This is a genomic window from Bradyrhizobium guangdongense (assembly GCF_004114975.1).
GTDB lineage: Bacteria > Pseudomonadota > Alphaproteobacteria > Rhizobiales > Xanthobacteraceae > Bradyrhizobium > Bradyrhizobium guangdongense.
Window position 1 is genome coordinate 4,197,712 of the sequence record NZ_CP030051.1, and the last position, 54,918, is coordinate 4,252,629.

The window sequence follows — 54,918 nt, forward strand, 5'->3', positions numbered from 1 at the left end:
ACGTGGGTTACACATTCGGGCTAACCCACCCTGCTCATCCCTACTTCGTCCTGCGCAAGAACGCGCCGAACGCCCGCGGACCGTCGCCGCTCTCGACCTTGCCGATCACCTTCAGCTCGGCGGCGTCGATGATTTCGAGCGTGTTGCTCTCCCAGCAGGCGACGACGATGCGCCGGCCGTCGGCGGTCGCATTGATGCCTTCCGGATAGTCGCCGACATTGATGCGCTTCATCGGCTTCAGCGTGGCAACGTCGAACACGCTGACGGTGCCGCCATACTGATCGGTGACGAAGCCGCGGCCTTGCGCAAGCGCCACGGCATAGGGGCGCATCCCGACCGGCACGCGGCCGATCTCGCGTGCCTCCGCGATGTCGATCACGGAGACGTCGTTGGAGCCGACATTGGCGGTGTAGGCCCGTTTCCCCTCGTGATCGATGGTGACGCCGAACGGCCGGGTGCCGACCTTGACCACCGCCTTGCGCTCGCGCGTCGCGGTATCGACCACCGAAACGCTGTCGTCGTCGCGGTCCGCCGAGAGCAGCAGCCTGCCGTCAGGCGTCACCGCGAGCCCCGAGGGAGAGGCGCCGACTGTGATGCTGGCGGCGACACTGCGCGAGGCCGCATCGATCACCCGCACCGCGGCCGCATACCAATCGGCGACATAGACGGTTTTGCCGTCAGGCGTCACGGCAATGCCAAGCGGGCCGCCCCCGACCTCGATGCGGCCCGCAACCTGCCGTGTCGCCGCGTTCACCACCGTCACGGCCTTGGCGTCCGGGCTTGTCACGTACGCAAAGCGGCCGTCTGCGGTGACCGCGATTCCGGCCGGCTTGCCGCCGATCGGGATGGTCGCGACGCTGCGCGACGTGGCAAGGTCCACGACCATCAGATTGTCGCTGAGCTGGTTGGTGACGAACGCCTCTTCGGCAGAGGCGTTCGCGATGCTGGCGGCGAGCGCCGCCAGGACCAGAACCAATCCCAGGACCCGCATCCTCAGCTTCCGCTCTCGATCTTCTTCTTCAGAGCTTGCAGGCCGGTCTGATAGAGCCCCTTCACCGCCTTGACCGAGGCCTCGTCATTCAACTCCGGCGGCGGATCGTTGTTCGGAAAGCCGCGGTAGAACGCGCCGGCCCACTCCAGCGTGGCGCCCTTGCCGTCGGCGCTCGGCGTCACCGTCAGTGTCGAGGAGTAGTTGTTGACCGGCAGCACCTTCACATCGACGGCGGTGATCCGGTAGGAATAGGTCATGGCGGCGGCATCGAACTTGTAGAGCTCCTCGTCGACGGTGGCGCCGCCCGTGAGGGTCAGCTTCCGCGTGGCGCCGATCTCATTGCCCTTCTCGCCCTCGGTCTTGGTGACCGGCGGCAGCCAGCTCATGTCCTGGAAATTGCCGATCACCGCCCACACCTTGGCGGGGGCCGCGTTGATCTCGATGGATTCCCGCACCTTCTGCCGGGTTGGCCCATGGGCCCAAACCGGCTCGAACGCCGTCGTCAGAACCATTCCCGCCACCGACAACGCCGCCACCCCGGCGATCGCCTTTCCGATCGTCATCCGCATACCGTTTCCTCACCTTTGACCTTGCGCGACTGATGCGCGCTGCAAGCATCGTAACGCATTTTTCGGCCGTGAGGAGACCGGTTCGTGGCGCTGCCGTGGCGCCGGCAACCTTCACCCCACACCATCCATTGGCTGGGCGGCGGGCAAAACACGCGAGAACTGGGTCAACGCATCACGACAAAAACAATTCGCTTTACGAGAATTCGGAATTGTCGCATGTTTCTGCAATCCCAACCCGGCCGAGGGGCGCTATCGCGATCGTCACGACACGCGGGATGGGACGTGGTGGACGCGGGCCGCATCGGCGCGAAGGGTCTTGCAGGGCGGGTAACCGTGAGCGGGGCCGTCGCGCAAACGACCGGTGTGATCTGCGTACGGCAAAATCGCGTGGTCCTGGCGCCCGAAGTCTGGCGTCCAAGTCTTGCGGTGATGAGCGTTGCCCAACCGGGCGCGCCCATCAGCCATCCGCATGGCGACGGGGGCAATAGTGCATCGCTCCCCGGGGAGAGCGCGACATAAGCCGTCAACCCACTGCGCAGGGAAGGCCGGATGTTTGGCTTCACCTGTATGCCGCTGTGCAGCCTCTTGTAGCGCAACCTTCGCACAGTGGACCGCGGGTGCCAGTCGGCACCCGGCCTTCCCTGCGCCCTCGGCACTCTCGAGGGCGAACACTGCGGCAAAGCTCGGGCACGACGTGCCGCGAGGACGCGAAGCATGTCCGCGATATCAATGCCAAAGCGAGGATGCAGCTTGCCACGCCTTGCTTGCGGGAGGCTTGCCGGAGAGATGCGTCCAATGCGGCACTTGGACGCAAAAAGCACCTGAGGTTGCCGCTCGGAATCGCAGTAATGATCAGAAACAATGTTTCTGCCTGCTGGCATGAGGCCAGTCTTCTGCCTTGCGATCCGGCAATGATTGACGGACGTCCAAGCCTCTCGACAAGCCCCGCCGAGGCGTCAGGAATTCCCATGGTGTCCACCTATTTCAGCTACAGCTACATCGCGCGCAATCTCACGCAGTCCCTGACGCGGGTGGCGCAGCAATCGGACGTCTCGCGCGAAGCCGCCTATTACAAAGCCAACATCGGCAAGGTGCACTCCGTCGACGACCTGATGAACGACTATCGCCTGTATCACTACGTCACGAAGGCCTATGGCCTGGAAGACATGGCCTACGCCAAGGCTTTCATGAAGAAGGTGCTGCAGAGCGACCTCACCGACCCCAAGAGCTTTGCCAACACACTGATCGACAAGCGCTACCGCGATTTTGCCGCGGCGTTTTCCTTCGGCGGCGGCACGAAGGTTGCGCAGTCGAACAACCAGACGGACGACATGATCGGGCTCTACACGGCTGCCATGAAGAGCAACGTCGATGCGGTGGCCGCCGACACGAAATACTACAATGCTGCGATCGGCAACGTGACCAGCGTCGACCAACTCCTCAACGACGATCGTCTCCGCAACTATATCGCCTCGGCGTTCGGGATCGATCAAAGCAAATGGTCGCGCGACACGATCAAGCAGGTCTTGTCCAGCGACCCGTCCGATCCGAACAGCTATGTGAATGTCACCTTCGCGTCAAAGCTGGATGGCCTGAATGCCCAGCTTGCCCAGGCCAAATCGGACGCGACCGACGCCAGTTCGAAGATTGCCGACTACACGGCTCAACTGTCGCAACCCGGCGCCAACGTCGACCAATTGAATGTCCAGATACTGGTCGAACGATATCGCCTGCAATCCGCCGTAAGCAGCATGTCGACCACCAACGACACCATCGTGGCGACCAACCGGTTCATGAATCTCGCCACCGCGTACGAATTTTCGGCTGACGGATCGCTGCCGCCAGGGACACCTCCGCAGACCGCCACGAACCTCGCGATCACGAACCAGGGTTTCGACGACAGCAAGTCGGCTGTCTATGCGGCGGCAAGCCCGTTGCAGGAAGCCCTGGTCATCGGGCAGTTCAGAAAAGCCATCCCGCAGGTCACTTCGCTCCAGGCGCTCATGTCCAACGCATCAGCGTATAACTTCGCGCTGGCGGCAGTCGGTCTCGACCCTGCACAAGTCTCGCAGTCCACGGTAAAGGCTGTTCTCGAGAGCGATCTCAGCGATCCCAAGAGCTACGTCTATACGCTGAAGGACGACCGATACGTCAAGCTCGCGCAGGCCTTCAACTTCGACGTCAAAGGCAATCTGACGACGCCGCTGGCAGCCCAGGATCCGGCTGAAATCCTCGATACCGCGAAGAACTACATCATCGCGAAATTGAAAGCTGCAAGCAAGCAGGACCAGGCGAAAGTCAAGGCTCAAGCCCAGAAGGACGCGACCGACTATCAACAGGCGGTCGGCGATATCAAGAGCGTTTCCGACCTGCTCGCGAACAGGAAGATGGTCGACTTCATTCTGGTTGCCAAGGGATTGGACCCCGCAAAAGTGAGCACCACGTATCTGAAGAAGATCTTCGCCTCGGATCTGAATGACCCCAAGAGCTTCGCAAACACCGAGAGTGACCCTCGCTTTGCCGAGATCGCGGCGTCGTTCAATTTCGACAGCAAGGGCAACGTCGCGCGTCTTCCGATGATGGGCCCGCAAAAGCGCGATCAATTCCTCGCAACCCGAAACGACTATCTCCAGCAAAGCCTGGAGCAGCAGCAAGGCGACACCAATCCCGGCGTACGTCTGGCGCTGTATTTCCAGCGCATGGCGGGACACATCACGTCCGCCTTCGACATCCTCGCGGACAAGGCTCTGTCGGAGGTATTTCGCACCACCTTCGATCTGCCCGATCAAATGGCCTCGATGCAGATCGATCAGCAGGCCAAGATCGTGGAGAAATATCTCAACATCAAGGACCTCTCCGATCCGGCGAAGGTGGCAAAGCTGCTGAGCCGTTTCTCCGCCATGTACGACGCGAAGAATGCCAGCCAGACCTACTCGCCGGTGCTCGATCTGTTTCAGGGATCGAGTTCGGGGACATCAGGCTTCAGTGAATCGACATACCTCGCCATGGCAAAAATGAAGGCCAACCCATGGTGACCGCTCGCATTCGCTGTTTCAAACGCCAATCGAAGGAGAAGGCAGATACTCCAAGCCGTCATTGCGAGCGCAGCGAAGCAATCCAGACTGTCTCCGTGGAAAAGATTCTGGATTGCTTCGCTGCGCTCGCAATGACGAATGGAGCGATTACGCCCCTTGCTCACTCTGCAAGGGTCGCTTCCACGAAACCGCGCGGATCTGCGCAGAATTCCCGCATCACCCGGTAATGATCCGTCTGCTCGACCGTCGTCGGCTCGAGCCCGTATTTGCCGAGCCGCAGCAGTTGCGCATTGGGATAGGCCATCAGCATCGGCGAATGGGTCGCCATGATCACCTGGCAGATGCGGGAGTCTTCCATGCGGCGCAGCAGCTTCAGGAACTCGATCTGGCGCGCCGGCGACAGCGCCGATTCCGGCTCGTCGAAGATGAAGATGCCCTGACGCTGGCAACGCTCCTCGAAAAAGCGCAGGAAGCCTTCTCCGTGGGAGTGCGACAGGAAATCGGGTCCGGCCTGGCCCGCGTCGCGCGCGGCCTTGTCGAGATATCGCGCGACCGAGAAGAAGCTCTCGGCACGAAAGAACCAACCATTGGTAATCTTCGGCAGCCAGCTTGCGCGCAGCGCCTTCGAGAGCTGCCCACCCATCTTCTCACGTGCCTCGGAGTGATCGACCGGCATGTAGCCCTTGCCTCCGCCGGCATCGTCATAACCGGCGAGCGCCGCGATGCCCTCGAGGATCGTCGATTTCCCCGTGCCGTTCTCTCCAACGATGACGGTGATGGCGGCCTCGAAATTCAGCTCGAAATCATCCGGGAAGATCGGCAGGCAAAACGGATAGGCCTCACGATCATGGATATGCGACGGGTCGAGCCAGACCCGCCTCAGATACGGCGCAGGCAGGTTGATCGTCCGATAGCCCCTTCGCGCCATTGCCGGCCTCCGTGCGCCTCACTCGAAAAGAACATAACAGGAACAAAAGAATTGCAAAGAGGTATCTTGCGACGCCCGAGGACGGCGAGGCTACTCCAAGGCCTCCAGCACCAGCTCCATGGTCATGAGCACGGGATTGTCGCCGCGGATGAGGCGGCCCTCGGCGATGCCGCCGGTGTAATCGATCAGGGCGACGTCGAGCGCACCTTCCAGCGCACCGGACGGGGCAGGCGCGATCATCCCGGCGGTGATCGCAAGCTCGGTGGCGAACGGCTCGGTCACGCCGCCATGCGTGAAGCGCGCGCCGATCGTCGAGCCAACGCCGCCGTGGATTCTTGCGCGCGCAATGCCCTGCGCGCGGCAGAAGGCTTCGAGGCAACCAGCAAAGTCCTGATTGGGCCGCAGCCGCAGCGCAAGGGCGCGGCTGGTCGTGCGCGCGCCGCTGCTCGCGGCCGCCACCGGCCCGAACAGCTTGAAATTGGTCTCGGGATCTGGCTCCGCCGTGAACATCGCGCCATCGATGCCGAAGGCATGAACCTCGAAAGGCTCGGCGACGTCTGTCTCATCAGGCAGCATGTGGCCGCCGCTCGCCTTGCCGTCCGCCTCGGTCCACAGCCCGTGGCAATGAAAGAACGGCGCACCATCGCGCGTGCCCAGCGTCATGCTGCCGAGCCTGGTGCGTGTCACGCCCGCGGGCCGATAGGTTTCGCTGTAGAACGCGGCGTTCTCGCCGGTCTTCGACAGCGCCGGCATGACATAGCCGAACGGCCCGAGCGCGCCGCGGCCGAAGTTCAGCACGCCACCCGCAAACCCTTCCGCCGCGAAACCGCGACGCGCGGCTTCGAGCAGCGGCAGGCCGGCTTCAAGCGTGAACGAAAACGCGCGCCCCCTCGCCTCCACCCATTGAATCCGTTCCGTGACAGGAGCCCCCGGCTGCTTGATCGTTCGCATGCCCCGCGCTCAGCCCGCCTGCTTCTTGTCGAGTTCGAGCAGTCCGCGCGCCTCGAGCTCGTCACGTACCATGCGCTTGGGGACCTTGCCGTAACCGGATTTCGGCAGCGCCTCCCAGAAGAAGAACCGCTTCGGCATCTTGTAGCGCGGCACCTTCGGCGACAGGAATGCCGCCATCTCCGCTTCGCTGACCGGCTTGGCGCCCTCGCGGGCGACGCAGACCGCAATGCCGACCTCGCCCCAGGTCGCGTCGGGCACGCCCAGCACGGCGACCTCGCCGACCGACGGATGCGTCAGGATCTTCTCCTCGATCTCGCGCGGATAGATGTTGGAGCCGCCGGAGATGTACATGTCGGAGGCGCGTCCGGTGATGTAGACGAACCCCTCCTCGTCCATGTGGCCGAGATCGCCGGTGCGAAACCAGCCGTTGCGAAACGCCTTCGCATTGGCTTCCGGATTGTCGTAGTAGCCGGCAAGCACCGCAGGCCCGATCACGCAGATCTCGCCGCTCTGATTGGCGCCGAGCTCGCGGCCCTCGTCGTCCTGGATCGAGACCTGCATGCCGGTGCGCTCGAACCCGCAGGTGCCGATTTTGGCATGAGGCCCGTCCTCGGGATCATGCAGCGCCGCCGGCAGCACCGTGATGTTGCCGGTGACCTCGCCGAGGCCAAAATACTGCACGATGACCTTGCCGAGCTTCCTCAGCGCGGCCTTCTGATCTTCGCGATACATCGGCGCGCCGGCATAGATGACGTGACGCAGCGAGGAATGGTCGTATTTGTCGGCCGCGGGATGTTCGACCATCATCTTCAAAATCGTCGGCACCGTGAAGAGATTGCCGACGCGATGCTTTTCGATCAGCCGGAACGCCTCGTCGATATCGAATCTCTCGGTCGGCAGCAGCACGGTGCAGACGCCCCGCGCGGTCTGCACCAGCTGATGCACGCCGGCGCCGTGCGACAGCGGCGCCACCACCAGCGACGCATCGGCTTCCGTCACGCCCGGCGTGAGATCGGCGAGATGGTTGGTAACCACAAAGCCCATCTGGCCATGCGTCAGCACTGCGGCTTTGGAACGGCCCGTGGTGCCGGAGGTGAAGAAGAACCAGCAGGGATCATCGTGCTCGACCGCGGCATTCTGGACCACCTGCCCTGCCTGCGAGGCGATCGCATCGGCCACCGGGCGCTCGCCAAACGTGCCCTTGCCGTCGATGCTCCAGGTGAACTCAAGGGGGCCGCCGTTCACGGCCGCAGCGTGCTCGGGAAAATCCACGTGACAGAGAAATGCCTTCGCGCCCGAAGCCTGCGCCAGATAAGCCACCTCGTCCGGCATGAGGCGGAAATTGGTGGGGACCCAGACCGCGCCGAGCCGGAACGCGGCGAACATCGAGATGAACATCTCGTCGCCGTTCTTGGAATGGACGAGGATGCGGTCGCCCTTGACGATGCCGCGCGCGGCGAGCGCTGCGGCGAGCGCCGAAACCTGCGCATCGATCTCGCGCCAGGTCCAGGATTTGTCACCCCAGACGAAACCTGGGCGCGCTCCATGCCTGCGCGCATTCTGGGTCAGCATGTAAGCGAGATTCATGACGCGGCGGGACATGCGGAGCGGCTGCATCGGGCTTCCTCTTCGGCGGCGGACGGCACGCAAGCCACCCGCTCATTGCAGCCCATTTATCGCCATCGAACAGGCCCCTGCAAGGCCACGATCCGCACCCCTGCCCTACGGTTTCCTGAATTCGAAGGGCGTCGCCGTGATCGCCTTCTCCTTGACGCAGGCCTGCGCGCCAAAGCCGCCGCAGAAGCTGCCGTGCAGATCGAAGCGGATAATGCGGGCTGCGCCGCCTTTCGTGGGCGGAGGCAGGACGGTGTAGTTGCGGACATAGCCGTCAAACACCTGGCGCGCCCGGCCATAGGGCAGCATCACCAGAATTTTCATGACGCAACCGCCGGTTCCACAATAGGTGCCCTCGCGCCCGCCGCATTTGGTGTCGCGGAAACCGACGATGTAATCATCACGCCCGTCGCCTGTGAGGTCGATGCTACGCACCGTATCGGGTGCGAACGCGACCTCACCGCCGCCTTGGCTCTCGCACTCCTCGTGGGCGTAATGGAGCGTCTTCTGCACACCTGGCGGATAGTCGGCGGGATTGAACGGTTTCGCATCGTCGGCGCGCGCGGCAGCGATGGCGAGCAAGGCGAGCAGGAAGATCGGATAACGCATGCGCGTTTGTCGCCGACGCCGCCCCAACCGTTCAGGGAAATTTAAACATGATCGGCGCAACCTGAATCAGTTCTCGCGTACAGAGTGCCGCATCATGGTCAAAGCGCCCGCCGTCTTCCTGTTATCGATGGCGCTCGCCGGATGTGCCATGGCGCCGCAAGCTCATCTGGCCTCGGATCCCGCCTTCAGGCCCGCGCGTTACGCCTGGGATGGGGCAGGAGGCGAGGACCCCAACCATCCGCGCGCCGCCCAGCCATCGCAAGCAACACGCACCGCCGCCATCTCGGAGCGCGCCGAGCGCCAGGCCCGATTCCAACCCTATTCGAAGGAATGGTGGCAGGCCCAGGACGGTATCGAGGCCGAGCAGGACGCCAAGGTCAATCGCTCGCTGGTCATCTGCAAGGGTTGCCTCCGGCCGAAACAACAGACGGAAGATTCGCGGCTCGCCAAGGCGGCCGATTGAACCGAATGGCCGTTAGGCCGGTCTACTGAGATGCAGCGCTGACATTGACCATTCCGGCCATCGTCGCGCGCCTCATCTCAGGGATAATCCATGCTCTCCCGTCGCAGCCTCGTGGCCGCCTCTCTGTTCGCGGCCGCTACACCCGCCTTCGCCCAAGCGCCCGCCGGCAACGATCCCGTCGCAATCCTCACCGCAATCTACACCCGCGCAGCCAAGGGCAAAGGCGATGGCGGCGCTGCCTTCGTCACCCAGAACAAGGCGGCGAAAGCAAAGTATTTCTCCAAGGCGCTAATTGCGCTGTGGGCCAGGGCGGATGCGCATACGCCGAAGGGCGATGTCGGACCGGTCGATTTCGATCCCGTCACCAATTCGCAGGAACCCGACGTGAAGTCGTTCAAGGTTGACGCGGAGAAAACGGAGACCGACCAGGCCACGCTCGCCGTGACCATCACGGGCCATCGCAACGACCGTAAACCCGCCGACCAGATCGTGCGTTACGACTTCCTACGCGAGGCCGGCAACTGGAAGATCGACGACATCAAGGGCTCCTCCGACGGTAAAGCCTGGTCGATCCGCAAGATGCTGACGGACGCGCTGAAAAGTTGACCGGAGACTTCATGAGCGGAGTCATTAACAGGCTGAACCCGCAATGCCCGTGGTGAAGGCGCGGATCGAGAAGCATCCGGACGATCGGGAGCTGGTGAAGACATAACCGGCGCAGGCCGTCACAGCGCACCGAGCTTCCACAGTGCCTCCTGTGCCGTCTGCAAACCGGGGTTCAGTTCCAGCGCCTTCCTGAAATCGGCGATCGCGCCCTTGAAGTCGCCAAGCCGCATCTTGGCTTGCCCGCGGTTGTTCCAGGAGAATACGTCGGCGGGATCGTATTGCAGCGCCTTGTCGTAATCGGCAAGGCCGCCCTTGTTGTCGCCGAGGTAAAGCCGAATCATGCCGCGATTGCGCCAGCCGCGCGCGTCAGTTGGCGCGATGCGGATCGCCTCGCCGTAGTCGGCGGCAGCGCGGTCGAGCTGCTCGCTGTCGCGATACACATTGCCGCGGTCGATATAGGCGAGCAGATCGGGGGCGAGCTTGATCCGCATCGTGTAATCGGCAAGCGCATGCGCCGTGTCGTGCTTGCGGGCGTAGACGTAGCCGCGATTGGCATAGGCCATGGCATAGGTGGGATCGCGCTTGATCGCCGCATTGAAATCGGCAATGGCACCGTCGAGATCGCCCTTGCTGTAACGGGACTCCCCGCGGTTGCTATAGGCCATCGTCAGCGACGGATCGAGCTTGATGGCCTGGTCGTACTCGGCGATGGCGCGATCATAGTCGCGCTTGAAGCTGTAGACGCGGCCGCGATTGTTGAACGGGCAGGCATAGGTCGGGTCGAGCTTGATCGCCTCGTCGAGATCGGACAACGCCGCATCGAGCTCGCGCTTCTCGGTGAAGCCATGACCGCGGGCGCAATAGGCGCCAGCGAGCCTCCCGCCGGTCTCGCTTTTCGTGTCGATCACGGTCGAGCAGGCCTTCACCCGCTCATCCGGCGTGCTGGTTGGCGCCACGCAAACGTCCCAAGCCGGACCGCCCTCGGCCGCGACCGCGGCCGACGCTATCGCAGCGAGCACGGCGAGCAAGGCCATGAGATTGAGCGGGACACGCATTTTGCAGATATCTCCCCTGCGGCAACCTTCCTTGGTCGTGCCTTGGCAAGCCCCGGTTCAGGCACCTAGATCAGACGATAGACATAGCTGCGGAAGGACCAGGCATGGCGGCATCGGTACGCGACAACAAGGACAGGAGCCGCTTTGAGCTCGATGTCGGCAGCGAGATGGCCTTCGCCAATTACCGGCTGGCGCCGTCGGCCGTCATCATCACTCACACCGAGACGCCGCGTGCGCTGCGCGGCCGCGGCATTGCGTCCGAGTTGATCAAGGGCGCGCTTGAGATCATCCGCCGCGACGGCAGGAAGGTGATCGCGGGCTGCGGCTTCGTCGTCGATTATCTCGACAGGCATCCGGAGGATGCGGATCTCCGCGCCTGAATGCAAAAGGGCCCGCGACGTCGCGGGCCCCTCGCATCGACCGATGCGAGTCGCTCAGTGCTTGATTTCCGGCGGCAGCTTGCCGCCATTGGCAGCGAGCTTGGACATCACCTGCTTGTGCAGCCAGACATTCATGCTGGCAGAATCGTTCATGTCGCCGGTGTAGCCGAGCTCCTTGGCCAGGTCTTTGCGCGCCGCGAGGCTCGAATCGACGTCGAGCGCCTTCATGAGGTCGACGATCGAGGTGCGCCATTCCAGCTTCTCGCCCTTATGCGCGGCGGCCGCCTTGTCGACGATCGCGGCGACGTCCACCGTTGCCGCAGGTGCGGCCGCCGGCGCGGATGCAGGCGCCGATCCGCTCGGTGCGGTCCCTGCAGGTGCGCTGCCCGCGGGCGTGCCGCCGGCGGGCGCAGCGGAAGCCGGATGGCTGCCGAAGATCGCGCCCATGATTTTCCCGAAAATGCTCATGTCTGCTCCCCGAAAAGGATCCCGTTGGAAGGCCCTGACCGGGCCCTTATAGATCAAGCTTCTGCATTGCGCCCGCGCTGATCGCGCGACCCACAACCAGCATGAGCTTATCTGCGGCGAAATGACGACCGGATGACGTCATTGAGGTTGCACTGCGGCATTGAATCTCACCCAAGCGTGAGGGACAGGACTCGGAAATAGGCGTAGGCTTAGCGTTCAGCTCGCGATGCCATCCAGAATTCGCGTCTGGTTGGTCTCGCGAAACTCAGAAAAAGGCGGCCGCTTGCGCCGTTGTCGGCGCCCAATCCGGCTGCATGGCAAGGGAGCAAGCCAACCATGGCCACACTCTATCAGGGCAATGTCCCCACGATGGGCCAGACCGCAGATGCGGCTGGACCGATGATCCGAACGATTCAACTCTCCGACCTGCACGACGCGCTCAGGCGCGGCTGGGAGGATTTCAAGGCGGTTCCGAGCCACGCCATCATTCTCTGCGTGATCTATCCAGTGCTGGGCCTCGTGCTCGCCCGCGTGGTGATGGGCTATTCGGTCCTCCCGCTGCTGTTTCCGCTCGCCGCGGGCTTCGCCCTGATCGGCCCGTTCGCAGCGCTCGGCCTCTATGAGCTCTCGAGCCGCCGGGAGCGCCATGAAGAGGCCACTGCCTGGGATGCCATGGACGTGCTGCGCTCGCCCTCCTTCGGAGCCATGCTCGGCCTCGGCGTGTTGTTGCTCGCGTTGTTCGTAACCTGGGTCGCGACCGCGCAGGCGATCTACGTGGCGGCATTCGGGTACGAAGGCGTGACCGGAATCTCGGATTTCGCGACGCGCGTGCTGACGACTTCGCAGGGCTGGTGGCTGATCGTGGTCGGCTGCGGCACCGGCTTTCTGTTCGCGCTCGCCGCGCTTTGCATCAGCGCCGTATCGTTCCCGCTGATGCTCGACCGCCATGCCGGCGCGCTGGAGGCGATGGTGACCTCGCTTCGCGTCGTCGCCAAGAACCCGGTGCCGATGGCAGCCTGGGGCTTGACCGTCGCGGTGCTGCTGGCGCTCGGCACCATCCCCGCGTTCCTCGGGCTCGCGGTCGTCATCCCCCTGCTCGGCCACGCCACTTGGCACCTGTATCGCAAGGCCATCGTCTCGGAGCCCGGCGCGCGGCCGGTACCGCCGCCGCCCCAGCGTCCACGTAAGCCGGCGGCGGATTTCCCCGCCAATCTGTTCCCGTGGCGGAATAGGCAATAGAGCGCTGGCTTGACGAAGCCTTAGGCCGATCCCCTCCAGTCCCGGGCGGGATCGGTCGTCGTCATACGCCTTGCTTTGGCCGCTGTTACATCAGACATTCCGCCGCCGGTCATATCATTCACGGAATCAATTAGCTCTGATGACCCTGACGATTTCTCGTCTCGCTCTCGCAGCCCTCACCCTTTCAGCCTCTATCGTGTCCGTCGAGCCCGCACTGGCTGCGGCCGCCTGCGGCTCGGGCAATTTCGACGCCTGGCTCGCCGATTTCAAAACCGAGGCTGCGGCCAAGGGGATCTCGCAACAGGCCATTGCCGCCGGGCTTGCGGGCGTCACCTTGGACCAGAGCGTGCTCAACCGTGACAAATCGCAAAAGGTCTTCAACCAGACCTTTGAAGAATTTTCCGGCCGCATGGTGCCGCCGCGGATGACGCGCGGCTCCAACATGATGAAACAATACGGATCGGTGCTGTCGCGCATCGAGCAGACTTATGGAGTTCCGGGCGAGATCCTGGTTGCGATCTGGGGCCTCGAAACCGATTTCGGCGTCAACACCGGCAAGTTCGCGACGATCCGCTCGCTCGCGACACTGGCCTATGATTGTCGGCGCGCCGAGCAGTTTCGTGGTGAGCTGATGGATGCGTTGCGCATCGTCCAGCGCGGCGATCTAACGCCGGCCGAGATGAAAGGCGCCTGGGCGGGCGAACTCGGCCAAACCCAGTTCATGCCGTCGTCCTGGGTGAAATATGCGGTCGATTTCGACGGCAACGGCAAGCGCGACTTGATGCACAACGCCCCCGACGTGCTCGCCTCCACCGCCAACTATCTCGCCGGTTACGGCTGGCAGAAGGGCAAGGACTGGCAGCCTGGTAGCCCGAACTTCGCGGTGCTGCAGCAGTGGAACAAGAGCGAGGTTTATTCGAAGACGGTGGCCTATTTCGCCACCCAGCTCGCGCACGCCCCTTAAGACGCGCGCTGAGATCAAACGCCTAGGGCCGATCGCCTGGCGACCGGCCCTCTCTTGGATTGCGTTTGCCTCTCCGTTTACTTGCCCATGGTGGCGTGCATCGCCTTGTTGAGGTGCATGCCGCACGCACCCATTTTGCCGTTGAGCAGCGAGTCCTGGGCGGAGGCGATTTCCTTCTGGGCGGCTACCTTGCCGTCGCCGTCTGGCATCGCCTCGATCGCGGTCTCGGTCTTCTCCAGATTGCCCGCGCTGCAGCCGCCCATGGCGTGTTTGGCGGCCTGAGCCGGCGTGACGGCGAACGCGATGGCAGCAATTGCGATAACCCCGAGTAACTTCGTCATGATGTTACTTTCCTTCTTTTGTTCTTGGGCCAGATCCGGCGACATTGCCGGAATCCGCAACATGACTTTGCCGCCGACGCGGCAACTTGCCGCAATAAATTCCCCGCGAGAATTGCGTGATGTTGCGTGTCGCGCAGAGCCGCATGCGAAATTTCTGTTTTTCATTACAACTTGGTAATTACACGATGCACGCTCAACGTGCGCAACACACCAAGGGGGCAGCAGCACTCCAGCCACTTTCAGAGGAGACCGTCCTGACGCTCGACTTCCCCTTGAGCTGCCGAGTTCCCCCTAACTCTCCGCCTCTGGCGACCGGCGCATCGCGACGATCATATAATGAACATTCATTCACTTTATGATGTGCCGATGCATGCGAATCGCGCATGCCGGTCCTAGACCCACAAGTTGGCCCGACACTCTTTTACTCACTTAAATGTAATCTATTTCCAAGGCATTCGGGCCCCCACCCCAGGCTCTTAAGCCCGTGATTTCACGGAGGTTTATTGCACCTTGCACCTCTCATTGCCTGATGATGGGCGAGGATCGCGAGCCAGTTAAGGCTCCCTTACCGCCGCCATGCGCTCTCCGCCTAGCTGCATCGCAACATCGGAACTATCGCAGTGCACCACTCTCACCTATATTCATTTCAACGATGAGGCCCCGGCAAGGGCTGAATCAAACTACAGGAGACTACCAATGCTGCTCTCGCTCATCCGCATGATCCAGGCCTTCCGGGACTATCAGCGCAATGTTGCCGAGCTGTCCCAGCTCAGCGATCGCGAACTGGCCGATATCGGCCTCGATCGCTCGGACATCCCGCGCGTTGCTGCCGGTCAGTATCAGGGCTGATATCGTTCAGCCATTCAACGGACCAACCGATAGCGCCCGCCTCGTGCGGGCGTTGTCGTTTCTGATGGCAGAAAACTCGATCTCGACGATTCCACTGACCGCCGAAAAGCGCTACCTGTCCGCCCCATGACAGGACTCCAATCCAATATCGTACACGTCATCGGCGCAGGCCTCGCCGGTTCCGAAGCCGCCTGGCAGGTCGCCAAATCAGGCGTGCCCGTGGTGCTGCACGAGATGCGGCCGGACCGCATGACCGAGGCGCACCGCACCGATGGGCTGGCCGAGCTCGTCTGCTCCAATTCATTCCGGTCGGACGACGCTGCCAACAATGCCGTCGGCCTCTTGCACGCCGAGATGCGCCGCCTCGGCTCCCTGATTATGCGCGCCGCTGATGCCAACCAGGTGCCCGCAGGCGGCGCTCTCGCGGTCGACCGCAACGGCTTCTCGGCCACCGTTACCAAGGCGCTGAACGACCATCCCCTGATCGAGATCGCCCGCGGCGAGATCAAAGGCCTGCCACCGGCCGACTGGAGCAACGTGATCGTTGCGACCGGCCCCCTCACCTCGGCGCCGTTGGCCGATGCCATCCGCGAGCTCACCGATGAGAACGCGCTTGCCTTCTTCGACGCGATCGCGCCGATCGTGCACCGCGAGTCCATCGACATGTCGGTGGCCTGGTTCCAGTCGCGCTACGACAAGGTCGGTCCCGGCGGCAACGGCGCCGACTACATCAACTGCCCCATGACCAAGGAGCAGTATGACGGCTTCGTCGCCGCGCTGATGTCAGGCGAGAAGACCGAGTTCAAGGAGTGGGAAACCAACACACCCTATTTCGACGGCTGCCTGCCGATCGAGGTGATGGCCGAGCGCGGTCCCGAGACGCTGCGGCACGGCCCGATGAAACCGGTTGGCCTCACCAATCCGCACGATCCCACCACGAAAGCCTACGCGATCGTGCAGCTCCGACAGGACAACAAGCTCGGCACGCTCTACAACATCGTCGGTTTCCAGACGAAACTGAAATACGGCGAGCAGCAGCGCATCTTCCGTACCATTCCCGGGCTGGAGAAAGCCGAATTCGCTCGTCTCGGCGGACTGCATCGCAACACCTTCCTCAATTCGCCAAAACTGCTCGACAGCCAGCTGCGCCTGCGCGCGCAGCCACGGCTGCGCTTTGCCGGTCAGATGACGGGCTGCGAAGGTTATGTGGAATCGGCCAGCGTCGGCCTGATCGCCGGCCTCTACGCCGCGGCCGATGCGCGCGGCGAACGGCTTGCGAGCCCGCCGGCCACGACGGCGCTCGGATCCTTGCTCGGCCACATCACCGGCGGCCATATCGAGACCATCGAGCCGGGCACGCGCTCGTTCCAGCCGATGAACATCAATTTCGGCCTATTCCCGCCGCTTGCAAGCCCACCGACGAAGAAGCCCGACGGCACGCGCCTGCGTGGTAACGAGAAGACAGTGGCCAAGAAGCAGGCGATGAGCGCGTTGGCGCTGGCCGATCTCGATCGCTGGATCGCCGATCATTTGCGCATAGCCGCAGCCGCGTGAGATACCGATGAATCTCCCGAAAGACGACGCTGCTGAGCTCTCGGCGCGCTGGACCGAGGGCGTGCTGCTCAAGCGCGACGTGTTCTCGACCGTCGAGCGCGGCCGCTTCCGCACGGATGGCGGCGAAGTCGATGCGGTACTGCGCCGACTCGACGAGGTGCCATGGTGGTCGTTCCTGTTGGCGCGCCATCTGTTCGCACGCGAGAAGCACGCGCTCGCCCTTGCAAAGGGTCTCAATGTCGGCCCTGAGCTGCTGTGGGCCGGACATCGCGCGCTGGTGCGTGGCTTCGTCGACGGCGTTGCCCTGCACCTGGCAAAGCCCCATGGCGACCTCGCCTACTTCCGCTCGGCCAAGGCGGCGCTCCGCCGGTTGCGTCGCGCCGGCATCTGCCACAACGACCTCGCCAAGGAACAGAACTGGTTGGTCGGCCGCGATGGCCGGGCTTATGTGACCGATTTCCAGCTCGCAGCCTGCTTCGTCCGGCGTGGCCGGCTTTATCGCATCTTCGCTTACGAAGACCTCCGGCATCTTCTCAAGCACAAGCGCTCCTACGCACCTGAGGCGCTGACTCCGCGCGAGCGAAAAATCCTGGCGCGGAAATCATTCGCCGCAAGCCTGTGGCTTGTCACCGGCAAGAAGGTCTACCGGGCAATCACCCGCGGCCTGTTCAATTTCACCGACCGCGAGGGTGGAGGCCGTCGCCTCGTCAACGACGCGCCGGTGCTGGCCGCGCTGATCCGCAACAATCCCGCCGTGCGCGATACCGCCATCGTTGCCTTTGCCGATCGCCGCTCGGGCGTCGGACTTTATGCCTTCGTGGAAGCGGATCAGGCCGCCCTCGAAGGCCGGCTTCGCAATGAGCTCACCGCAGCCAAGGGCCCAAAGCCACCGGAACACATCCAGGTCGTCCACGCCTTGCCGCGCGATCCCAGCGGCAAGCCGCGTACCGAGATCCTGCAACTGGTCGCCATGAACCAGCTCGACCTGATCGAGCCGATGATGAAGAACGACCAGGACCGCGCCTTCCTCAAGGACATCCTTGAGCAACGCAAGAACCTGCGCGATCGCTTCAACTTCGAGGCGGACCTGCCCACCGGTTAGACCGCGGGTACGCTGCGCCTTGAAGCGTCCACAATGCCGGTGGAGAAGCCGGAATCACATGATTTGGGGATCAATGACTCGCTGGGGGACCATGGGGCGCCGGGTGGCCTTGCTGATTGCGCCTGTCCTGCTGCTGGGAGCCACGCCTGTGATGGCCGCGGACTTCCCAGCCGAACAGATCTCGAGCTTCCGCCTCAAGCATGGTGAGGGTCGCGTCGTGCGCGACGCAACCCTCGATCGCATCGCGATGGACCAAGCCCGCGCGATGGCGGCAAAGGACGATCTCAGCCACGACGCGCTCGGCCCGTTCAACAAGCGCGTCGCACCGTCAGGCGCAGGCCGCGCCGCCGAGAACATTGCCTACGGCTACGACAATTTCGAGAAGACGCTGGGACAGTGGATCGACTCCTCCGGGCACCGCAAGAACCTGCTGCTGCACAATGCCTCGCGCGTCGGCATCGCGAGCGCGAAGAACGCCAGCGGCAAGCGCACCTATTGGGCCATGGTGATCGCCGGCGATTACGAGCCGAAGCCGGGCAAGGGCAAAGGCAAGAAGGACAGCGAGCCGGTGGTCGCCGTGAAACGCGAGGTCACGCCTGCCAGCAGGCCCAAAGCCGCCAATTGCCACGTCAAGCTGCTCGGCCTCTGTATCTAGAGTGGGACTGTTCGGCGCTTGCTCGCCTTGTTCGGCGCGTCTAATCCATACCAGGATCGCGAGAGGGAGAAGCGCACTTGATCGATATCGACCAAATCCGCGCCGACACGCCTGCCGTCTCCCGGCTCGCCTATCTCCACAACGCCGGCGCGGCCCTCATGCCGACGGCCGTTGTCGGCGCAGTGAAGCAGCATATCGATCTGGAGGCCGAAATCGGAGGCTATGCCGCTGCCGATCGTGTGTCCGATCGGCTTGACGCGATCTACGGCTCGGTGGCGCGGCTGCTGAACGCCGCGGCGGAAGAAATCGCGCTTACCGAGAACGCCACAGTTGCATGGCAAATGGCCTTCTACGCTCTGCCGTTTCTCCCCGGCGACCGGATCCTGACGGCCGAGGCGGAATACGCCGCCAATTATGTCGCGTTTCTTCAGGTCGCCAGGCGCACAGGCGCGGTCATCGAGATCGTGCCGAGCGACGCCAGCGGCGAGCTCGACGTCGCCGCGCTCGAGCGGATGATCGACGACCACGTGAAGCTGATCGCGATCACCTGGGTGCCGACCAATGGCGGGCTGGTCAATCCCGCAGCTGCTGTCGGCAAAATCGCCCGCGCATACGGCATTCCCTATTTGCTCGATGCATGCCAGGCGGTCGGCCACATGCAGGTCGACGTCGAAGCGATTGGCTGCGACATGCTGTCGGCCACAGGCCGCAAATTCCTCAGAGGTCCGCGCGGCACCGGCTTCCTCTACGTCCGCAAGGCGCTGCTGCAGCAGCTCGAGCCGCCGATGATCGACCATTTTGCGGCGCCCTGGGTCTCGCGGGACCGCTATCAGCTCCGCGATGACGCCCGCCGCTTCGAGACCTGGGAGAACAATTACGCGGCCCGGCTCGGCTTGGGCGCCGCTGTCGACTATGCCCTCGCGATCGGCCTCGGCCCGATCGAGCAGCGCTGCCGCCTGCTGGCGGGTCGCCTTCGCACTGGCCTTGCGGCTATCGGTGGGGTCACCATTCGCGATCTCGGCCGCACGCCAGGCGCGATCGTCAGCTTCACGGTGGCTGGCTACGAGGCCGACACGGTCGTCAGCGGCGCCGCTACGGCCGGCATCACCATTGGCGCATCACATCCGTCGAGCACGCGGATCGACGCCGAAGTCCGTGCGCTGCCGGTAATCGTGCGGGCGTCGCCGCACTACTACAACACGGAAGCCGAGATCGATCGGCTGATCGCCCATATCGCGGGTCTGGCGCGGCGTTAGCGCGGCTTCAGGTGCAGCGCGCGCTCAATCCCGACGCGCCGAGCTTGGCCATGACCTCGTCGAGATGGGCGCTGTCGCGGGTCTCGATGACGAGCTGCAACAACGTCGCCTTCGCCGGCAAGTCCGAGAAGGTCCGCTGATGCGAGACCTCGATGATGTTGGCGCCGGCTTCCGCCAGCAGCGCCGCGACCGCGGCCAACTGGCCGGGTCTGTCAGGAATGTCGAGCGAGAGCTGCGTCAGCCGCCCCTTGCGCGCGAGCTCGCGTGTCAGCACCGAAGCGATCAGCCTGGTGTCGATGTTGCCGCCGCTCAGGACCAGACCGACCTTCTCGCCGGCAAAGCGCGAAGGATCGGACATGATCGCCGCAAGACCTGCCGCGCCCGCCCCCTCTACCACCGTCTTCTCGATCGAGATCAAGGTTGAAACCGCGCGCTCAAGCTCGGCTTCGTTGACGAGCGCAATGTCGTCGACGAGGCGGCGGACGATTTCCGTGGTGATCTTGCCCGGGGATTTGACAGCGATGCCTTCGGCGAGCGTGTCGCCACGCGCCGGCAGATTGCCGTCATGGATGGCATTGTACATCGAGGGGTAGAGCCAGGCCTCCACGCCGAGGATCCGCAGCGACGGCTTGATCGATTTCGCGGCAATGGCAATGCCGCTGATCAGGCCGCCGCCGCCGATCGGAACCACCAGCGTATCGAGCTCCGGCACCGCCTTGAGGATCTCCAGCCCGACCGTCCCCTGTCCCGCAATGACCAGCGGATCGTCATAGGGATGGACGAAGATCATGCCGCGAGATTCGCCATGACTCCGCGCAAACGCGGCCGCCTCCTCCAGCGTTGCGCCAGTCACGATCACCTCGGCTCCATGATGCCTGGTGTTCTCGACTTTCACCATTGGCGTGCCCACGGGCATCACGATGGTGGCGGGAATGCCGAGGCGCTTGGCATGATAGGCGACGCCCTGCGCGTGATTGCCCGCGGACATGGCGATCACGCCGCGCGTGCGCTCCTCCGGAGTCAGCGCGGTGAGCCGGTTCAGCGCCCCGCGCTCCTTGAATGAGGATGTAAACTGGAGGTTTTCGAATTTGAGCCAGAGGTCACAGCCGCAAATATTGCTTAGGGTCCGGCTGTAGCTACAGGGCGTCTCGACAACAGCACCGCGGATGATCTCGGCGGCTGCATCAATGTCACCGGATGCGACCGGAAGGCCGCTCAGATCGGGGATTGCGGTTGGGGATATCTCAGCCATGGGACAGCATAGAGCATTTGCGCGGCCCGGGCGATAAGCCAGCCGCTATTTGGTAAATTCCCGCGATCGTGAAGCCCGCCACAGCGTCCACAGCGTGCGCAGCCGCGACGGCGGCTGCAATGCAAAGGGATTGCGCCCCCGATGCGACAGCCGATCGAGATCAGCCCGCGTCTGGCTCAACGGCAGGAACGCCGGCCGCACGGACGGCGGCACCTGCGACAGCAGCGACAAGGCTGTCGCCAGATGCTGCCGGGCTTCGGCGATAAGCTGGTTCAGCACGGCGTGGAGATTGGGCGTCTCCTTGCCCGCGAACACATCCTCCATGGTGCAGCCATGGCTGGCCAAGACCTGCTGCGGCAGGAACAACTGCCGGTGGGACGAGTCCCGCGGCAGGTTGGCAATCACCTGGGCGATGCCTTGCGCCAGCCCGGTGTGCCGCGCCAAGTGTTCGGCCGCATCCGAAGCATCACCCATGATCCGCGCCGCGAGCGCGAACAGCGCCGAAGAGGTGGCGGCCAGATAGCCTTCCAGCGCGGCCATGGTCGGCATCGGGTCGTTGTAGAGATCGAACTGATGCTCGTCGACCAGCAGAGACAACGGCTCGACCGGCAGGTCAAAATCGCGGATCGCGCGCAGGAGCTCTGCCGCCACCGGATTGCCCTCAGCGCTGCCGTGGACGACGCCCGAGAACAGATCGGTCCACCACTGAAAACGAATCTCGCCCGGCAAGGGCTGGCTCACCTGATCGCGGACGCGGACGATCTCGACATTGAAGGCGTAGAGCGCCAGCAGCGCGCGGCGCTCGGCAGCGGGGACGAACAGGGTCGCGACATAGCGCGGAAAGTCGTGGCTGCGCACGAGGTCAGCGCAGAATGTCGTGGCGTCGGGCGGCGTCGCAGCGCCGCTCATGGCACGGCAATCAGCGCAGCCGCAACGCGCCGTCGTTCGCCGATCATGATGTTGTAGGTGCGCACGGCGGGGCCGGTCTGCATGGTGTCCAGCACCACCCTCACCGCCTTGAGCGCCTGACGCAGCTCGGGCGGCGGCAGCCAGACGTCAGTTCCGGTCCCGACCAGCAGCGTGTCGATGCTGTTGGCGGCCGCAAAAACCCGCTCCAGGGAATAGCGATCGATCTTTGCCGGATCCGTCACATCCCAAGCCCAGATCGCATCGGGCAGACACAGCAGCGAGCCCCGGTGCGACATGCCGGCAAACGCGAAGCCGCCTTTGCCATAGGCCTCGATCGGCGCCGAGCGCGGGAAATGGGGAGCGTTGGGATTGCCGGCCATGAGCTCCATCCGAATGAGCCTGCTACCCTCGCAAACTCCTGCGAGGGCATGCGGTTCGGATCATGCCTTGCTTTTCTTCGCCGGCGTAGCCTCTTCCTTCGCATCTTCGCGATGCTCGCCGACACCGAGATAGATCAGGATCGGCGCCGCGATGAAGATCGAAGTGTAGGTGCCGACCAGCACCACGCCGAACATCATGACGGCCGTGAAGCTGTGGATGGCATGACCGCCGAACAGCAATAGCGCCAGCAACGCAAGCGTCACCGTCAAGTGGGTGATGATCGAGCGCGACAGCGTCGAGTTGATGGACTCGTTGAGCAGCTGCGGCATCGGCATCTTCTTGTAGCGCCGCAGCATTTCACGGATGCGGTCATAGATGACAACGGTGTCGTTGAGCGAATAGCCCAGAATGGTCAGAAGCGCCGCGATGCTGGTCAGGTCGAAATCGACCTGGCTGATCGACATGAAGCCGATGGTCAGCACGATGTCGTGCACGTTGGCGATCATGGCGCCGAGCGCGAACTGCCATTCGAACCGGAACCAGAGGTAGACCAGGATCGCAACGATCGCCAGCATCAGGCCGGCCATGCCCCAGCCCAGCAGTTCGCCGGAGACGCGTGGGCCCACCACCTCGACGCGGCGATACTCCACGGACTCGCCGAGGGCACCGCGAACCTTGTCCACGGCTTCCTGCTGCGCCTTGTCGCCGCCCGGCTGCTCGGCAACACGTAGCAGCACGTCGGCGGCACTGCCGAATTGCTGCAGCTGGACTTCGCCCAAGCCGAGGCTGCCAAGGGTCGTGCGCATCTGCGCAAGATCGGCGGTGCCCGACTTGGCCCGCACCTCCATCAAGGTGCCACCCTTGAAGTCGATGCCGAAGTTCAGGCCGTGGGTGAAGAACAGCGTGATGGCGACGATCGACAGCGCGGCCGAGATCGGAAAGCTGATGCGGCGGAAGCGCGTGAAGTCGAAATGCGTATTGTCCGGGACGATGCGCAGCGACGGCAGGACGCCAAGCACGCTGACCACGGTCAGCACTGCAATCAGGACGCCGAGAGAAATGAGAACGATTTGAGTAGTGGTCACAGTCGGCCTCGAATGATCAAATCGGCACAGTCTTCGGCCGCTTCCACTGTACCCACCAGGCCACGATCAGTCGGGTCATGGTGAAGGCGGTGAACACAGTGGTGATGATGCCGATGCCGAGCGTGACTGCGAAACCGCGCACCGGTCCGGTACCGATCATGAACAGGACGGCGGCGGCAATGAAGGTCGTGATGTTGGAATCGAGAATGGTCGCAAGCGCCCGCTTGAAGCCTGCATCGATCGCCGAGATCGGGCTTCTCCCGCCGCGCAGCTCCTCGCGGATGCGCTCATAGATCAGCACGTTGGAGTCGACCGCGATGCCGACGGTGAGCACGATGCCGGCGATGCCGGGGAGCGTCAGCGTGGCACTGAGCAGCGATAACAGGCCGAAAATCATCGCGACGTTGATGGTCACCGCGATATTGGCGAACACGCCGAACAGCCGGTACGTCACCAGCATGAACACGACGACCATGATCGAGCCGACATAGGCGGCGAGCTCGCCCTTCTCGATCGAGTCCTGGCCGAGCCCCGGACCGACGGTGCGTTCCTCGACCACCGTGAGCGGCGCAGGCAGCGCGCCGGCGCGCAAGAGGATCGCGAGGTCGTTGGCCGACTGCACGGTGAAGCTGCCGGAGATCTGGCCCTGACCGCCGGTGATCGGCTCGCGAATGACCGGCGCGGAGATCACCTTGTTGTCGAGGATGATCGCGAAGGGCACCCCGACATTCTCCTGCGTGGCCTGCGCGAACTTGCGGGAGCCCGAGCTATTGAACTTGAAGCTGACGACAGGCTCATTGGTGCGCTGGTCGAAGGTCGCCTGGGCGTCAGTCAGATCGCTGCCCGCAACCAGCACCTGCTTTTTGACCACATAGCCGGGCGGCGGCGGCGTAGCGGCCGGCAGGAATTCGGTGTCCGGGGGCAATCCGCCCTGCTGCGCCTGGTCCAGCGGCACCGAGGGATCGACCATGCGGAATTCCATCTTCGCGGTCTTGCCCAACAGCTCCTTCAAATGGGTGGGGTCCTGCAAACCCGGCACCTGCACCAGGATACGGTCGTTACCCTGGCGCTGGATGATGGGCTCGACGGTACCGAGTTCATTGACACGCTTCTCGACGATCTGGATCGACTGCTCGATGGTCTTGCGCAAACGCTCGATCATCGCCGCCTCGGGAATGCTGAGACGGATCAATCCGCCACCGGCATCGGCGACTTCAAGGTCGCGCTGGCCGCCGGACCCCATCAGGCCGCCAATCGGCTGCGCCAGCTCACGCAACTTGGCGAGCGCCGGCTGGGCATCCGCGTCCCTGATGCGCACCTCGACAGCATCGCCCTTGGTTACGATACCAGTGTAACCGATCCTGGCCTCGCGCAGCACGCGCCGGACGTCGTCGCGGATCTGGTCGAGTCTTTCCTTCTTCACATAGTTGGAGTCGACCTCAAGCTGCAGAGACGAGCCGCCCTGCAAGTCGAGGCCGAGCACGAGCCGGCGCTGCGCCCAAGCGGGCCAGGTCTTGACCTGCGCCTCGGGGAAGAAGTTCGGGACCGCACAGAGGCACACGATCAGCGCCGTCAGGATGATCCCGAGCGCCTTCCACCGCGTGAAATACAACATCGACTGGACCTGTCAGATCAGGAGATTCGAGAGACTCGCGGAGAAGCGCTCACTTCGCCGCGGCGTCGTCCTTGGCGCTTTCCTTCGCGCTGTCCTTGGCCGGCTCGCCCTTGGCGCGCACGCCCGAGATCATCGACCGCATCTGGCGCACGCGCACACCGTCGGAGATCTCGAACTCGATCTGGTCGTCGTCGACCACCTTGGTGACCTTGCCGACCAGGCCGCCCGAGGTCACGACCGTGTCGCCGCGGCGGATGTTCTTCACGAGCTCGGCGTGGTCCTTCACCTTCTTCTGCTGCGGGCGCAGAATCAGGAAGTACATGATCACGAAGATCAGGGCGAACGGCAGCAGCGACATCAACATGCTGTTGGTGTCGCCGGCGCCCGCGGCCTGGGCATACGCAGGGGTAATCAGCATTCGGACGATCCTCGTGGAAACGGGGGAAGCCGGTCAGGCCTTGACGGCGACCGGTTCGGTCAAATTCGCGCGGACTATAGCGACCACCGCCCCAATTGCAACGCTGCCAGACCGCCCTTTTGGCCACCTTGCGGCGCGCCATCAGGCCCGATAAGGCTGCATTCTCAGGAACTTCGGACATGCCCAAAAACCTTAGCAAAAGCCCGGCCGGCAAAGGCCCCCGTACCCCTGCCAGGAAGTCCGCCCAGGTCGCGGCAAAACGCCCCAAGCCCGCCCAAAAGGCGGTCTCGAAGGCTCCCCTCAAGGCGGCTCCCGACCTGTCCCAGGAGCGCCTCGTCCGCGCACTGGAGACCATCGCGGCGCATCTCGCAGCCCAGGGCAAACCGGCCGTCGAACGCGAGTCGTTCGAGCGGGCGGATGCCTATGTCTGGCATCCGGACGGCCGCCTCGCAGCGGTGCCACGGGTCAGCCGCGTCGAGCTGTTCCTGCTGAAGGGCGTCGACCGGATGCGCGACATCCTGATGGAGAACACCGAGCGCTTCGCAAGCGGCCTGCCGGCCAACAACGCCCTGCTCTGGGGCGCGCGCGGCATGGGCAAATCATCCCTGGTGAAGGCAGCCCATGCCAGCATCAACGCCGACCGCAAACCCGCCGACAGACTGAAGCTGATCGAGATACATCGCGAGGACATCGAAACGCTGCCGATGCTGATGGAGAAGCTTCGCGATTCGAGCTTCCGCTTCATCGTATTCATCGACGACCTCTCCTTCGACGGCAACGACGCGTCCTACAAGTCGCTCAAGGCCGTGCTCGAGGGCGGCATCGAGGGCCGGCCCGAGAACGTCATCCTGTATGCCACCTCCAACCGCCGCCATCTGCTGGCGCGCGACATGATCGAGAACGAACGCTCGACCGCGATCAATCCCGGCGAAGCCGTCGAGGAAAAGGTCTCGCTGTCGGATCGCTTCGGCCTCTGGCTCGGCTTCCACCGTTGCAGCCAGGACGAATATCTCGCCATGGTGCGCGGCTATTGCGGCCATTTCGGCATCAAGATCGACGACGAGGCGCTGGAGCGCGAGGCCTTGGAATGGTCGACCACGCGCGGCTCGCGCTCGGGCCGTGTGGCCTGGCAATTCGTGCAGGAGCTGGCGGGCCGGCTAGGTGTGAAGCTGACGGCGAAATAGCCGAAGCTGCAACTCAGCGAACAACGAATATCGCCCGCTTTCGCGGGCGATAACTGCGTTGTTACGAAGAGAGAACGGGGGCCCGACGTCAACCTCAAGCCCCATTCAGGAATTGAAGCGGGTCAACCGGGCTCGATCCCTTACGGATCTCGAAGTGGAGCTGCGGCGACGCCACCTCCCCGGATTGACCCGACTTGGCAATGACCTGACCGCGCTTAATCGAATCGCCGCGCTTCACCAGCAGCTCACTCGCATGGGCATATGCGGTGACGTAGCCGTTGGAGTGCCGAACCAGGACCAGATTGCCGTACCCCTTCAGCTCGTTGCCGGAATAGGCAACGACACCGTCTTCCGCCGCCTTGATCGGCGTCCCCTCGGGCACCGCGACGTTGATGCCGTCATTGGACTTGCCGTTGGTCTTGGCGCCGTAGCTCGTGATCACCTTGCCGCGCACCGGCCAGCGGAAGGTCGGCAGCGAGCTTGTGGTCTCTGCCGCCTTCGCCGGCGCCTCGGCTGGCTTCTCTTCGATATTGGTGGTTGCCTGGGCCAGGCGCGCGCTCTGCGCAGGCCCGGCGACGGCAGCCACCTTGGTGGCAGGGACTGGAGTTGCCGCAACCGGCTGTAGCGCGGCCGCCACGGGGGCCGCCGTGACGGGCGCCGGAGCAAGCGGAGCCGCAACTGCCGCGGTCTTGGCGCCCGGCACGGTCAGCTTGGTACCGAGCCTGAGCTTCGCCGACGGCTCGAGACCATTGGCGCGGGCGAGCTCGGCCGCGGAGATATGGTTCTTCCGCGCGATGCTGGCGAGCGTGTCGCCGTGATTGACGAAGTGGAAGCTCGACGGTGCGGCTGCCGCAGCAACCGCCTTCGGCGCCACTGCGGGGGCAGCGGCGACTGCAGCAGGTGCACCCGGATGCGGGATGATCAGTTGTTGGCCAGGCGACAGCGCACGCGGGCCTTTGTAACCGTTGGCGGCCATGATCGCCTGCGGCGTGACGTGATAGCGCTTGGCGAGCACGTCGAGCGTGTCGCTGGTGCCGACGATGATCTTGGTCCCCCCGGCCGGTTGGGCTGCCGCAACCGAACGCGGCGGCACGGTGCCGGTGGCCTCAAGATGCGGCTGGGCCGGCGGCGTGTAGGAGCCGAGGCCACGCCCGCCTCCCGAGACGCCCCCACCCGCGGCGACGGGATAGGATTGCGGTGCGGCAACCGCTGGCGGCAAGGGCTGGGATTGGTAATAGCCGGGCTGAGTCTGCGGCCGCGCATACTGCGGCAGCTCACGCTGCGGCGGCGGAGCCTGCTGCACCGAACCGGTCGATTCAGAGAAGGGATTGGAGAAGTTCGACTGGGACAGCCGCGACGACATGTCGGCACTGCACCCTGCGAAGCTGAAGGAAATCAGCGCCAGCACCGCGACCTGCGGTACGCGGCGCGAGTAAAGCAACTCGGCGACAACAGACATGGTTACTCACTCGTACGCAACAGAACTGGTGTTTTAAGTAAACACGCGTCGAGTAAATAACGGCTTAACCCTCCCAATAAGATGTTGGATGTGCAACCAATCCGGAATTCTACAGCTCACGCGCCACTCCGGGCAGCGCCGGCACGAAGCGGACCTCGACGAGTTCCTTGCGTTCGATGCCGGATTCGGTCCGGCTGAGGCGCGTCAGCGTCTGCACGCCCTGATGAGGGCCGACCGGCGCGATCAGGATGCCGCCGATGTCGAGCCGCTCGATCAGGTTCTCCGGAATCTGCTCAACCGCGGCGGTAACGATGATGCGGTCGAACGGACCGATATTCGACGGCAAATTGAGACCGTCGCCGAGCATCACCTCGACATTGTGACAATTCAGCTTTTCAAGCCTGGCGCGTGCGTCGTCAGCTAGCTTGCGATAGCGCTCGACCGTCAACACCTGCCCCGCGAGGCGCGACAGCACGGCGGCCTGATAGCCGGAGCCGGTGCCGATCTCGAGCACGCGGTGTTGCTTCTGGAGCTGGAGCTGCTCGGTCATATAGGCGACGACGAAGGGCTGACTGATCGTCTGCCCGCAGGCGATCGGCAGTGCGCTGTCACGATAGGCGCCATCCCGATCAGAGGCCTCGACGAACAGCTCACGCGGCACCTCCTCCATGGTCCGCAACACGGTCTGGTCACTGATGCCGCGACGCCTCAGCGTGAGCTGAAACATCATCTTTTCCGGCGGAGGCTGGTTGGAGGTCATCGCTGCTTATGTTGTCTCGTCCGGAACCGGAATCTTGTTCCCGTTCAGGAACCCATGATAGCCTTACGACTTGGCATTTGACCACAAATTGACTTGCAGCGGAGGGGCCACCGCGGCGTTTTCAAGTGTCGGTTGGCCGAAACGCGCATTGCTTCGATTCGTGTTATCTGCGAACGTTTTCGCGAATGGGCAAGGACTCAACGACAATGACCGCGACAGGGCTTTCCGGCCGCTCTGTATTCCTCGTCGAGGACGAGGTGATGATCCGCATGATGGTTGCGGATATGCTGGAGGAGCTTGGCTACAAGGTCGCGGCCGAAGCGGGAGACATTTCCGAGGCAATGCGGCTCGCCCAGGCCACGGAGTTCGACATCGCCATTCTCGACGTCAACGTCAACGGGAAGGTCATTTCCCCGGTCGCCGACGTCATCAAGGCCAAGGGCTGTCCCTTTATCTTCGCAACCGGCTACGGCTCGTCGGGCCTGCCCGAGCAATATCGTGATCGGCCCGCCCTTCAGAAGCCATTTCAGCTCGACGCGCTCGGCAAGACCATCGAAGCCGCGCTTCGCAACGATTAGCCTCTACTTGAGCGTCGCGCTCAGCTCTTCGGAAAACGCTTCATTGGTGCGGTCGAGGCGGAGCGGCGTGACCGAGACGTAGCGCTCGCGCAACGCTGCGAGATCGGTGCCGTCCGCCGGCGTGTCCATCATCGCCGCGCGCTCGAAGCCGATCCAGAAATAGGGATTGTTGCGGCCGTCCCTGCGTTCGTCGATCCGCAAGAAACCGAGATTGCGCTTGCCCTGTCGGGTCACGCGAATGCCGAGCACGTCCTCCGGCGCGCAGGACGGGAAGTTGACGTTGATGACGGTATCCTTCGGGATCCCGGCCTTGATCACCTTGCGCAGGATGTCGGGGCCGAACTTGCGCGCGGTGTCCCACGGTGGCCGCTCGCGGGTTTCGACGCTGAATTCCTGAGACAGCGCGAATGAAGGTATGCCCAGAATGGTGCCTTCGAGCGCGCCGGCGATGGTGCCGGAATAGACCACGTCCTCGGCGACGTTGCGACCTTTGTTCACGCCGGAGAGCACGACGTCGGGCAGCTCGGCACCGAGGATGTGGCGCGCGCCCATGATCACGCAGTCGGTCGGCGTGCCGCGCACCGCAAAGTGCCGTGGGCCAACTTCGCGCAGTCGCAGCGGATCGTTCAGCGACAGCGAATGAGACACGCCGGACTGATCGAGCTCGGGCGCCACCACCCACACATCGTCGGACAGCGCGCGTGCGATCTCCTCAACGACCTTGAGGCCGGGAGCGTGGATGCCGTCGTCATTGGTGCAGAGAATGCGCATGCCGGTGGTCGATTCCTGAAACGAGGTCAGGCCGTCTTATCCGGCTGGGACCGATCAGGCAAACCGGCTTCGACGCAGATCTCACCCGCGATCCCCGCCCATTGCCGCAACGCAACAATCGAGCCCATTCCGCCCTAGCGGCGGATACGCCATTGCGGCAGGAATCGCGCGAGCCGCCCCTCCGCATACAGCTTCATCTCCGGCACGACGGAGCTGACGGCGGGTGTGTCGACCACTCCGAGCGCCTCCAGATGAGCAACCATCGGGTCCAGCGCGGATGCTTGCGGAAAGCGTTCGCGCGCTACCGCAAGCGCCTTGTCGAAATCCGCGGCATTCACACCCGGCTTTGCCCGCCGACTCCCCACGAGATCATCGTCCCAGAGTCGGGCGACCTCGATGTCCAGCACGCCACGCAGGCGCTGATCCACGGCCTGGATCCCGGCACCCGTCACCGCCCATTGTCTGCCGATCCAGAAGATGTCGCGGTGCAAGGCCATGAACAGAGGTCAGCGTTGTCGGAGATCGGCAGGATAGCCGGCCGTCCGATCTTCGCAACCAAACGTTTTGACGTTCAGGCCGGCAACCGCCCTACTCGCGTGCGATCACCTTCAGCCCACCCATATAGGGCTGCAGCACGCTGGGGACAGCGATCGAGCCGTCCTCCTGTTGATAGGTCTCCATCACGGCGATCAGCGCGCGGCCGACGGCCGTGCCCGAGCCATTCAACGTGTGCACGAAGCGCGGCTTGCCATCCGGGCCGCGCGAGCGCGCATCCATGCGCCGCGCCTGGAAGTCGCCGCAGACCGAGCAGCTCGATATCTCGCGGAACATGCCGCCCTCGCCTTGCCCAGGCATCCACACCTCGATGTCATAGGTTTTTTGCGACGAGAAACCCATATCCCCTGCGCAGAGCGTCATCACGCGATAATGCAGGTCGAGCTTCTGCAGCACCTGCTCGGCGCAGGACAGCATCCGCTCGAGTTCATCCCTGCTGGTTTCGGGCGTGGTGATCGAGACCAGTTCGACCTTGGTGAACTGGTGCTGGCGGATCATGCCGCGGGTATCGCGTCCCGCCGCGCCCGCCTCGGCGCGGAAGCACGGCGTCAGCGCGGTGAGACGCATGGGGAGTTGCTTCTCGTCGAGAATGGATTCACGCGCGAGATTGGTGAGCGACACTTCCGCGGTCGGGATCAGGCCGAGGCGTTCGGTCTTCAGCCGCTCATGATCGGGCGCGGCCAGCAGCTCGCCCTTGATGGCCCAGAACTGATCGTCCTCGAATTTCGGCAACTGCCCGGTCCCGAACATCACCTCGTTGCGCACGAGCAGCGGCGGGTTGATCTCGGTATAGCCGTGTTCGGTGGTATGCAGGTCCAGCATGAATTGACCGATCGCGCGTTCGAGACGCGCGAGCCCCTTCTTCAGGACGACAAAGCGCGCACCGGAAAGCTTCGCCGCGGCCTCGAAATCCATGTAGCCGAGCGCGGTGCCGAGATCGTCGTGCAGCTTCGGCGCGAAGCCGTAATTGCGCCTGGCACCGAACACGTGGTGCTGGACGTTACCGTGCTCGTCGACACCATCGGGCACTTCATCGAACGGGATGTTCGGGATCGCGGAGAGCTCCCTCGTCAGCTCCTCGTCGGCCGCCTTCGCAGCGGCCTCGAGCTCCGGCATCGTGGTCTTGAGCTCGGCGACCTCGGCCATCAGCTTGGCCGCGCGCGCCTCGTCTTTTGCCTTCTTGGCGTCACCAATTTCCTTGGACGCAGCATTGCGCCGCGCCTGCGCCTGCTCCGAGGCCAGGATCGCCGCCCGCCGCCTCTCGTCGATCGCGAGCAGCGATGCCGACAGCGGCGCCAAGCCGCGTCGGGCAAGGCCGGCGTCGAAGACTTGCGGATTGTCGCGGATCGATTTGATGTCGTGCATGGCGGCGGTCCTGAATCACCGCGTCAACATACAACGGAGAACGTTGTCAATTTACATTGGCGCGCGCGCTTCCCCCTAGCACAGCTGTCATCGCCAGCGAAAGCGGGCGATCCAGTATTCCAGAAGCGGCAGTGATTCTCCGAGGAGCTGCGGCGTACTTGAGTCGCCGCTTTCGCGGGGAATGACATCGGGGGTAAGCCGCCCTTACTCGGCCGGATTGGCCGGTGTCGAGACGTCGGTGCTGGTCGTAGACTGCGAAGCCGCCGCCTTCTTCTCCACCATCGCCACCGAGATGATCGAACCCTCGTAAAGTGCAAGCAGGGGAATCGCGAGCGAGCACTGACTCAGGATATCCGGCGGCGTCAGGACTGCCGCGATGATGAAAGCCAGGACGATGAAATAGCGGCGCTTCTCGCGCAGCATTTTCGAGGTGATGATGCCGACCCGCCCGAGCAGCGTCAGGATCACCGGAAGCTGGAAGGCAATGCCGAAGGCGAAGATCAGCGACATCATCAGCGACAGATATTCGCCGACCTTGGGCAGGAGCTGGATCTGGGCGGTCTCCGCGCCGCCCATCTGCTGCATGCCGAGCGAGAAGCGCACCAGCATCGGGAGCACGACGAAATAAACCAGCGTCGCACCGAGCACGAAGAAGAACGGCGTCGCGACCAGATACGGCAGGAAGGCCTGCTTCTCATGCTTGTAGAGGCCGGGCGCGACGAACTTGTAGATTTGCGTCGCGACGATCGGGAACGAGATGAAGCCGGCCCCGAACAGCGCGAGCTTGAGCTGGGTGATGAAGTATTCCAGCAGCGCCGTGTAGATGAATTTCGAGTTCTCAGCGCCTGCCACCCACACGAACGGCCAGACCAGCACGTTGTAGATCTGCTTGGCGAAGAAGAAGCAGAAGATGAAGGCCACGCCGAAGCCGAGCAGCGCCTTGATCAGCCGCGAGCGCAGCTCGATCAGATGGTCCATCAGCGGGGCTTTGCTGGCCTCGATATCGGCGTCGCTCATGACGCTTTGGCGTCCTTGATCGCTTCGGAGGGCGCGGTGTCCTGCGCCACCGATGACTGCTCGACCTCACTGACAATGGCGAGCGGCTCATTCACCGCCGCATGCGCCTCGGCCTCCACGAAAGTCTCCGGTGTCGGCGCTTCAGGCGTGGTCGGGGTTACCGGCGCTTCACTTGAAGTCGCTGGCGGTTCGACAGCAGTCGTCGTGGGCGCCTCAGCCGGCTTGTCGAGCGCATCGACGCGGAGCGCGTCGCTGACGTCCTTCTGGAGCGAGGTCATCAGACCGCCGCTCGTGAAGCCGCTGGCGGCTTCCTTCACCTCGTCAAAGCTCTTCTTGAGGTCGGCCATCTCGGCCTCGCGCATCGCTTCCTGGAACTGCCCCTGAAATTCGGCAGCCATCTTGCGGGCCTTGCCCATCCACTGCCCGACCATGCGCAGCACGCCCGGCAGCTCTTTCGGGCCAATGGCGACCAAGGCCACGACCCCGATCAGAACCAGCTCACTCCAGCCGATGTCGAACATGACGTCTTCCGTTCACGCGAAGTCACCTATCGGCCCAATCCCTCACCCGCAGGATCGGTCCGCTTCCGGCGTCTCGCGTGCTCCTGGCTCAGACGGCCTTGCTGCCGACGTCGGACCGCGCCGCAGTCGGCGCCGCATTGTGCTCGATGGACTTCGAGGGCTCCTGCTTCTCGGCAGGTTTATCGTCGTCCTGCATGCCCTTCTTGAAGGCCTTGATGCCCTGCGCCACGTCGCCCATCAGATCCGAAATCTTGCCGCGGCCGAACAGCAGCAGGACCACTGCGATCACCAAGATCCAGTGCCAAATGCTAAGTGAACCCATCCTGCAACCCTCCAAACGCGCATGGCCGGGACCCGGCCGATCTTGACCGGAACGTAGGCTTCGCAGGCCTCAAAAACAAGGACCAAGACAGCGCCAATTCGCTGTTGGCGCTACGCAATCTTGCTAGTGTTAACCGGTCGGAGGGGACCCGTAGAAGGCCGGAGGATCACTCCTCGCTTCCGCCCTCGCCGCCCTCCGGTGGTGTCTCGGGCTCGACCGCAGGCGCCAGTGCCAGATCGAGCTCCTCGCCGGGTTCCAAGGGATCCTCGTCCTCACGCAGCGCCGGATCATCCGAGGGAGTCGGTACGCTGAAACCAGTCGGCAGGCGCGAATCGAGAAGGCCAGTGCCCTTCAGCTCCTCGAGCCCCGGGAGATCGCCAAGCTGCTCCAGGGTGAATTGCGACAGGAACTCCTCGGTGGTTCCGAAAGTCAGGGGACGGCCGGGTGTCTTGCGGCGGCCCCGCGGCTTGATCCAACCGGTTTCCAGGAGCACGTCGAGCGTGCCCTTCGAGGTCACCACGCCGCGGATTTCTTCGATCTCGGCACGTGTCACAGGCTGGTGATAGGCGATGATGGCCAGCACCTCGATCGCCGCGCGCGACAGGCGCCGGGTCTCGTGGCTCTCGCGCGTCATCAGCCAGGAGAGATCGCCGGCGGTGCGGAACGTCCATTTGTTGGCAACCCGCACGAGGTTCACGCCGCGCGACGCATAGTCGGCCTGGAGCTGCTCAAGCGCAGCCTTCACATCCACCCCTTCGGGCATGCGCTTGGCCAGCGTCGCGGTATCCAGCGGTTCACTCGAGGCGAACAGCAGCGCTTCCAGCAGCCGCAACTCCTCGGGACGTGCCTGGGATTCGTTCTCCATCGGCTCGGCCTCTTCTACCCGCACTTCAGCCAGGCTTGCCATGGCAGCTTCTCCTTCTTGCACTTAACCGACCGGCGCGTCGGGCGCAGGAGCTGCGCCCACGACCGGTTTCCCGCGCCCCTTGCGGAAATAAATGGGCGCAAACGCCTCTTTCTGGTTCAGCTCGAGCTGACCTTCGCGCACGAGCTCGAGCGCAGCGGCGAAGCTCGAGGCGAACACCGTCGCGCGCTGCGTCGGATCGGCGACGTGACGGATCAGGAAATCGTCGAGCACGCCCCAATCGTCCTGTTCGGTGATGCTGCCGACCAGCCGCTCCAGAGTGGCGCGCGCCTCGGCGAGCGACCACACCGTGCGCTTTGCCAGATGCACGCTCGCCAGCACGCGCGACTGGCGCTGCGAGGCATAGGCCGTCAGCAAATCGTACAGCGTCGCGGTGTATTTCGGATGCTTGATCTCGGCGATCTGCTCGGGCTCGCCACGCGGGAAAATGTCGCGCAGCAATTGCTGCCGGTTCATCAGCCGGTTGGCGGCTTCGCGAATGGCTTCGAGACGGCGCAGACGGTTCGCGAGCGCGGTCGCCATTTCCTCGGCGCTCGGCCCCTCCGCACTGGGCGGCTCAGGCAGCAGCAGGCGCGACTTCAGAAAGGCGAGCCAGGCCGCCATTACAAGATAATCGGCAGCAAGCTCGAGGCGGATCTTTCGCGCAGCTTCGATAAAGTGAAGATACTGATCGGCAAGCGCCAGGATCGAGATCTTGGCAAGATCGACCTTTTGCTGCCGCGCCAGCGCCAGCAACAGATCGAGCGGACCCTCATAGCCCTCGACGTCGACCACCAACGCCGGCTCGCCCTCGGCCAGCTCTGCGGGCCGCCCGGTTTCAAACGATAGAATTTCTGCGGTCATGCGGATGCCGTGGTTGCGGTCAATGCGTCCCGTTGCGCATTGTCGTTGCTGTGGAGCGGTGCGCCGGCCGCGAACGTGACGCGTTTTCGTCCGCCAATGCTTCCCGCCAGCGCCTTCATCGGCACGTCACTACTCATCAACAAATCTTGGAACCCGATTGCGCTGCGAATCACCTGAGTAATCATTGTCGCAGAAGTCGTCACTGGATGGACTGGGTCCGAGGCGCCATCCACGGGAATGGTGAGAGCGGCGAGATTGACCGCAAGGGCCTGTCGCGCGGCCAATTCCTCAGCAACAGCCGTAGCTTGGATCGAGATCTCGAAGCTAAACCTGAAGGAAATGACGTCCCACCGGCATTCGGCACGGACAAGCGCCCGCCCAGCGGCGGTCAGTTCCGTTCCGGATACGCCGGTATTGAAAGCCCGCGTGCTCATAGGGCCGATTAACCCTGCCCCAAGAGGGGGTCAAGGAAACTGCCGCTAATTCCTCTGGACGAAGCAGGCAGACAAGCCGGCGGACTTGAGGTTGTTGCAAGCTTGCGTCGCTTCTTCGGCCGAACCGTAGGGACCGGCAAAGGCGCGGTAGACGATCCCCTTGCCCTTCTCCGTCAAATCGACCCGCTTGATCACCGGCGAGCGGGATCCGAGCACGCTGCCATATTTGCTCTGCAGCACACGGTATGACGCGGCGGCGCTCTCCTCGCTCTGCTGCGAGGACACCTGCACCACATAGCCGCCACCGCCGCTGCTCGCTGGCGCGATCTGCGTCGGATTGGTCGCGGCCATGCGCTGCGGCGGCTCAGCCGGCGCGGCTTGCGGCGCCAGCGAAAGCGGCTGGTTGACACTGGCATTCGCGGAGGTCGGCGGCGTACGCGGCGCGGCAATGGGCTTGGCTGGCGCGACGGGCTTGACGGGCGACGGCGCAGCGGCCTGAGGCGCGGTACTGTCGGTTTGATCACCCTTCACAACCACGACCTTGACTGAGCGAGGCGAAGCGTTCGGCATCGTCCCGTTGCTCGGCACCGGACCGGCGCTCTGCGGCGGAACGGTGGACGGCGAAACGCTCGCAACCGGCGGCGGGTTGGCATTCTGGTTCAGCGGCGGGAATATCACGCGGGGACCGGCCGCCTTGGCGTTTACGTCGACGGGAGCCTCCTCGCGCGGCACGATCTTCTCGCTACCGTCACCGCTCACCATGCGGTCCGGCACCTTGGCCGAGGAGTCCGACGGCGCCGGCACGATCTTGGTCGGCGTGTTATCGGCCTTGATAATTGGCGGCTCACCGCTGCGGGGCGAACCGATATAGGTCTTGTAAGCAAAGGCCGCACCGGTGCCGACCACGGCGAGCGCGAGGATTGCCGCGACCGTCATCATGCCGCCGCGCGACTTCCGGGGCTCGTCGAGATCGGCCTCGGGATAGTCGCTCTGGAACGCATAGGGATCATCCGGATAGGCCGGCTCACGTTGAAAATCCTGCTCGCCCGCCTCAAGCCGCCCGTAGAGCGCATCATCGTAGCGCGCCGGATCGGGCTGCTCGTACGGCGCCGCGTCGGCCTGCTCCTGATGATAGGCTTGATCCCGATAGGCCTGATCCTGATATGCCTGCGGCTGATGATACTGCGGCTCGGGCGCAGCCGACTGGGCGGAGTAGCGATGCAACGGATGAACCGGATTTACGGCGACGGGATAGTCAGGCTCGGGCGCCGGCTGCGGCTGCACGTTGGCACGCCGCATCCATGAGGGCGGCCCCGGCTGCGGCGGCGGTGCAGGCTCGGGGTCATCCTGCTGATACTCGTCCTGCGGATAATCGTCGTCCTGATAAGTTTGAGCCGGTGCGACTGCTGCCGGCCGCGCACCCGGGCGCCCCTGCGGCGCGAATGGATCGGTCTGGCCGATCAGGCGGGCGAGCTCGGCCAAGGGATCGTTTTCCGCCTTCCCATGCTGGTCGGCGCCGCGACCATAGTCATCGGAGGGAAACGGTCTGTCGTAATATCGATCGGCCATCGTGATGATGCGTCCCTTCGGGAAAGCCGCGCGCCCCTCGACCAAGGCGCGGCTTTCGACCCACAAGGCTTTCAACCAAGTCTAAGCGATCCGGCTTCTGCCGGTACCCCCAATATTCCCGTCAAGTAGTTCGCCCCAAACTACCGCATCTCGTCCGGAGCATGGACGCCGAGGATGGCGAGGCCCGATGCCAGGACAGAGACGACGCCCTGGACCATGGCCAGCCGCGCCTTTGTAAGATCTGCATCATTATTGATAATGAAGCGTAAATAGGGCAAATCGCGCCCTTTCGTCCAAAGCGCGTGAAATTCGCTCGCTAAGTCATAGAGATAAAAGGCAATACGGTGCGGCTCGTGGGCCGCGGCGGCGGCTTCGAGCATCCGCGGATAAATTGCGAGGCGCTTAAGAAGATCGAGCTCGACGGGGTCCGACAGCCGTTCCACCGCCGACTCACCGAGCCAGGCGATGCGCTTGTCGGCATCCTCGGGCAGGTCCGGGAACACCTCGGCCCGCGCGTTGCGGAAAATCGAGTGACCGCGGGCGTGGCCGTACTGGACATAGAATACCGGGTTATCGCGCGACTGTTCCATGACCTTGGCGAGGTCGAAGTCGAGCACCGCGTCGTTCTTACGGTAGAGCATCATGAAGCGGACGGCATCCTGGCCGACTTCATCCACCACCTCACGCAAGGTGACGAAGTCCCCGCTTCGCTTGGACATTTTCACGGGCTCGCCGTTGCGCAAGAGCTTCACGAGCTGGACGATCTTGACATCGAGCGAGCCCTTGCCCGAGGTCGTCGCCTTCACCGCCGCCTGCATCCGCTTGATGTAGCCGCCGTGATCGGCGCCCCAGACGTCGATCATCTCCGCAAAGCCGCGGTCGAACTTGTTCTTGTGGTAGGCGATGTCGGAGGCGAAGTAGGTGTAGGAATCGTCCGACTTGATCAGCGGGCGGTCGACGTCGTCGCCGTAGGCGGTCGCCTTGAACAGCAGCTGCTCGCGGTCTTCCCAATCCTCGACCGGCGCGCCCTTCGGCGGCGGCAGGCGGCCTTCGTAGATGTCGCCCTTGGCTTTCAGGAAATCGATGGTCTCGGCAACCTTGTTGTTGCCGGTCGCGATCAGCGAACGCTCCGAGAAGAAGACGTCGTGACGGATGTTGAGGGCGGCGAGATCGTCCTTGATCTCGTCCATCATCATCGCGATCGCCTTGGCGCGCACCGTCGGCAGCCACTGCGCCTCGCTCATCGCAAGCAGCTTGTCACCGTGCTCCTTGGCCAGCGCCTGCCCGACCGGCTTCAGATAGTCGCCGGGATAGAGCCCTTCCGGGATCGCGCCGATGTCCTCGCCGAGCGCCTCGCGGTACCGGAGGAACGCGGAGCGCGCGAGCACGTCGACCTGGGCGCCGGCGTCGTTGATGTAATATTCGCGGGTGACCTCATGGCCGCCGAACTGGAGCAGGCTTGCCAGCGCGTCGCCGAACACGGCGCCGCGGCAATGGCCGACATGCATCGGCCCGGTCGGATTGGCCGAGACGTATTCGACGTTGACCTTGGAGCCGCCGCGGACGCGGCCGTAATCGGCCCCCTCGCGCAGCACGGTCCGCAGCGCCTCGGCCCAGGCAGCGGGCTTGAGCGTCAGATTGATGAAGCCGGGACCGGCGACATCGACCTTGGTGATCAGCGGGTCGTTGCGGAGCCTTTCAGCGATCTGCTCGGCGAGATCGCGGGGCTTTGCCTTCGCCTCTTTCGCCAGCACCATGGCGGCGTTGGTCGCCATGTCACCATGGGAGGCATCGCGCGGCGGCTCGACCACGACGCGCGAGACATCGATGCCCTCGGGCCAGTTGGCTTCCGCCGCGAGCGTGCGGCAGGCGGCGTGCACGCGTGCGAGCACGTCGGCGAACAAATGCGGGGCTGAGGATGTCTTGGACATGGCCGCCGCCTAACGCAAATCCGGGGTCAAGTCAAAGAGCCGCTGGTGCTCGGTCAGGGCGAAACGGTCGGTCATTCCGGCAATGAAATTGCCGATCCGGCGAGCCCGGTCGCCCTCGTTGTCCGCCTCCGCCCCCACCAGCCATTCCGGCGGCAGGTCGGCCGGCGATTTCAGGTATTTCGCGAACAGATCGAACACGATCTGTTCCGCCTCGGCCATCACCCGCATCACCCTGGTGTGGCGGTACATGTGCCCGTAGAGGAAGGTCTTGATCGCGGCCTCCTCCTCGGCGACTTCAGGCGGAAAGGCGACCAGCGCCCGGCTCTGCTGGCGCACGTCCTGGGCCGATTGCGGCCGGACGGCGGCAATGTTCTTCTGCGCCTCCGCAAACACCGCGCCGATCAGATGCGAGATCAACTCGCGCACCAGCTCAGCCCCTCGCCTGACATCCTCGAGATCGGGATAGTGCGCCGAGGTCTCCGCGATGATCTCCGCCGTGAGCGGCATGACCTTAAGATCGTCGAGGTGGAAGAGGCCTGCGCGCAGGCCGTCGTCGATGTCATGGGCGTCATAGGCGATGTCGTCGGCAATCGCGGCGACCTGCGCCTCCAGCGAGGCGAAGCTCCAGAGCTCCAGATCGTATGTCTTGATGTAGTCGGCGATGCCGACGGGAACGCCGTGCTCGCGATAGCGGCCGACCGGCGCGCCGCTGCGATCGGTCAGCGGGCCGTTGTGCTTGACGATCCCCTCTAGCGACTCCCAAGTCAGGTTCAGCCCATCGAACTCGGGGTAGCGGTGCTCCAGCGAGCCGACGACGCGGAGCGCCTGGGCATTGTGGTCGAAGCCGCCGAAATCCTTCAGGCAAGCATCCAGCGCCCGCTCGCCGGCATGGCCGAACGGCGGGTGGCCGAGATCATGGGCGAGCGCCAAGGTTTCGGTGAGGTCCTCGTCCAGCCCGAGCTGGCGCGCCAGCGCGCGGGCGATCTGCGCGACCTCCAGCGAATGGGTCAGCCGTGTCCGATAATGATCGCCCTCATGGAACACGAACACCTGGGTCTTGTACTTCAGGCGGCGGAACGCGGTCGAATGGATCACCCGGTCGCAGTCCCGCCGGAACGGGCTCCGGGTCCGGCTCGGCGGCTCGGCAACCAGCCGGCCGCGGCTGCGCTCGGGGTCGCAGGCATAGGGCGCGCGGGGAGCTGCCATTCCGACGGACACGACGAATTTAGTCCCTATCCATTTGATTCTGCGTATCCTTGCACTTAACTATGCCGGACGCGGGATACCAAATGAATTGGCTATGACGCGGACGACGACCGGAGACGAGCTATGACCACCCCTGTGACCATCAGTGACCGCGCCGCACGCCGGATCGGGGAGATCCTCAAGGGCGAAGGCACCGGCGCGATGCTGCGCATCTCGGTCGAAGGCGGCGGCTGTTCCGGCTTCCAGTACAAGTTCGACATCGACCGCGACCGCACCGACGATGATCTCGTCATCGAGCAGGACAATGCCGTGGTGCTGGTCGATTCCGCCTCCCAGCCCTTCCTGGCGGGCTCGCAGGTCGATTTCGTCGATGACCTGATCGGCGCCTCGTTCCGCGTCAACAACCCCAACGCGACCGCGTCCTGCGGCTGCGGCACCAGCTTCTCGATCTAGCCCGACCCAAAATCTGCAAAACAACCCCATGCACAGTAGCCGGAGATGCCGGCTCGCTGAATTTCGGCTTTTGCGAATATTGTTTGACGCGTCGGGCAAAACAGGTGATCCTGGCAAATCGGGCCCGATGCGTGGAATCTCGATCTGGATGAAGCGACGGAGAATTTCCTTGCAGGTACGATCTCCCGCTCTATAGCGAAATCGAACCGAACCGTCACGGGAAGATCCTGTCGAGATGCGCAGCGCAAGCCCTTCGTTTCTCGAGAGGGCGCGTCAATGAGCCGGAAGAACAAGGTTCCGCTGGCCGATCGCGTGGCCAAGGCGGCTGAAGCCGCGCTTGACGCCAGGCAGTTTGCGAGCGCCATCGACATCCTTGTCGGGATCGGGTGGCTTGACCTCGAAGCGGTCGAGCGTTGGCGCCGCGGGCAAGTCGAATGCCTGGAGGAAGTCGTCCGGATCGACTTGCCGCGAATTTCCGAGGCGCTGCGGCTTTTCCGGTCCTGGTCGGTCGCGCAGGGATTGCTTGCAACCCGGACGGAGTATGTCGCACGCACGCCGCATCGCCAGATGCTGCGTTTCAGCCGTAGCGGAAATCCGGCGGTCGAAGAGGCTTATCGCACACATTGGGTCTCACCTGCGCTTTCCGAAAAAAAGCGTGAGCGTCTGTCGACGAAGACAAGTCGAGCCCCCGAACTGGTGACTGTCCAGCCATTGAACGCCGAGTGGAAATGCCATCGGTGTGGCGGCACCGGCGACCTCCTGATGATGGAGGGTCCCGGCCCGGCATGCCTGCGCTGCGTCGGCCTCGATGATCTCGAATTTCTGCCGGCAGGCGACGCCTTGAAGACGCGACGCGTGAAGGCAAGGAGTCCCCGATATGCCGTTGTCGTTCGCTTCAGCAAGACCCGCGGCCGCTACGAACGGCAAGGTCTGCTGGTCGAGCCGGAGGCGCTCACGGATGCGCAATGATGCGGCAGAGTCTTCGTGCACCTCATAGGACAATCCGTTCGATCACTCCCCGAAGGAATTCGAGAGTCCGTGGTCGAGAGCAGAGCGCGACATTGAACCAAATCGCGGATCCGCGCACATAAGTTGTGCCGTTGGCTGTGCCATAGCGTAACCGCAAGGCATCAGAGCCCATCCTTATCGGCGTGGCACGCCAATCGCTGTAGTCGTTGATCCAATGCGCATGATCGATCGCCTGCTCTGTTGCCTGTTCCTCTTCCTTGCCATCGCAACCGTCCCGGTGCGCCACGTGCACGCCGCCGAAAGCTGTCCGTTCATCGGCGCCAAGGAGCTCGCCGGCGCGATGCCGACGCTCAAATGGTCGCTGATCTCAAATCAGGACGGCCGCGGCTGCATCTACCAGGCTGGGCGCGGCGAGACGATGATGCTGACCGTATTCAGCAATCCCGACAAGGACCGCGCCAGGGAGATGTACGCGACCTTCGTCAAGACTCTCAGTGAGCGCATGCCGCTCAGCGCGGTGTCCGGGATCGGCGATGACGCTCAGCGCGGGACGACCGCCGCCGACGCGAAGCGCCAGGAGGACTCGATCATCGCCTTGTCAGGCGACTACATCCTGCAGATCGCCGTCTATCCGATCGCCCGGCGCTCCGACGAGGCGCTGCTCGGCCCCCTCACCCAGGTCGCCCGCGTTGCCGTCGGAAATATGAGCAAGACGAGCGAGCGGTTCGGCGACTGCGAATGGCTTACGCCAGCGGATGCCGACGGATTCCTCGACAAGAGCACGCTTCAGGTCCAGCGGACCGGTGCGGGCAGCTGCATGATGTTCGATCGCGAGGCCAACACCATGGTCGTCGCCGTCATCGCGACCTTGCGCGACACCGCCGTCAGCATGATGAAGCGCCCAAGCCCCTGCCAACATGTGGCGATCCCCGAGCTCGGCAGTGAAGCGTTCGGTGAGCATTCCTGCACCAAGGGTAACGGCAACGCCGTCAACATCTTTGTCTGGAAGAACGGCAAGCAGGCTTCGATCCTGTTCGCGCCGGTGAAGCCGCATCCGGAGTCCGGCTCAGTCGAACGCCTGAAGGCGGTCGCGACAAGGGTCTATGGAAAGCTGTAACGACTGGGCCAGCCTCTCGATCTGGCGAGCGCTCAAGCCCCGGTCATCTGCCTTTCCTCGTCCGTCCACTCTACCTCATCGGGCATCAGATCCGGCTGCAGCGGTGCTTCCTCCGTCATCACGTGGCCGTCCAGCGCGCGCAGCAAGGCTGCGGCCAGCGCGGGCTTGCGCAGCGGCTTGGCGAGGAAGTCCGACATGCCGGCTTCGCGGCAAATTCTGACGTCATCGGGGAAGGCATTGGCGGTCAGCGCGATGATCGGCAAGATGGCGAAACGGCCGCCTTCGGCGCGGATCGCACGGGTTGCGGCGAGGCCGTCCATCTCGGGCATGCGGACGTCCATCAGCACGATGTCGTAATCGCCTTCGGACGCGGCAGCGATAGCCTCGACGCCGTCGGCGACGACCCGCAGCTCGACGTCGAAGGTGCCCAGCATCTTGCTCACGACCATCCGGTTGACGGCGTCGTCCTCCGCGACCAGCACCTTCAGCGGCCGGTCGAGACCCGCAATGCGGGCCTTTAGCTCGTCGATTTCGTCGCGGTCCGCCTGGTCCGACGCCTGCGCCTGGCTCCACGGCAACACCAGCGTGAAGCGGAAGGTCGAGCCCTCGCCCGGCGTCGAGGTGACGCCGATGGTGCCGCCCATCTGCTCGATGATGCGCCTCGAGATCGCAAGGCCGAGGCCGGTGCCGCCGAAGCGGCGGCTGATCGAGGCATCGGCCTGGGCGAAGTCGGAGAACAGCTGGCCGAGCTTCTCCGGCGCGATGCCGATGCCGCTGTCGGTCACGGTCCATTCGACGGTCGCGAGCAGGTCGCGGCGCGCCTGGCAGATGGCCTTGATCGTCACCTCGCCATGGTCGGTGAACTTCACCGCATTGGAGGCGAGATTGAGCAGCACCTGCCGGATGCGCGCGACGTCGCCGCGCAGCGTCGGCGGCAGGTTCGGATCCAGCTCGACCCTGACGTCGAGCCCCCTGCCTTTGGCGCTCGCGCGCACGACGGTCGCAACCGTCTCGACCAGCGTCTGCGGCGCAAAGTCGATCGCCTCGAACTGGAAGCGTCCGGCCTCGAGCTTGGAGAGGTCGAGGATGTCGTTGAGGATGCGCTGCAGGTTGTCGCCGGATTCGCGGATCGTGATGACCGCCTCGCGCTGGTCCGGATCGAGGTTGGTTTCAAGCAGCATGCTGGCAAGCCCAAGCACGCCGTTCATGGGCGTGCGGATCTCGTGGCTCATGACAGCGAGGAAATCCGACTTGGCGCGGCTCTCGGCTTCGGCCTTCTCGGCGCGCCAGCGCTCGGTGACGTCCCGGCCGAAGCCGCGATAGCCGAGAAACTGGCCGTCACGATCATGGGCCGGTTTCGCCGTCAGCGACCACAGCCGCGCCGCGCCGCCAGTGACGACCTTGAGGTTCATCTCGTGCAGCGGCTCGCCATGCTCCATCAGGCCGACGACGTTATAGGCGGCCGCCTTGTCCTCGGGGCAGAGCATATCGAGCACGTCGGCGAAAGCCGCCCCCTTCAGCAGCGGAAGCGGCAGTTGCGCGACATCGGCGAAGCGCTGCGGCACGTCCGTCAGACGTCCCTCGGCGTCGGTCTGCCACAGCCAGTCGCTGGCGTTCTCCTGAAAATCCTTCAGCAGCAGCGAGATGATCTCGGTCTGGCGTTCGAGCTCCAGCCGGGCCTTGAGATTGCCGAGGAACAGATTGCCTTGCGAGACGATGTTGCGCGCCATGAAGAACGCGAACAGCAGCAGGAACACCGCCGTCACCAGATATGGCCCGGTGCCGCACAGCAAGAGCGCCCCGGCGCAGGCGATCGTCATGGTGGCGAGATAGAGGAGGCCCGCCCGCGGAAAGGTCGACAGCGTGAAAGCGCCGCCCGACATCATGCCGACCATCAAGCAGGCGAGGATGAGCTGGCTGGTCGGCTCTACCAGGCTGAACAAGACGAGCGGCAGCGTGCCCCAGGTCGCGGCGAGGAAGAACGCCTGCCGTAGCATCTGGCGCGCCGCGCGGGGCGAAGCCTCCTGCGGCGGATTGCGGTGCGACCGACGCCAAGCGCGTACGGCGAGCGACCCGGTGAGAGCAAGGGTCATGGCCCAGATCGCGAGGAATTGGTTCAGGCCCCTGCCCCAGAACAGGATCAGCACGATGCCGACGTTGAGCATGGTGACCGCCATGGTCACCGGAATCAGCCGCATCACTGCATCGATCTGCTTGGCGCGGATCCGGCGCAGCTCGCGCTCGCTGAGATCGGCGGTGAGGCCGTCCTCGATCTCGAAGCCGCCGAGCCAGTACAGGAACGCCCCGATCAGCCCGTCGCGCGGCTCAGCCCGTTGTGAAGATTTGACCAGCCATCCCATCCTAAGGAACCTTTTCCGTATCAATGACCTACGGCCGGCTTAAGCCGGGTTAATTTTGTGGGAGATTTTGCGGCATCCTTGACGGGCGCGTTGGCAGTTTGTTCTAACCATGGCCCTTGGTCCGGAGCCTGCCGACATGCCCATCAGAGTTGCGACGTGGAACGTGAATTCGGTCCGGCAGCGGATCGATCTCCTCCTGGCCTGGCTGAAGGAGTGTCAGCCCGACATCGTCTGCCTCCAGGAGATCAAATGCGTCGACGAGGCCTTTCCGCGGTTGGAGATCGAGGCGCTCGGCTACAACGTGGTGACCCATGGGCAGAAGACGTTCAACGGCGTCGCCCTGCTCTCCAAGCTCAAATTCGACGAGACCAAGTCGGGGCTATCAGGTGACGACGAGGACACGCACGCCCGCTTCCTCGAGGGCGTGGTGACGCTCAAGCGCGGGGTGCTGCGCATCGCATGCCTCTATCTGCCCAACGGCAACCCTGTCGGCACCGAGAAATATCCCTACAAGCTCAAATGGATGTCGCGACTTCTTGAGTATTCGAAGGAGCGCCTCAAGACCGAGGAGCCGCTGATCCTTGCCGGCGACTTCAATGTCATTCCGCACGCCCGCGACGTCCACAACCCCGCCGCCTGGACCGAGGACGCGTTGTTCAAGGCCGAGACCCGGGAGAGCTTCCAGTCCCTGCTCGGCCTCGGCCTGACCGATGCCTTGCGCGCCGTCACGGACGAGCCGGGGCTCTACACCTTCTGGGACTACCAAGCCGGGGCCTGGCAGAAGAACCAGGGCCTGCGCATAGACCATCTCCTGCTGTCGCCCCAGGCCAGCGACCGGCTCGCCAATGTCGGCATCGACAGCTACGTGCGCGCCTGGGAGAAGCCGTCGGACCACGTGCCTGTTTGGGCGGATCTGGATCTGGAGGCGGCGTAGGGCTCGCTATCAGACGGTGGGCACGGTCAGGAAGCGGATTGCAGGAGCCAGCCGCAATCGCAGCTGCCGTAGCGGGCAAAGGCGCAAAGCGCCGTGCCCACGCTCTCTTGGTGACAGGAACAGGCGGTGGGCACGCTTCGCTTTGCCCACCCTTGTATTAGCGCGCCGGGTTAGGATGGCCACGTTCCGTGAGGAATGGCCCAGCCCGGGTGGCCGCCCGAGCTGGGCCGCCGATCGATCGGATCGATGCCCACCGAAGCCCTGAAGGGCTGCGTTTCGTAGCAAGATCGCGGTCGGCACTTCAGCGGGACCCGCATGGTTGAACGAACTTCAGGTTCGCATTCACAAGGGAGGGTCGAGGAAGATGGCCAAGCATATCATGATCTGTGCCGGGATCGATACCGGCAAAGACAAGCTCGACGTGGCGGTCGACGGCAGCTCGGAGCGATTGCAGGTCGACAATACGGTAGAAGGCCGCCAGGAGCTGGTGGAGTGGCTGAAGGGCCACAAGGTCAAGCGGATAGGGATCGAGGCAAGCGGAGGCTATGAGCGGGCTGTCGTCGCTGAGCTGCGACGCAAGCGGTTCGTCGTCGTCCTGTTTCAGCCCAAGCAGGTCCGTGCCTATGCCACGTTCCATCAGCTGCTGGCCAAGAACGATACGATCGACGCGGCGCTGATCGCGATGTGCACTGCTGCGGTCAAAACGATCCATCCCGCTCCGGATCCGCGTCTGCAGCCCTTTGCCGAGCATCTGACGATGATCGACCAGATCACGGAGGACATCGCAAGACTGAAGAACCGGCTTGAGAGTTGCCGCGACACGCGGATTCAAGGGGTTTGGAAGGCGCAGATCGCGCTCCTGACCAAGTCCAAACGAGCTGAACTCAAAGCGCTGCTGGCGACGATCCGCAAGCACCCTGATCTGGCCGCACGGCTCGATCTGATCTATAGCGTCGCCGGCTGCGGCCTGCCGACCGCGGTTGCCGTCCTGGTCAGGATGCCCGAGGTCGGCAACATCACGCGTGGGCCCGCTGCAGCTCTCGGCGGGCTGGCGCCTTACGACGACGACAGCGGCAATCGCGCCGGCGCCCGTCACATCGAGGGTGGCCGCGAACGCCTGCGCCGGGCGCTCTACACCGCGGCCCTTGCGGCATCCTTCCGCTGGAATCCGCAGCTCAAGGCTCTGTACGCCCGCCTGATCGCCGCCGGCAAAGGCCACAAATGCGCGCTCATCGCCTGCGCCAGAAAGCTGCTCGTCACGATCAACGCCGTCGTCGCCCGCGGAACTCCCTGGGTGGCAGAGCTGCCTCAACTCGCCAAGCGGCCCGCCGCCTGACCCGTTTCTTTGTTCGACTAGGCGACCGTTTCTTCGTCCCGACCTGCCGCAACAAAGACGCCGCGCGCGGCGGCCGTCAAGGCTGGCCGTCGCTCTGCTCCCGCCTTACATCAGCTGCTGCCAGGCCACGCCTTGATGGGCGCAAGCGCGGCGTCACCATCAAGGCCATCGGGGGCGACTTAATGGTTGCTACGGCGCCGAGATTGCCGCAGCTACTCGCGGCGGCCCTGCACCCACTGTTCGAGCATTTGCAGGCACATCGCGCGGTCGTCGTCCGATGCCTTGGCGAAGGCGCGGTTGTAGTTTTCCTTGATCCAGATCTCGTCGGCGCCGGCGCTGTCACGCGCCAGGGTCAGCCACATCAGGCCACGCGCCGCCTGCCGCGGCAGTCGATCGCCGTTGAACAGCATCTGCCCGAGCAGCGCCTGCGCCTCATGCTGGCCCTTCTGGGCGGCAAGGCCGAGCCAGCGTGCGCCGTAGCGGAAATCCTCGCGCGAGGCGTCCGGGGTCTTCAGATAGAGCCGGGCGAGATCGTACTGCGCATCGGCGTTGCCGAAATAGGAGGCCGCATAGGAGAACATCTCCCGGGCCCGGTCGGGGTCGGCCTTAATCTTCGAGTTCGGGATGCCGCTGAGATAATAGCGGCCGAGCGCGACGAAAGCGTTGGCCACGACCTGTGCCTGCGGCGTCGAGGGGAGGTCCTCGGCATGCGCATTGGCGATCCGGTTGAAATAGTCGAAGGCGCGCACGTCATCCCGGGCCACGCCGTCGCCACTGGCGTACATGCGGCCGAGCATCCACTGCGCGACGGGATGACCGCCCTGAGCGGCATATTCCAGCGCGCTGACCGAGGTTTCCTGCGTCGCAGCCGGCGGCGCAACCTTGCGCACCGCACCCGCAGCACCGGGCAAGGTGGTCACAACGGGGATGGTCGCATCTTTCGGGTTGACCGGCGCGCCGTCAAAGGCGAGCGCCGGCGCGGCCAGCGCGCCAGCCCCCAACACAAACGCAACGATGGCACGCCTAGATGTCCGCATAACACTGTTTCTCGTGCGCACCGCCAGGATGGGTCACTGCCCCCCCGACCGCTGGTCCAACCTGCTGAGCATATTTCCAAAGCGCACCCGACGTGTGATTAGTCGCGCGGGCGCTCCATTTGGTCTTGCGCTGAGCGAGCTCAGCGTCACTCAATTTTACGTTAAGGGTACCGGCCACGGCGTCGATCTCGATGATGTCGCCGTCCTCAAGCAGGCCGATCGGGCCGCCGACCGCAGCCTCGGGCCCGACATGGCCGATACAGAAGCCGCGGGTGGCGCCGGAGAACCGGCCATCGGTGATGAGCGCGATCTTGCCGCCCATGCCCTGCCCGGTCAGCGCGGCGGTGGTCTGGAGCATCTCCCGCATGCCGGGGCCGCCCTTGGGGCCCTCGTAGCGGATCACGATGACTTCGCCTTCCCGATAGGTGCGCTTCTGGACCGCCTCGAAAGCATCCTCCTCCCGGTCGAAGCACCTGGCCGGACCGGTAAACTGGAGGTTGGACATTCCCGCGACTTTCACGATCGCACCTTCTGGCGCCAGATTGCCCTTCAGACCGACCACACCGCCTGTGACGGTGATGGGCTTGTCTGCCGGGTGCACCACGTCCTGGTGCGGATTCCACTTCACGCTCTTGAGGTTTTCGGCGATCGTGCGGCCCGTGACGGTAAGGCAATCACCGTGCAGGAAGCCGTTGTCGAGCAGCGTCTTCATCAGAAGCGGTATGCCACCTACTTCAAACATGTCTTTGGCGACATAACGGCCGCCCGGCTTCAAATCCGCGACATAAGGTGTCTTTTTGAAGATTTCGGCGACGTCGAACAGGTCGAACTTGATGCCGACCTCGTGCGCGATCGCCGGCAAGTGCAACGCAGCATTGGTCGATCCGCCGGAGGCCGCGACCACGGCCGCCGCATTCTCCAGCGCCTTGCGCGTGACGATGTCGCGCGGCCGGATGTTGGACGCGATCAACTCCATCACCTTCTCGCCCGCCGTCATGCAGAAGGCGTCGCGGATCTCATACGGTGCCGGAGCACCGGCCGAGTAAGGCAGCGCGAGGCCGATCGCTTCCGAGACGGTCGCCATGGTGTTGGCGGTGAACTGCGCGCCGCAGGCGCCCGCCGAAGGACACGCCACGCGCTCGATCTCGTCGAGGTCCTCGTCCGACATCGCGCCGACCGAGTGCTTCCCGACCGCTTCGAACATGTCCTGCACGGTGACTTGCTGGCCCCGGAAATTACCCGGCAGGATCGAACCGCCATAGATGAAGATCGACGGCACGTTGAGACGGACCATCGCCATCATCATGCCAGGCAACGACTTGTCGCAGCCGGCAAGGCCGACCAGCGCGTCATAGGCGTGGCCGCGCACGGTCAGCTCGACGGAGTCGGCGATGCACTCGCGCGAGGGCAGCGAGGAGCGCATGCCGTCATGGCCCATGGCGATGCCGTCGGTGACGGTGATGGTGCAGAATTCGCGCGGCGTGCCGCCGGCGGACGCGACGCCCTTCTTCACCGCCTGGGCCTGACGCATCAGGGCGATGTTGCAGGGGGCGGCCTCGTTCCAGCACGAGGCGACGCCGACGAAGGGCTGGTGGATCTGCTCGGTGGTCAGACCCATGGCGTAGAAGTAGGAGCGATGGGGCGCACGCGCAGGACCTTCCGTCACGTGACGGCTCGGCAGCCTGTCCTTGATGTTGGTCTTGGCGTCCATCGCGACCAGTTTCCTCAGGTCCCAGTTTCTTGCCCAACCCTTGTCAGACCGGGAAAATCACACCCAAGATTTGAATCGACCTTGGAATTTCCCGCCGCCTGCAAGGAGCCAGCCCCAGCCCCTGAAACATTTCGAGCGATTTTATTCATGTTCGGGTGTGGCCAAAAAGCGGCGCTGATGCGAACGAGCCGCGATAAGGGCTAAATCGCACGGAGATGTTGCGCAGACAGCACAATCGTTACCGTGAAGACACGGGTTTGCTTACCGCGATACCCTCGCGAAGATGACAGTCCACAATCTCTGATGTCACCGCCGAAGACGCGCGACCACCTTTGCGGCGATGACTGATCACCGCGAGTGAGTCGCCCTCACCGCGGTCAGGCCAATGCAGCCTCTGACGGCCTTTGACATACATAGGGTACCCCCCTATCTTACTTTCATGTCCCACACCATCAAACACAAGTCGAAGCTCATCGGCCGCGTCCGGCGCATCAAGGGCCAATTGGAGGCCGTCGAGCGCGCGCTCGAATCGGAGATCGGCTGCGCCGATGTGCTGATGCTGGTGGCGTCGGTGAAGGGCGCGATCAGCGGCCTCACCACCGAGCTGCTGGAAGATCATATCCGCCATCATGTCGTGGATCCCGCGCACGAGAAGGATCCCGAGAAGGCCAAGGGCGCCGCCGACCTCATCGACGTCGTCCGGACCTATTTGAAGTGAAGCGATGACCGACCTGTCCCACCTGCTGCAACAAAGCAGCGCGCACGCATGGCTGTTCGTGCCCAGCGCGATCCTGCTCGGCGCCCTGCATGGCCTGGAGCCCGGGCACTCCAAGACCATGATGGCCGCGTTCATCATCGCCATCAGGGGAACGGTGCTCCAGGCGGTGCTGCTCGGCCTGTCGGCGACCATCTCCCACACCGCGATCGTCTGGGCGGTCGCGCTCGCGGGACTGTATTTCGGCCAGGAACTGTCCGGCGAACGCAGCGAGGCCTGGCTGCAACTGGTCTCCGCAATCATCATCGTCGGCATCGCCGGCTGGATGGTCTGGCGCACCTGGCGGGATCAAAACCACGAGCACGACCACGATCATCACCACCACGACGAGCCGCAATCGCTCTCGCTCGCCGGGATGCCGCTGTTGCTGGAAGTGTTCGAAGACGGCGTGCCGCCTCGCTGGCGCATCAGGAGCGAGAACGGCGCGCTTCCCGCCGCCGGCGACATCAAGGTGACCACGATCCGCGAGGACGGCGCGGAGCACACATTCGCCTTCGCGGCCCGGGATGGATACCTCGAAAGCATCGCGGAGATCCCCGAGCCGCACGCCTTCAAGGCGCGCATCGCGCTTGCCGGCGATTCCACCGAGCTCCTGTTTAGAGAGCACGATCACGTCCACATCGATCTCGGCGACGAGGACGACGCACATGCCCGTGCCCATGCCGCCGACATCCGCAAGCGCTTTGCGGGACGCAGCGTCACGACTTTGCAGATCGTCCTGTTCGGTCTCACCGGCGGACTGATCCCCTGCCCCGCAGCCATCACCGTCCTGCTGCTTTGCCTTCAGCTGAAGCAGCTCAGCCTCGGCTTCGTGCTGGTGCTGTCCTTCGGCATTGGGCTCGCGATCACGATGGTGTCGGCCGGCGTTCTCGCCGCCCTCAGCCTGCGGCACGTCGAACGACACTGGGGCGGCTTCAGCCGCTACGCCCACCGCGCGCCCTACGTCTCGGCGGCCCTGATCGTCTTCGTCGGCTTCTACACCGGCTGGACCGGACTGCACGAGCTGATGTTGTGATCCCTCGTCAGCGAGGGCGCAAGGTTCAGGCCCGCTGGTCGAAGCGTGCGAACACCGCGCTGGTCAGACCGCCGAGCAAGGTCCAGAACACCAGGCTCGTCACCGTCACCGCCGTGACGAACTGATGCGTCAGCGACGAGGGCACGTTGGTCTCGATGTTGGCGAGCTCCGGCGCACCGATCAGATGCGGCAGGGTCAGCAGGATCACGCCTGACATCGCCGCCGGCACCGAGCGGCGGAAGGCAATCAGCGCAAGCCCTCCTGATGTCGCCAGCACGGCCGCGAGCCACCAGATCTGACGCGACAACAGCGGCGCCGCCGGCACGCCGGGGAGCTCCGGCGGCAGGCCGAGGCCGGGCGCCAGGGCGAAGACGGCGAATCCCGCCAGACCCCACAGCAGGCCTTCGTGCCAGGACACGCTGATGCCGGTCGCACCGCTGCGCACGGCGAAGAAGCCGGCCAGCAGCAACGCGAATCCGATCGCGGTCAGGACGTTGGCGGCGGCCGTATAGGCATTGCGCTCAAAACCGTCGTGCGGCTCCCAGGCCCCGGCACCATGGTCATGATCACCTGCGCCATGTGCATGGTCGCCGTGATCGTGGGCTGCATGGTCGTGGCCATCAGCCGCCGGCTGTGCCGCGACCGGAGCGTCATGCGGATGCGTCTCGGCCGCCTTCTCGAAGACTTCCGCCTTCAGGATCAGGGGAACGGTGCCGAACTGCTGGACGACCGTGACGACGAGACCGACGATGAAACCTGAAATAACCGAGGCGAAGACGATCGAGCGAAACGTGCTCATGCCATCCCGGTCAGTGGCAGGGGAATGCGTTCGAGTGGCGGACGTCGTGGGCGGCATTGTGGACCACGTCGATATGCGAGAAGCCGACCATGCCGACGACGAAGAGGCCGAGCACCATGGCCATCACAGCCTGCGACAGCCGTCCCACCTGCCCCGCGGCGACGGGAAGCGCGGCTTGGGAGGCGTGGGCGAGCTGGGACTGGCTCATGGTCTATTCTCCATTGGCGATTTGGCCGTCTTCTAGCAGCTTCCGGGCGATGTCGCGACTGGTAAGATGCAGACTTGTCCCGGGCAAAATGTCCCTGCGCACAATCTTGGCGTCGGCGGCGGCCCGAAACACGGTCTCGAACCGCCGGAAATAACCGAGGCAGGCCTCCGGCGAGGGCTCGGTGCCGAGCAGCGTCCGGAATGCGCCGCGGTGCACGGCGCAGATCGCGCCGTGTCCGGTGACCGGAAACACCAGCGAGGCGATGTCATCCCGCCAATGGACTTCGCTGCTCAAGCTGTCGCACGCCCCCGGGAGCACCATGCTCCTGGCTGCGATCCTACCATGTCGACGAATTTCCGCAGGCCTCAATCAGGCCGGCGTGCGCTCGCCACGCGTCCTGATCATGGCGCGCTCGCCGGCATCAACGAGCTGGCCGATGCCGGTGCGGCCGTTGAGCGCGCAACGGATGATGTTTTCCGCAACCGATTTGCGGAAGCGATGATCCGCTCCATCGGGGCGATTGCGGCAGACCCGGTCCAGCGCCAGCTTCATGTTGATCCGCGTACGGATGTCGAAATGTTCGCTGATCATGCGCTGGGTCTCGATGCGTTGGTGTCGAAACGGAAACGCTGGACGAGCAGCCGAGTTCCGGAAAGCGATCAGGCTATGCTCGCCCTCTCACCCTTGAAGACGGGCGACCTACGCTCGTCCTCTCCCCCTTGAAGACGGGCGAGCTACGCTCGCCCTCTTGGCCGCTGCTGAGCCTGAGCCCAGGCCGCCTTGACGTCTCGCGGAGGAACGTCGATGCGCTTGATCGGCGTCAGCTCGCCGGAGGCCGAAATGATGGCCGTCTCTTCGCGGCGACAGCGCGGGCACACGAAGCGGACTTCGTGCGGGGATGCCGACCAGTTCGAGCGCTTGACGTTGGCGGCCATCGGCCATGTCTCGCAATGCGAGCACGACACCAGAAACCGACCGGGATCGAGCATACCCATTCCATAGGACTCCGCGTCCTGCCGCCCCTCCTCTAATGATTAACCCAAGTGAATCGTTCCGGTGCCCCGACACCAGCGAGCTCAGCGCTCGCCGTTCCCCTGGTGCGGCCACATCCGGGCCAATGTTCCATCGCGCATCACCGACGCGTGCCAGACGGTCGCGGCGATGTGCAGGGCCACGACGGCGTAGACGACATAGGCCAGCGTATCGTGCGCGATCTCGCCGGCATGGGCGATTCCAGGGCTACCGCTCACCAGGCGGGGCCAACTGAACGTCCAGAAGTACTTCAGCGAATAGCCGCCGGCCGCGGAAAATGCGTAGCCGGTGAGCGGCATCGCAAACAGGATGAGATAGAGCGCGAGATGATTCAGCCGGGCCGCGAAGCGCAGCAGCACCCCGAAGGAAGACGGCTCGGGCGGCGCCTTCGTCGCGGCGCGTACCATCAGCCGCAGCACCGACAGGAACAGCAGCGTCATGCC

58 protein-coding genes (1 of these 58 only partly in view) are annotated in these 54,918 nt (G+C 64.0%); 20 read left to right on the plus strand and 38 right to left on the minus strand.

Going from position 1 to position 54,918, the window contains the following annotated elements:
* Positions 1-40 precede the first annotated feature (40 nt).
* Together X265_RS20060 and X265_RS20065 are read right to left on the minus strand one after the other, a co-directional pair.
* Positions 41-991 (minus strand): YVTN family beta-propeller repeat protein, encoded by a 951-nt coding sequence (locus tag X265_RS20060; protein WP_128966378.1) that lies wholly within the window; start codon positions 989-991, stop codon positions 41-43.
* Between the two features lie 2 nt (positions 992-993).
* Positions 994-1,560: an SRPBCC family protein gene (locus tag X265_RS20065; protein WP_128966379.1), complete on the minus strand. Its 567-nt coding sequence runs from the start codon at positions 1,558-1,560 to the stop codon at positions 994-996.
* Positions 1,561-2,528: 968 nt separating this feature from the next.
* Between X265_RS20065 and X265_RS20080 the strand changes: the two genes are divergently transcribed.
* Positions 2,529-4,595, plus strand: a complete 2,067-nt coding sequence (locus X265_RS20080) for a DUF1217 domain-containing protein (RefSeq protein WP_128966381.1) — start codon at positions 2,529-2,531, stop codon at positions 4,593-4,595.
* A 160-nt stretch (positions 4,596-4,755) separates the two neighbouring features.
* Here X265_RS20080 and X265_RS20085 read toward each other — a convergent pair whose 3' ends face one another.
* From X265_RS20085 to X265_RS20100, 4 genes are all read right to left on the minus strand, one after another.
* Entirely contained in the window at positions 4,756-5,523 is a 768-nt protein-coding gene (locus tag X265_RS20085; RefSeq protein ID WP_128966382.1) for an AAA family ATPase, read from the minus strand.
* A gap of 90 nt (positions 5,524-5,613) precedes the next feature.
* Positions 5,614-6,474 (minus strand): PCC domain-containing protein, encoded by an 861-nt coding sequence (locus tag X265_RS20090; protein ID WP_128966383.1) that lies wholly within the window; start codon positions 6,472-6,474, stop codon positions 5,614-5,616.
* Positions 6,475-6,483: 9 nt separating this feature from the next.
* A complete protein-coding gene (locus X265_RS20095; RefSeq protein WP_128966384.1) occupies positions 6,484-8,091 on the minus strand; it encodes an acyl-CoA synthetase in 1,608 nt (535 codons plus the stop codon).
* A gap of 105 nt (positions 8,092-8,196) precedes the next feature.
* Complete coding sequence (locus X265_RS20100; RefSeq protein ID WP_128966385.1) at positions 8,197-8,697, minus strand: hypothetical protein; 501 nt, start codon at positions 8,695-8,697, stop codon at positions 8,197-8,199.
* Between X265_RS20100 and X265_RS20105 the strand changes: the two genes are divergently transcribed.
* Together X265_RS20105 and X265_RS20110 are read left to right on the plus strand one after the other, a co-directional pair.
* Complete coding sequence (locus X265_RS20105; protein WP_244659502.1) at positions 8,696-9,160, plus strand: hypothetical protein; 465 nt, start codon at positions 8,696-8,698, stop codon at positions 9,158-9,160. The two genes, X265_RS20100 and X265_RS20105, sit on opposite strands and share 2 nt — an antisense overlap.
* Before the next feature lie 90 nt (positions 9,161-9,250).
* Positions 9,251-9,766 carry a DUF3828 domain-containing protein gene (locus X265_RS20110; protein WP_128966386.1) on the plus strand — a complete coding sequence of 172 codons (516 nt, stop codon included), beginning with the start codon at positions 9,251-9,253 and terminating at the stop codon, positions 9,764-9,766.
* A 119-nt stretch (positions 9,767-9,885) separates the two neighbouring features.
* Here X265_RS20110 and X265_RS20115 read toward each other — a convergent pair whose 3' ends face one another.
* Positions 9,886-10,821, minus strand: a complete 936-nt coding sequence (locus X265_RS20115) for a tetratricopeptide repeat protein (protein WP_128966387.1) — start codon at positions 10,819-10,821, stop codon at positions 9,886-9,888.
* Between the two features lie 104 nt (positions 10,822-10,925).
* On the opposite strand from X265_RS20115, the gene X265_RS20120 reads away from it, so the two are divergent.
* Positions 10,926-11,201: a GNAT family N-acetyltransferase gene (locus X265_RS20120; protein ID WP_128966388.1), complete on the plus strand. Its 276-nt coding sequence runs from the start codon at positions 10,926-10,928 to the stop codon at positions 11,199-11,201.
* A 54-nt stretch (positions 11,202-11,255) separates the two neighbouring features.
* Here the strand turns inward: X265_RS20120 and X265_RS20125 are convergent, their stop codons facing one another.
* Complete coding sequence (locus tag X265_RS20125) at positions 11,256-11,669, minus strand: DUF3597 domain-containing protein (RefSeq protein ID WP_128966389.1); 414 nt, start codon at positions 11,667-11,669, stop codon at positions 11,256-11,258.
* A 336-nt stretch (positions 11,670-12,005) separates the two neighbouring features.
* Between X265_RS20125 and X265_RS20130 the strand changes: the two genes are divergently transcribed.
* Positions 12,006-12,908 (plus strand): DUF2189 domain-containing protein, encoded by a 903-nt coding sequence (locus X265_RS20130; protein WP_128966390.1) that lies wholly within the window; start codon positions 12,006-12,008, stop codon positions 12,906-12,908.
* A 139-nt stretch (positions 12,909-13,047) separates the two neighbouring features.
* Positions 13,048-13,872 (plus strand): lytic murein transglycosylase, encoded by an 825-nt coding sequence (locus X265_RS20135; protein WP_128966391.1) that lies wholly within the window; start codon positions 13,048-13,050, stop codon positions 13,870-13,872.
* A 77-nt stretch (positions 13,873-13,949) separates the two neighbouring features.
* On the opposite strand, the gene X265_RS20140 is transcribed toward X265_RS20135, so the two are convergent.
* Positions 13,950-14,276 (minus strand): hypothetical protein, encoded by a 327-nt coding sequence (locus tag X265_RS20140; RefSeq protein WP_164938701.1) that lies wholly within the window; start codon positions 14,274-14,276, stop codon positions 13,950-13,952.
* 633 nt (positions 14,277-14,909) lie between these two features.
* Between X265_RS20140 and X265_RS20145 the strand changes: the two genes are divergently transcribed.
* From X265_RS20145 to X265_RS20165, 5 genes are all read left to right on the plus strand, one after another.
* Positions 14,910-15,062: a DUF1127 domain-containing protein gene (locus X265_RS20145; RefSeq protein ID WP_007590701.1), complete on the plus strand. Its 153-nt coding sequence runs from the start codon at positions 14,910-14,912 to the stop codon at positions 15,060-15,062.
* A 126-nt stretch (positions 15,063-15,188) separates the two neighbouring features.
* Positions 15,189-16,616, plus strand: a complete 1,428-nt coding sequence (trmFO, locus tag X265_RS20150; RefSeq protein ID WP_128966393.1) for a methylenetetrahydrofolate--tRNA-(uracil(54)-C(5))-methyltransferase (FADH(2)-oxidizing) TrmFO — start codon at positions 15,189-15,191, stop codon at positions 16,614-16,616.
* Positions 16,617-16,623: 7 nt separating this feature from the next.
* Positions 16,624-17,718, plus strand: coding sequence for a serine/threonine protein kinase (locus X265_RS20155; protein ID WP_128966394.1), 1,095 nt, complete (start codon positions 16,624-16,626; stop codon positions 17,716-17,718).
* 73 nt (positions 17,719-17,791) lie between these two features.
* Positions 17,792-18,373 (plus strand): CAP domain-containing protein, encoded by a 582-nt coding sequence (locus tag X265_RS20160; protein WP_128966395.1) that lies wholly within the window; start codon positions 17,792-17,794, stop codon positions 18,371-18,373.
* 77 nt (positions 18,374-18,450) lie between these two features.
* Positions 18,451-19,629 (plus strand): aminotransferase class V-fold PLP-dependent enzyme, encoded by a 1,179-nt coding sequence (locus tag X265_RS20165; RefSeq protein ID WP_128966396.1) that lies wholly within the window; start codon positions 18,451-18,453, stop codon positions 19,627-19,629.
* Positions 19,630-19,636: 7 nt separating this feature from the next.
* On the opposite strand, the gene X265_RS20170 is transcribed toward X265_RS20165, so the two are convergent.
* Genes X265_RS20170 through yajC form a run of 6 tightly spaced genes read right to left on the minus strand, consistent with a single transcriptional unit; the run spans position 19,637 to position 25,289 of the window.
* Complete coding sequence (locus X265_RS20170) at positions 19,637-20,881, minus strand: threonine ammonia-lyase (RefSeq protein WP_128966397.1); 1,245 nt, start codon at positions 20,879-20,881, stop codon at positions 19,637-19,639.
* A 45-nt stretch (positions 20,882-20,926) separates the two neighbouring features.
* Positions 20,927-21,790 carry a phytoene/squalene synthase family protein gene (locus X265_RS20175; protein ID WP_128966398.1) on the minus strand — a complete coding sequence of 288 codons (864 nt, stop codon included), beginning with the start codon at positions 21,788-21,790 and terminating at the stop codon, positions 20,927-20,929.
* Positions 21,787-22,170, minus strand: coding sequence for an Mth938-like domain-containing protein (locus X265_RS20180; protein ID WP_128966399.1), 384 nt, complete (start codon positions 22,168-22,170; stop codon positions 21,787-21,789). Before X265_RS20180 ends, X265_RS20175 begins: the two co-directional genes overlap by 4 nt.
* Positions 22,171-22,230: 60 nt before the next feature.
* A complete protein-coding gene (secF, locus tag X265_RS20185; protein ID WP_128966400.1) occupies positions 22,231-23,256 on the minus strand; it encodes a protein translocase subunit SecF in 1,026 nt (341 codons plus the stop codon).
* Between the two features lie 16 nt (positions 23,257-23,272).
* Positions 23,273-24,871 (minus strand): protein translocase subunit SecD, encoded by a 1,599-nt coding sequence (secD, locus tag X265_RS20190; protein ID WP_128966401.1) that lies wholly within the window; start codon positions 24,869-24,871, stop codon positions 23,273-23,275.
* A gap of 49 nt (positions 24,872-24,920) precedes the next feature.
* The gene (yajC, locus tag X265_RS20195) at positions 24,921-25,289 is read right to left on the minus strand and encodes a preprotein translocase subunit YajC (RefSeq protein WP_092229337.1); all 369 of its coding nucleotides are present in this window, start codon (positions 25,287-25,289) and stop codon (positions 24,921-24,923) included.
* A 179-nt stretch (positions 25,290-25,468) separates the two neighbouring features.
* Here yajC and X265_RS20200 point away from each other — a divergent pair, with 179 nt between their 5' ends.
* Positions 25,469-26,473 (plus strand): ATP-binding protein, encoded by a 1,005-nt coding sequence (locus X265_RS20200; RefSeq protein WP_128966402.1) that lies wholly within the window; start codon positions 25,469-25,471, stop codon positions 26,471-26,473.
* A gap of 94 nt (positions 26,474-26,567) precedes the next feature.
* Here the strand turns inward: X265_RS20200 and X265_RS20205 are convergent, their stop codons facing one another.
* Positions 26,568-27,932, minus strand: coding sequence for a LysM peptidoglycan-binding domain-containing M23 family metallopeptidase (locus tag X265_RS20205; protein ID WP_128966403.1), 1,365 nt, complete (start codon positions 27,930-27,932; stop codon positions 26,568-26,570).
* 109 nt (positions 27,933-28,041) lie between these two features.
* Positions 28,042-28,692, minus strand: coding sequence for a protein-L-isoaspartate(D-aspartate) O-methyltransferase (locus X265_RS20210; RefSeq protein ID WP_128966404.1), 651 nt, complete (start codon positions 28,690-28,692; stop codon positions 28,042-28,044).
* Positions 28,693-28,898: 206 nt separating this feature from the next.
* Between X265_RS20210 and X265_RS20215 the strand changes: the two genes are divergently transcribed.
* A complete protein-coding gene (locus X265_RS20215) occupies positions 28,899-29,270 on the plus strand; it encodes a response regulator (protein ID WP_128966405.1) in 372 nt (123 codons plus the stop codon).
* A gap of 3 nt (positions 29,271-29,273) precedes the next feature.
* Here the strand turns inward: X265_RS20215 and surE are convergent, their stop codons facing one another.
* The 12 genes from surE to X265_RS20280 all read right to left on the minus strand — a co-directional run bounded on the left by surE (position 29,274) and on the right by X265_RS20280 (position 40,729).
* The gene (surE, locus tag X265_RS20220; RefSeq protein WP_128966406.1) at positions 29,274-30,041 is read right to left on the minus strand and encodes a 5'/3'-nucleotidase SurE; all 768 of its coding nucleotides are present in this window, start codon (positions 30,039-30,041) and stop codon (positions 29,274-29,276) included.
* 134 nt (positions 30,042-30,175) lie between these two features.
* Entirely contained in the window at positions 30,176-30,538 is a 363-nt protein-coding gene (locus X265_RS20225) for a hypothetical protein (RefSeq protein ID WP_128966407.1), read from the minus strand.
* A 91-nt stretch (positions 30,539-30,629) separates the two neighbouring features.
* Positions 30,630-31,961: a serine--tRNA ligase gene (gene serS, locus X265_RS20230; RefSeq protein WP_128966408.1), complete on the minus strand. Its 1,332-nt coding sequence runs from the start codon at positions 31,959-31,961 to the stop codon at positions 30,630-30,632.
* 204 nt (positions 31,962-32,165) lie between these two features.
* Positions 32,166-32,978 (minus strand): twin-arginine translocase subunit TatC, encoded by an 813-nt coding sequence (tatC, locus tag X265_RS20235; protein WP_128966409.1) that lies wholly within the window; start codon positions 32,976-32,978, stop codon positions 32,166-32,168.
* The gene (gene tatB, locus X265_RS20240; protein ID WP_128966410.1) at positions 32,975-33,499 is read right to left on the minus strand and encodes a Sec-independent protein translocase protein TatB; all 525 of its coding nucleotides are present in this window, start codon (positions 33,497-33,499) and stop codon (positions 32,975-32,977) included. Before tatB ends, tatC begins: the two co-directional genes overlap by 4 nt.
* 88 nt (positions 33,500-33,587) lie before the next feature.
* The gene (locus X265_RS20245) at positions 33,588-33,821 is read right to left on the minus strand and encodes a twin-arginine translocase TatA/TatE family subunit (RefSeq protein WP_027529733.1); all 234 of its coding nucleotides are present in this window, start codon (positions 33,819-33,821) and stop codon (positions 33,588-33,590) included.
* Between the two features lie 166 nt (positions 33,822-33,987).
* Positions 33,988-34,728, minus strand: a complete 741-nt coding sequence (scpB, locus tag X265_RS20250; RefSeq protein WP_164938702.1) for an SMC-Scp complex subunit ScpB — start codon at positions 34,726-34,728, stop codon at positions 33,988-33,990.
* Positions 34,729-34,749: 21 nt separating this feature from the next.
* Positions 34,750-35,589 (minus strand): segregation and condensation protein A, encoded by an 840-nt coding sequence (locus X265_RS20255; RefSeq protein WP_128966412.1) that lies wholly within the window; start codon positions 35,587-35,589, stop codon positions 34,750-34,752.
* Positions 35,586-36,023: a hypothetical protein gene (locus X265_RS42330; protein ID WP_244659501.1), complete on the minus strand. Its 438-nt coding sequence runs from the start codon at positions 36,021-36,023 to the stop codon at positions 35,586-35,588. Before X265_RS42330 ends, X265_RS20255 begins: the two co-directional genes overlap by 4 nt.
* A 45-nt stretch (positions 36,024-36,068) precedes the next feature.
* Complete coding sequence (locus X265_RS20265) at positions 36,069-37,592, minus strand: SPOR domain-containing protein (RefSeq protein WP_128969348.1); 1,524 nt, start codon at positions 37,590-37,592, stop codon at positions 36,069-36,071.
* Positions 37,593-37,732: 140 nt separating this feature from the next.
* On the minus strand, positions 37,733-39,523 hold the full coding sequence (argS, locus tag X265_RS20275; protein WP_164938703.1) for an arginine--tRNA ligase: 1,791 nt from the start codon (positions 39,521-39,523) through the stop codon (positions 37,733-37,735).
* 9 nt (positions 39,524-39,532) lie between these two features.
* Positions 39,533-40,729, minus strand: a complete 1,197-nt coding sequence (locus X265_RS20280) for a deoxyguanosinetriphosphate triphosphohydrolase (RefSeq protein WP_164938704.1) — start codon at positions 40,727-40,729, stop codon at positions 39,533-39,535.
* 123 nt (positions 40,730-40,852) lie between these two features.
* Between X265_RS20280 and erpA the strand changes: the two genes are divergently transcribed.
* The 3 genes from erpA to X265_RS20295 all read left to right on the plus strand — a co-directional run bounded on the left by erpA (position 40,853) and on the right by X265_RS20295 (position 43,268).
* Positions 40,853-41,182 carry an iron-sulfur cluster insertion protein ErpA gene (gene erpA / locus X265_RS20285; RefSeq protein ID WP_128966415.1) on the plus strand — a complete coding sequence of 110 codons (330 nt, stop codon included), beginning with the start codon at positions 40,853-40,855 and terminating at the stop codon, positions 41,180-41,182.
* A gap of 312 nt (positions 41,183-41,494) precedes the next feature.
* Entirely contained in the window at positions 41,495-42,151 is a 657-nt protein-coding gene (locus X265_RS20290; protein WP_244659500.1) for a hypothetical protein, read from the plus strand.
* 214 nt (positions 42,152-42,365) lie between these two features.
* Positions 42,366-43,268 (plus strand): hypothetical protein, encoded by a 903-nt coding sequence (locus X265_RS20295; RefSeq protein ID WP_128966417.1) that lies wholly within the window; start codon positions 42,366-42,368, stop codon positions 43,266-43,268.
* 32 nt (positions 43,269-43,300) lie between these two features.
* On the opposite strand, the gene X265_RS20300 is transcribed toward X265_RS20295, so the two are convergent.
* Positions 43,301-45,628: an ATP-binding protein gene (locus X265_RS20300; RefSeq protein ID WP_128966418.1), complete on the minus strand. Its 2,328-nt coding sequence runs from the start codon at positions 45,626-45,628 to the stop codon at positions 43,301-43,303.
* Positions 45,629-45,764: 136 nt separating this feature from the next.
* On the opposite strand from X265_RS20300, the gene xth reads away from it, so the two are divergent.
* Both xth and X265_RS20310 read left to right on the plus strand, forming a co-directional pair.
* Positions 45,765-46,562: an exodeoxyribonuclease III gene (gene xth, locus X265_RS20305; protein WP_128966419.1), complete on the plus strand. Its 798-nt coding sequence runs from the start codon at positions 45,765-45,767 to the stop codon at positions 46,560-46,562.
* Between the two features lie 364 nt (positions 46,563-46,926).
* Complete coding sequence (locus X265_RS20310; RefSeq protein WP_128963081.1) at positions 46,927-47,898, plus strand: IS110 family RNA-guided transposase; 972 nt, start codon at positions 46,927-46,929, stop codon at positions 47,896-47,898.
* A gap of 212 nt (positions 47,899-48,110) precedes the next feature.
* On the opposite strand, the gene X265_RS20315 is transcribed toward X265_RS20310, so the two are convergent.
* Both X265_RS20315 and ilvD read right to left on the minus strand, forming a co-directional pair.
* The gene (locus X265_RS20315) at positions 48,111-48,935 is read right to left on the minus strand and encodes a tetratricopeptide repeat protein (protein WP_128966420.1); all 825 of its coding nucleotides are present in this window, start codon (positions 48,933-48,935) and stop codon (positions 48,111-48,113) included.
* On the minus strand, positions 48,922-50,646 hold the full coding sequence (gene ilvD, locus X265_RS20320; RefSeq protein ID WP_128966421.1) for a dihydroxy-acid dehydratase: 1,725 nt from the start codon (positions 50,644-50,646) through the stop codon (positions 48,922-48,924). Before ilvD ends, X265_RS20315 begins: the two co-directional genes overlap by 14 nt.
* Positions 50,647-51,085: 439 nt before the next feature.
* On the opposite strand from ilvD, the gene X265_RS20325 reads away from it, so the two are divergent.
* Positions 51,086-51,364: a metal/formaldehyde-sensitive transcriptional repressor gene (locus X265_RS20325; RefSeq protein ID WP_063706516.1), complete on the plus strand. Its 279-nt coding sequence runs from the start codon at positions 51,086-51,088 to the stop codon at positions 51,362-51,364.
* 4 nt (positions 51,365-51,368) lie between these two features.
* The gene (locus tag X265_RS20330; RefSeq protein ID WP_128966422.1) at positions 51,369-52,436 is read left to right on the plus strand and encodes a nickel/cobalt efflux transporter; all 1,068 of its coding nucleotides are present in this window, start codon (positions 51,369-51,371) and stop codon (positions 52,434-52,436) included.
* Between the two features lie 25 nt (positions 52,437-52,461).
* Here X265_RS20330 and X265_RS20335 read toward each other — a convergent pair whose 3' ends face one another.
* From X265_RS20335 to X265_RS20360, 6 genes are all read right to left on the minus strand, one after another.
* Positions 52,462-53,235 (minus strand): CbtA family protein, encoded by a 774-nt coding sequence (locus tag X265_RS20335; RefSeq protein WP_128966423.1) that lies wholly within the window; start codon positions 53,233-53,235, stop codon positions 52,462-52,464.
* A gap of 10 nt (positions 53,236-53,245) precedes the next feature.
* The gene (locus X265_RS20340; protein ID WP_128966424.1) at positions 53,246-53,443 is read right to left on the minus strand and encodes a CbtB domain-containing protein; all 198 of its coding nucleotides are present in this window, start codon (positions 53,441-53,443) and stop codon (positions 53,246-53,248) included.
* 3 nt (positions 53,444-53,446) lie between these two features.
* Positions 53,447-53,737, minus strand: a complete 291-nt coding sequence (locus X265_RS20345) for a hypothetical protein (RefSeq protein ID WP_244659359.1) — start codon at positions 53,735-53,737, stop codon at positions 53,447-53,449.
* Between the two features lie 75 nt (positions 53,738-53,812).
* Positions 53,813-54,034, minus strand: a complete 222-nt coding sequence (locus tag X265_RS20350) for a hypothetical protein (RefSeq protein WP_128966426.1) — start codon at positions 54,032-54,034, stop codon at positions 53,813-53,815.
* A 143-nt stretch (positions 54,035-54,177) separates the two neighbouring features.
* Entirely contained in the window at positions 54,178-54,438 is a 261-nt protein-coding gene (locus X265_RS40640; RefSeq protein ID WP_164938705.1) for a hypothetical protein, read from the minus strand.
* An 81-nt stretch (positions 54,439-54,519) separates the two neighbouring features.
* Positions 54,520-54,918, minus strand: partial view of a cytochrome b gene (locus tag X265_RS20360; protein WP_128966427.1) — the 3' portion only. The gene runs 162 nt beyond the window's last position; only the last 399 of its 561 coding nucleotides appear in the window; its start codon lies beyond the right edge, outside the window; the stop codon is at positions 54,520-54,522.

What these genes read in the sequence shown, in the direction of transcription:
- X265_RS20135 (WP_128966391.1), top strand. Translation starts at nt 13,048, where the DNA reads ATGACCCTGACGATTTCTCGTCTCGCTCTCGCAGCCCTCACCCTTTCA.
- X265_RS20100 (WP_128966385.1), bottom strand. Translation starts at nt 8,697, where the DNA reads ATGCGTTATCCGATCTTCCTGCTCGCCTTGCTCGCCATCGCTGCCGCG.
- xth (WP_128966419.1), top strand. Translation starts at nt 45,765, where the DNA reads ATGCCCATCAGAGTTGCGACGTGGAACGTGAATTCGGTCCGGCAGCGG.
- X265_RS20335 (WP_128966423.1), bottom strand. Translation starts at nt 53,235, where the DNA reads ATGAGCACGTTTCGCTCGATCGTCTTCGCCTCGGTTATTTCAGGTTTC.
- X265_RS20255 (WP_128966412.1), bottom strand. Translation starts at nt 35,589, where the DNA reads ATGACCGCAGAAATTCTATCGTTTGAAACCGGGCGGCCCGCAGAGCTG.
- X265_RS20215 (WP_128966405.1), top strand. Translation starts at nt 28,899, where the DNA reads ATGACCGCGACAGGGCTTTCCGGCCGCTCTGTATTCCTCGTCGAGGAC.
- X265_RS20105 (WP_244659502.1), top strand. Translation starts at nt 8,696, where the DNA reads ATGCGCGTTTGTCGCCGACGCCGCCCCAACCGTTCAGGGAAATTTAAA.
- X265_RS20310 (WP_128963081.1), top strand. Translation starts at nt 46,927, where the DNA reads ATGGCCAAGCATATCATGATCTGTGCCGGGATCGATACCGGCAAAGAC.
- ilvD (WP_128966421.1), bottom strand. Translation starts at nt 50,646, where the DNA reads ATGGACGCCAAGACCAACATCAAGGACAGGCTGCCGAGCCGTCACGTG.
- X265_RS20205 (WP_128966403.1), bottom strand. Translation starts at nt 27,932, where the DNA reads ATGTCTGTTGTCGCCGAGTTGCTTTACTCGCGCCGCGTACCGCAGGTC.
- X265_RS20125 (WP_128966389.1), bottom strand. Translation starts at nt 11,669, where the DNA reads ATGAGCATTTTCGGGAAAATCATGGGCGCGATCTTCGGCAGCCATCCG.
- serS (WP_128966408.1), bottom strand. Translation starts at nt 31,961, where the DNA reads ATGCACGACATCAAATCGATCCGCGACAATCCGCAAGTCTTCGACGCC.
- X265_RS20225 (WP_128966407.1), bottom strand. Translation starts at nt 30,538, where the DNA reads ATGGCCTTGCACCGCGACATCTTCTGGATCGGCAGACAATGGGCGGTG.
- tatB (WP_128966410.1), bottom strand. Translation starts at nt 33,499, where the DNA reads ATGTTCGACATCGGCTGGAGTGAGCTGGTTCTGATCGGGGTCGTGGCC.
- tatC (WP_128966409.1), bottom strand. Translation starts at nt 32,978, where the DNA reads ATGAGCGACGCCGATATCGAGGCCAGCAAAGCCCCGCTGATGGACCAT.
- X265_RS20060 (WP_128966378.1), bottom strand. Translation starts at nt 991, where the DNA reads ATGCGGGTCCTGGGATTGGTTCTGGTCCTGGCGGCGCTCGCCGCCAGC.
- X265_RS20110 (WP_128966386.1), top strand. Translation starts at nt 9,251, where the DNA reads ATGCTCTCCCGTCGCAGCCTCGTGGCCGCCTCTCTGTTCGCGGCCGCT.
- X265_RS20175 (WP_128966398.1), bottom strand. Translation starts at nt 21,790, where the DNA reads ATGAGCGGCGCTGCGACGCCGCCCGACGCCACGACATTCTGCGCTGAC.
- X265_RS40640 (WP_164938705.1), bottom strand. Translation starts at nt 54,438, where the DNA reads ATGGGTATGCTCGATCCCGGTCGGTTTCTGGTGTCGTGCTCGCATTGC.
- X265_RS20300 (WP_128966418.1), bottom strand. Translation starts at nt 45,628, where the DNA reads ATGGGATGGCTGGTCAAATCTTCACAACGGGCTGAGCCGCGCGACGGG.
- X265_RS20325 (WP_063706516.1), top strand. Translation starts at nt 51,086, where the DNA reads ATGTCCCACACCATCAAACACAAGTCGAAGCTCATCGGCCGCGTCCGG.
- X265_RS20130 (WP_128966390.1), top strand. Translation starts at nt 12,006, where the DNA reads ATGGCCACACTCTATCAGGGCAATGTCCCCACGATGGGCCAGACCGCA.
- scpB (WP_164938702.1), bottom strand. Translation starts at nt 34,728, where the DNA reads ATGGCAAGCCTGGCTGAAGTGCGGGTAGAAGAGGCCGAGCCGATGGAG.
- X265_RS20170 (WP_128966397.1), bottom strand. Translation starts at nt 20,881, where the DNA reads ATGGCTGAGATATCCCCAACCGCAATCCCCGATCTGAGCGGCCTTCCG.
- X265_RS20350 (WP_128966426.1), bottom strand. Translation starts at nt 54,034, where the DNA reads ATGATCAGCGAACATTTCGACATCCGTACGCGGATCAACATGAAGCTG.
- X265_RS20280 (WP_164938704.1), bottom strand. Translation starts at nt 40,729, where the DNA reads ATGGCAGCTCCCCGCGCGCCCTATGCCTGCGACCCCGAGCGCAGCCGC.
- X265_RS20160 (WP_128966395.1), top strand. Translation starts at nt 17,792, where the DNA reads ATGACTCGCTGGGGGACCATGGGGCGCCGGGTGGCCTTGCTGATTGCG.
- X265_RS20315 (WP_128966420.1), bottom strand. Translation starts at nt 48,935, where the DNA reads ATGCGGACATCTAGGCGTGCCATCGTTGCGTTTGTGTTGGGGGCTGGC.
- erpA (WP_128966415.1), top strand. Translation starts at nt 40,853, where the DNA reads ATGACCACCCCTGTGACCATCAGTGACCGCGCCGCACGCCGGATCGGG.
- X265_RS20330 (WP_128966422.1), top strand. Translation starts at nt 51,369, where the DNA reads ATGACCGACCTGTCCCACCTGCTGCAACAAAGCAGCGCGCACGCATGG.
- X265_RS20115 (WP_128966387.1), bottom strand. Translation starts at nt 10,821, where the DNA reads ATGCGTGTCCCGCTCAATCTCATGGCCTTGCTCGCCGTGCTCGCTGCG.
- X265_RS20210 (WP_128966404.1), bottom strand. Translation starts at nt 28,692, where the DNA reads ATGACCTCCAACCAGCCTCCGCCGGAAAAGATGATGTTTCAGCTCACG.
- trmFO (WP_128966393.1), top strand. Translation starts at nt 15,189, where the DNA reads ATGACAGGACTCCAATCCAATATCGTACACGTCATCGGCGCAGGCCTC.
- X265_RS20245 (WP_027529733.1), bottom strand. Translation starts at nt 33,821, where the DNA reads ATGGGTTCACTTAGCATTTGGCACTGGATCTTGGTGATCGCAGTGGTC.
- X265_RS42330 (WP_244659501.1), bottom strand. Translation starts at nt 36,023, where the DNA reads ATGAGCACGCGGGCTTTCAATACCGGCGTATCCGGAACGGAACTGACC.
- X265_RS20155 (WP_128966394.1), top strand. Translation starts at nt 16,624, where the DNA reads ATGAATCTCCCGAAAGACGACGCTGCTGAGCTCTCGGCGCGCTGGACC.
- argS (WP_164938703.1), bottom strand. Translation starts at nt 39,523, where the DNA reads ATGTCCAAGACATCCTCAGCCCCGCATTTGTTCGCCGACGTGCTCGCA.
- X265_RS20095 (WP_128966384.1), bottom strand. Translation starts at nt 8,091, where the DNA reads ATGCAGCCGCTCCGCATGTCCCGCCGCGTCATGAATCTCGCTTACATG.
- X265_RS20200 (WP_128966402.1), top strand. Translation starts at nt 25,469, where the DNA reads ATGCCCAAAAACCTTAGCAAAAGCCCGGCCGGCAAAGGCCCCCGTACC.
- yajC (WP_092229337.1), bottom strand. Translation starts at nt 25,289, where the DNA reads ATGCTGATTACCCCTGCGTATGCCCAGGCCGCGGGCGCCGGCGACACC.
- X265_RS20085 (WP_128966382.1), bottom strand. Translation starts at nt 5,523, where the DNA reads ATGGCGCGAAGGGGCTATCGGACGATCAACCTGCCTGCGCCGTATCTG.
- X265_RS20090 (WP_128966383.1), bottom strand. Translation starts at nt 6,474, where the DNA reads ATGCGAACGATCAAGCAGCCGGGGGCTCCTGTCACGGAACGGATTCAA.
- X265_RS20265 (WP_128969348.1), bottom strand. Translation starts at nt 37,592, where the DNA reads ATGGCCGATCGATATTACGACAGACCGTTTCCCTCCGATGACTATGGT.
- X265_RS20295 (WP_128966417.1), top strand. Translation starts at nt 42,366, where the DNA reads ATGCGCATGATCGATCGCCTGCTCTGTTGCCTGTTCCTCTTCCTTGCC.
- X265_RS20080 (WP_128966381.1), top strand. Translation starts at nt 2,529, where the DNA reads ATGGTGTCCACCTATTTCAGCTACAGCTACATCGCGCGCAATCTCACG.
- secD (WP_128966401.1), bottom strand. Translation starts at nt 24,871, where the DNA reads ATGTTGTATTTCACGCGGTGGAAGGCGCTCGGGATCATCCTGACGGCG.
- surE (WP_128966406.1), bottom strand. Translation starts at nt 30,041, where the DNA reads ATGCGCATTCTCTGCACCAATGACGACGGCATCCACGCTCCCGGCCTC.
- X265_RS20340 (WP_128966424.1), bottom strand. Translation starts at nt 53,443, where the DNA reads ATGAGCCAGTCCCAGCTCGCCCACGCCTCCCAAGCCGCGCTTCCCGTC.
- X265_RS20120 (WP_128966388.1), top strand. Translation starts at nt 10,926, where the DNA reads ATGGCGGCATCGGTACGCGACAACAAGGACAGGAGCCGCTTTGAGCTC.
- X265_RS20180 (WP_128966399.1), bottom strand. Translation starts at nt 22,170, where the DNA reads ATGGCCGGCAATCCCAACGCTCCCCATTTCCCGCGCTCGGCGCCGATC.
- X265_RS20065 (WP_128966379.1), bottom strand. Translation starts at nt 1,560, where the DNA reads ATGCGGATGACGATCGGAAAGGCGATCGCCGGGGTGGCGGCGTTGTCG.
- X265_RS20140 (WP_164938701.1), bottom strand. Translation starts at nt 14,276, where the DNA reads ATGTTGCGGATTCCGGCAATGTCGCCGGATCTGGCCCAAGAACAAAAG.
- X265_RS20145 (WP_007590701.1), top strand. Translation starts at nt 14,910, where the DNA reads ATGCTGCTCTCGCTCATCCGCATGATCCAGGCCTTCCGGGACTATCAG.